62 protein-coding genes, 2 pseudogenes and 1 riboswitch (2 of these 65 cut by a window edge) are annotated in these 56,480 nt (G+C 40.5%); of the genes and pseudogenes, 14 read left to right on the top strand and 50 right to left on the bottom strand.

Annotated features, from left to right (window positions below; translation table 11 throughout):
* From yugI to ACXAEO_RS21830, 3 genes are all read right to left on the bottom strand, one after another.
* Positions 1-378, bottom strand: the 5' portion of a protein-coding gene (gene yugI / locus ACXAEO_RS21840) for a S1 domain-containing post-transcriptional regulator GSP13 (RefSeq protein WP_474885040.1). It extends 30 nt beyond the left edge of the window; the window shows 378 of its 408 coding nt (coding positions 1-378); its start codon is at positions 376-378; the stop codon falls past the left edge of the window.
* Positions 379-579: 201 nt separating this feature from the next.
* On the bottom strand, positions 580-1,920 hold the full coding sequence (locus ACXAEO_RS21835) for a hypothetical protein (RefSeq protein WP_474885038.1): 1,341 nt from the start codon (positions 1,918-1,920) through the stop codon (positions 580-582).
* Positions 1,913-2,470 carry an RNA polymerase sigma factor gene (locus tag ACXAEO_RS21830; protein WP_474885036.1) on the bottom strand — a complete coding sequence of 186 codons (558 nt, stop codon included), beginning with the start codon at positions 2,468-2,470 and terminating at the stop codon, positions 1,913-1,915. The genes ACXAEO_RS21835 and ACXAEO_RS21830 overlap by 8 nt, the downstream gene beginning before the upstream one ends.
* Positions 2,471-2,705: 235 nt before the next feature.
* On the opposite strand from ACXAEO_RS21830, the gene ACXAEO_RS21825 reads away from it, so the two are divergent.
* Complete coding sequence (locus ACXAEO_RS21825; RefSeq protein WP_474885035.1) at positions 2,706-3,077, top strand: helix-turn-helix domain-containing protein; 372 nt, start codon at positions 2,706-2,708, stop codon at positions 3,075-3,077.
* Positions 3,078-3,213: 136 nt separating this feature from the next.
* On the opposite strand, the gene ACXAEO_RS21820 is transcribed toward ACXAEO_RS21825, so the two are convergent.
* Together ACXAEO_RS21820 and ACXAEO_RS21815 are read right to left on the bottom strand one after the other, a co-directional pair.
* On the bottom strand, positions 3,214-4,380 hold the full coding sequence (locus ACXAEO_RS21820) for an aminotransferase (protein ID WP_474885033.1): 1,167 nt from the start codon (positions 4,378-4,380) through the stop codon (positions 3,214-3,216).
* Entirely contained in the window at positions 4,380-4,880 is a 501-nt protein-coding gene (locus ACXAEO_RS21815) for an Lrp/AsnC family transcriptional regulator (protein WP_474885031.1), read from the bottom strand. The genes ACXAEO_RS21820 and ACXAEO_RS21815 overlap by 1 nt, the downstream gene beginning before the upstream one ends.
* Before the next feature lie 175 nt (positions 4,881-5,055).
* On the opposite strand from ACXAEO_RS21815, the gene ACXAEO_RS21810 reads away from it, so the two are divergent.
* Entirely contained in the window at positions 5,056-5,883 is an 828-nt protein-coding gene (locus ACXAEO_RS21810) for an alpha/beta fold hydrolase (protein WP_474885137.1), read from the top strand.
* Positions 5,884-5,977: 94 nt separating this feature from the next.
* On the opposite strand, the gene ACXAEO_RS21805 is transcribed toward ACXAEO_RS21810, so the two are convergent.
* A complete protein-coding gene (locus ACXAEO_RS21805; protein WP_474885028.1) occupies positions 5,978-6,247 on the bottom strand; it encodes a DUF1871 family protein in 270 nt (89 codons plus the stop codon).
* A 102-nt stretch (positions 6,248-6,349) separates the two neighbouring features.
* On the opposite strand from ACXAEO_RS21805, the gene ACXAEO_RS21800 reads away from it, so the two are divergent.
* The gene (locus ACXAEO_RS21800; protein WP_474885026.1) at positions 6,350-7,522 is read left to right on the top strand and encodes a MalY/PatB family protein; all 1,173 of its coding nucleotides are present in this window, start codon (positions 6,350-6,352) and stop codon (positions 7,520-7,522) included.
* 56 nt (positions 7,523-7,578) lie between these two features.
* On the opposite strand, the gene ACXAEO_RS21795 is transcribed toward ACXAEO_RS21800, so the two are convergent.
* Positions 7,579-8,169, bottom strand: a complete 591-nt coding sequence (locus ACXAEO_RS21795; protein WP_474885025.1) for a superoxide dismutase family protein — start codon at positions 8,167-8,169, stop codon at positions 7,579-7,581.
* 214 nt (positions 8,170-8,383) lie between these two features.
* A complete protein-coding gene (locus ACXAEO_RS21790) occupies positions 8,384-8,581 on the bottom strand; it encodes a hypothetical protein (RefSeq protein WP_474885023.1) in 198 nt (65 codons plus the stop codon).
* An 82-nt stretch (positions 8,582-8,663) separates the two neighbouring features.
* On the opposite strand from ACXAEO_RS21790, the gene kapB reads away from it, so the two are divergent.
* Entirely contained in the window at positions 8,664-9,059 is a 396-nt protein-coding gene (gene kapB / locus ACXAEO_RS21785; RefSeq protein ID WP_474885021.1) for a kinase-associated lipoprotein KapB, read from the top strand.
* A 47-nt stretch (positions 9,060-9,106) separates the two neighbouring features.
* Here the strand turns inward: kapB and kapD are convergent, their stop codons facing one another.
* Positions 9,107-9,730: a 3'-5' exonuclease KapD gene (gene kapD, locus ACXAEO_RS21780; protein WP_474885018.1), complete on the bottom strand. Its 624-nt coding sequence runs from the start codon at positions 9,728-9,730 to the stop codon at positions 9,107-9,109.
* Between the two features lie 423 nt (positions 9,731-10,153).
* Here kapD and ACXAEO_RS21775 point away from each other — a divergent pair, with 423 nt between their 5' ends.
* Positions 10,154-11,998, top strand: a complete 1,845-nt coding sequence (locus ACXAEO_RS21775; protein WP_474885016.1) for a transglycosylase domain-containing protein — start codon at positions 10,154-10,156, stop codon at positions 11,996-11,998.
* Positions 11,999-12,237: 239 nt separating this feature from the next.
* On the opposite strand, the gene ACXAEO_RS21770 is transcribed toward ACXAEO_RS21775, so the two are convergent.
* The 7 genes from ACXAEO_RS21770 to ACXAEO_RS21740 form a co-directional block, all read right to left on the bottom strand.
* Positions 12,238-12,795: a DUF5366 family protein gene (locus ACXAEO_RS21770; RefSeq protein ID WP_474885014.1), complete on the bottom strand. Its 558-nt coding sequence runs from the start codon at positions 12,793-12,795 to the stop codon at positions 12,238-12,240.
* A gap of 2 nt (positions 12,796-12,797) precedes the next feature.
* Entirely contained in the window at positions 12,798-13,181 is a 384-nt protein-coding gene (locus ACXAEO_RS21765; RefSeq protein ID WP_474885135.1) for a hotdog fold thioesterase, read from the bottom strand.
* Between the two features lie 177 nt (positions 13,182-13,358).
* On the bottom strand, positions 13,359-13,898 hold the full coding sequence (locus ACXAEO_RS21760; RefSeq protein WP_474885013.1) for an HD domain-containing protein: 540 nt from the start codon (positions 13,896-13,898) through the stop codon (positions 13,359-13,361).
* A gap of 192 nt (positions 13,899-14,090) precedes the next feature.
* Positions 14,091-14,690, bottom strand: coding sequence for a sulfite oxidase-like oxidoreductase (locus tag ACXAEO_RS21755; RefSeq protein WP_474885011.1), 600 nt, complete (start codon positions 14,688-14,690; stop codon positions 14,091-14,093).
* A 99-nt stretch (positions 14,691-14,789) separates the two neighbouring features.
* Positions 14,790-16,106, bottom strand: coding sequence for a Na+/H+ antiporter family protein (locus ACXAEO_RS21750; protein ID WP_474885009.1), 1,317 nt, complete (start codon positions 16,104-16,106; stop codon positions 14,790-14,792).
* Positions 16,107-16,273: 167 nt separating this feature from the next.
* The gene (locus ACXAEO_RS21745; protein ID WP_474885006.1) at positions 16,274-17,773 is read right to left on the bottom strand and encodes a leucyl aminopeptidase; all 1,500 of its coding nucleotides are present in this window, start codon (positions 17,771-17,773) and stop codon (positions 16,274-16,276) included.
* 17 nt (positions 17,774-17,790) lie between these two features.
* A complete protein-coding gene (locus ACXAEO_RS21740) occupies positions 17,791-18,168 on the bottom strand; it encodes a DUF309 domain-containing protein (RefSeq protein WP_474885005.1) in 378 nt (125 codons plus the stop codon).
* Positions 18,169-18,281: 113 nt separating this feature from the next.
* Here ACXAEO_RS21740 and ACXAEO_RS21735 point away from each other — a divergent pair, with 113 nt between their 5' ends.
* Positions 18,282-18,758, top strand: coding sequence for a divergent PAP2 family protein (locus ACXAEO_RS21735; protein ID WP_474885003.1), 477 nt, complete (start codon positions 18,282-18,284; stop codon positions 18,756-18,758).
* 151 nt (positions 18,759-18,909) lie between these two features.
* Here ACXAEO_RS21735 and ACXAEO_RS21730 read toward each other — a convergent pair whose 3' ends face one another.
* From ACXAEO_RS21730 to ACXAEO_RS21720, 3 genes are all read right to left on the bottom strand, one after another.
* Positions 18,910-19,632 carry a 3D domain-containing protein gene (locus ACXAEO_RS21730; RefSeq protein ID WP_474885001.1) on the bottom strand — a complete coding sequence of 241 codons (723 nt, stop codon included), beginning with the start codon at positions 19,630-19,632 and terminating at the stop codon, positions 18,910-18,912.
* Between the two features lie 295 nt (positions 19,633-19,927).
* Entirely contained in the window at positions 19,928-20,251 is a 324-nt protein-coding gene (locus tag ACXAEO_RS21725; RefSeq protein WP_474884999.1) for a YuiB family protein, read from the bottom strand.
* A gap of 211 nt (positions 20,252-20,462) precedes the next feature.
* Entirely contained in the window at positions 20,463-21,677 is a 1,215-nt protein-coding gene (locus ACXAEO_RS21720) for an NAD(P)/FAD-dependent oxidoreductase (protein WP_474884997.1), read from the bottom strand.
* A 568-nt stretch (positions 21,678-22,245) separates the two neighbouring features.
* Here ACXAEO_RS21720 and ACXAEO_RS21715 point away from each other — a divergent pair.
* Positions 22,246-23,235 carry an NAD(P)/FAD-dependent oxidoreductase gene (locus ACXAEO_RS21715; RefSeq protein WP_474884995.1) on the top strand — a complete coding sequence of 330 codons (990 nt, stop codon included), beginning with the start codon at positions 22,246-22,248 and terminating at the stop codon, positions 23,233-23,235.
* Between the two features lie 42 nt (positions 23,236-23,277).
* Here ACXAEO_RS21715 and ACXAEO_RS21710 read toward each other — a convergent pair whose 3' ends face one another.
* Together ACXAEO_RS21710 and dapF are read right to left on the bottom strand one after the other, a co-directional pair.
* Positions 23,278-23,643: a HesB/IscA family protein gene (locus ACXAEO_RS21710; RefSeq protein ID WP_474884994.1), complete on the bottom strand. Its 366-nt coding sequence runs from the start codon at positions 23,641-23,643 to the stop codon at positions 23,278-23,280.
* 267 nt (positions 23,644-23,910) lie between these two features.
* Positions 23,911-24,765, bottom strand: coding sequence for a diaminopimelate epimerase (dapF, locus tag ACXAEO_RS21705; protein WP_474884992.1), 855 nt, complete (start codon positions 24,763-24,765; stop codon positions 23,911-23,913).
* A gap of 321 nt (positions 24,766-25,086) precedes the next feature.
* Between dapF and ACXAEO_RS21700 the strand changes: the two genes are divergently transcribed.
* On the top strand, positions 25,087-25,779 hold the full coding sequence (locus tag ACXAEO_RS21700; protein WP_474884990.1) for a DUF2225 domain-containing protein: 693 nt from the start codon (positions 25,087-25,089) through the stop codon (positions 25,777-25,779).
* A gap of 127 nt (positions 25,780-25,906) precedes the next feature.
* Here ACXAEO_RS21700 and ACXAEO_RS21695 read toward each other — a convergent pair whose 3' ends face one another.
* Entirely contained in the window at positions 25,907-26,146 is a 240-nt protein-coding gene (locus tag ACXAEO_RS21695) for a YuzB family protein (RefSeq protein WP_474884989.1), read from the bottom strand.
* Between the two features lie 236 nt (positions 26,147-26,382).
* Here ACXAEO_RS21695 and ACXAEO_RS21690 point away from each other — a divergent pair, with 236 nt between their 5' ends.
* Complete coding sequence (locus ACXAEO_RS21690; protein WP_474884987.1) at positions 26,383-27,450, top strand: NAD(P)/FAD-dependent oxidoreductase; 1,068 nt, start codon at positions 26,383-26,385, stop codon at positions 27,448-27,450.
* A 42-nt stretch (positions 27,451-27,492) separates the two neighbouring features.
* Here the strand turns inward: ACXAEO_RS21690 and ACXAEO_RS21685 are convergent, their stop codons facing one another.
* Complete coding sequence (locus ACXAEO_RS21685) at positions 27,493-27,828, bottom strand: YuzD family protein (protein ID WP_474884984.1); 336 nt, start codon at positions 27,826-27,828, stop codon at positions 27,493-27,495.
* A gap of 143 nt (positions 27,829-27,971) precedes the next feature.
* Here ACXAEO_RS21685 and ACXAEO_RS21680 point away from each other — a divergent pair.
* Positions 27,972-28,263: pseudogene (locus tag ACXAEO_RS21680) on the top strand (NifU family protein).
* A gap of 61 nt (positions 28,264-28,324) precedes the next feature.
* On the opposite strand, the gene thrB reads toward ACXAEO_RS21680, so the two are convergent.
* The 5 genes and pseudogenes from thrB to yutH form a co-directional block, all read right to left on the bottom strand.
* Positions 28,325-29,245 (bottom strand): homoserine kinase, encoded by a 921-nt coding sequence (gene thrB / locus ACXAEO_RS21675; protein ID WP_474884982.1) that lies wholly within the window; start codon positions 29,243-29,245, stop codon positions 28,325-28,327.
* Positions 29,239-30,299 (bottom strand): annotated as a pseudogene (thrC, locus tag ACXAEO_RS21670) (threonine synthase). The gene thrB and the pseudogene thrC overlap by 7 nt, the downstream one beginning before the upstream one ends.
* Positions 30,299-31,600: a homoserine dehydrogenase gene (locus tag ACXAEO_RS21665; RefSeq protein WP_474885132.1), complete on the bottom strand. Its 1,302-nt coding sequence runs from the start codon at positions 31,598-31,600 to the stop codon at positions 30,299-30,301. The pseudogene thrC and the gene ACXAEO_RS21665 overlap by 1 nt, the downstream one beginning before the upstream one ends.
* Positions 31,601-31,850: 250 nt before the next feature.
* Positions 31,851-32,840 carry a 2-hydroxyacid dehydrogenase gene (locus tag ACXAEO_RS21660; RefSeq protein ID WP_474884980.1) on the bottom strand — a complete coding sequence of 330 codons (990 nt, stop codon included), beginning with the start codon at positions 32,838-32,840 and terminating at the stop codon, positions 31,851-31,853.
* A gap of 78 nt (positions 32,841-32,918) precedes the next feature.
* On the bottom strand, positions 32,919-33,923 hold the full coding sequence (yutH, locus tag ACXAEO_RS21655) for a spore coat putative kinase YutH (protein WP_474884977.1): 1,005 nt from the start codon (positions 33,921-33,923) through the stop codon (positions 32,919-32,921).
* A 215-nt stretch (positions 33,924-34,138) separates the two neighbouring features.
* Between yutH and ACXAEO_RS21650 the strand changes: the two genes are divergently transcribed.
* The gene (locus tag ACXAEO_RS21650; protein ID WP_474884975.1) at positions 34,139-34,642 is read left to right on the top strand and encodes a phosphatidylglycerophosphatase A family protein; all 504 of its coding nucleotides are present in this window, start codon (positions 34,139-34,141) and stop codon (positions 34,640-34,642) included.
* 120 nt (positions 34,643-34,762) lie between these two features.
* Here ACXAEO_RS21650 and ACXAEO_RS21645 read toward each other — a convergent pair whose 3' ends face one another.
* The gene (locus ACXAEO_RS21645) at positions 34,763-35,533 is read right to left on the bottom strand and encodes a TIGR01457 family HAD-type hydrolase (RefSeq protein WP_474884973.1); all 771 of its coding nucleotides are present in this window, start codon (positions 35,531-35,533) and stop codon (positions 34,763-34,765) included.
* A 91-nt stretch (positions 35,534-35,624) separates the two neighbouring features.
* Positions 35,625-36,062 carry a DUF86 domain-containing protein gene (locus ACXAEO_RS21640; RefSeq protein ID WP_474884971.1) on the bottom strand — a complete coding sequence of 146 codons (438 nt, stop codon included), beginning with the start codon at positions 36,060-36,062 and terminating at the stop codon, positions 35,625-35,627.
* Positions 36,063-36,269: 207 nt separating this feature from the next.
* On the opposite strand from ACXAEO_RS21640, the gene ACXAEO_RS21635 reads away from it, so the two are divergent.
* A complete protein-coding gene (locus tag ACXAEO_RS21635) occupies positions 36,270-36,536 on the top strand; it encodes a DUF3055 domain-containing protein (protein ID WP_474884970.1) in 267 nt (88 codons plus the stop codon).
* A gap of 52 nt (positions 36,537-36,588) precedes the next feature.
* Here the strand turns inward: ACXAEO_RS21635 and ACXAEO_RS21630 are convergent, their stop codons facing one another.
* The gene (locus ACXAEO_RS21630) at positions 36,589-36,864 is read right to left on the bottom strand and encodes a YutD family protein (RefSeq protein ID WP_474884968.1); all 276 of its coding nucleotides are present in this window, start codon (positions 36,862-36,864) and stop codon (positions 36,589-36,591) included.
* Positions 36,865-36,980: 116 nt separating this feature from the next.
* Between ACXAEO_RS21630 and ACXAEO_RS21625 the strand changes: the two genes are divergently transcribed.
* Complete coding sequence (locus ACXAEO_RS21625) at positions 36,981-37,643, top strand: YhcN/YlaJ family sporulation lipoprotein (protein WP_474884966.1); 663 nt, start codon at positions 36,981-36,983, stop codon at positions 37,641-37,643.
* Positions 37,644-37,711: 68 nt separating this feature from the next.
* Here the strand turns inward: ACXAEO_RS21625 and lipA are convergent, their stop codons facing one another.
* Positions 37,712-38,614, bottom strand: coding sequence for a lipoyl synthase (gene lipA, locus ACXAEO_RS21620; RefSeq protein WP_474884964.1), 903 nt, complete (start codon positions 38,612-38,614; stop codon positions 37,712-37,714).
* A 306-nt stretch (positions 38,615-38,920) separates the two neighbouring features.
* Here lipA and ACXAEO_RS21615 point away from each other — a divergent pair, with 306 nt between their 5' ends.
* The gene (locus ACXAEO_RS21615; protein ID WP_474884963.1) at positions 38,921-39,925 is read left to right on the top strand and encodes a M23 family metallopeptidase; all 1,005 of its coding nucleotides are present in this window, start codon (positions 38,921-38,923) and stop codon (positions 39,923-39,925) included.
* 38 nt (positions 39,926-39,963) lie between these two features.
* Here the strand turns inward: ACXAEO_RS21615 and ACXAEO_RS21610 are convergent, their stop codons facing one another.
* The 18 genes from ACXAEO_RS21610 to ACXAEO_RS21525 all read right to left on the bottom strand — a co-directional run.
* Positions 39,964-40,071 (bottom strand): methionine/alanine import family NSS transporter small subunit, encoded by a 108-nt coding sequence (locus tag ACXAEO_RS21610; RefSeq protein WP_474884961.1) that lies wholly within the window; start codon positions 40,069-40,071, stop codon positions 39,964-39,966.
* Positions 40,071-41,582 (bottom strand): sodium-dependent transporter, encoded by a 1,512-nt coding sequence (locus ACXAEO_RS21605; RefSeq protein WP_474884959.1) that lies wholly within the window; start codon positions 41,580-41,582, stop codon positions 40,071-40,073. Before ACXAEO_RS21605 ends, ACXAEO_RS21610 begins: the two co-directional genes overlap by 1 nt.
* Positions 41,583-41,782: 200 nt before the next feature.
* Positions 41,783-43,354 carry a Na+/H+ antiporter NhaC family protein gene (locus ACXAEO_RS21600; RefSeq protein ID WP_474884957.1) on the bottom strand — a complete coding sequence of 524 codons (1,572 nt, stop codon included), beginning with the start codon at positions 43,352-43,354 and terminating at the stop codon, positions 41,783-41,785.
* Positions 43,355-43,490: 136 nt separating this feature from the next.
* A riboswitch (Lysine riboswitch) is annotated at positions 43,491-43,680 on the bottom strand.
* 85 nt (positions 43,681-43,765) lie between these two features.
* Positions 43,766-44,524, bottom strand: coding sequence for a sporulation protein YunB (yunB, locus tag ACXAEO_RS21595; protein WP_474884955.1), 759 nt, complete (start codon positions 44,522-44,524; stop codon positions 43,766-43,768).
* A gap of 94 nt (positions 44,525-44,618) precedes the next feature.
* The gene (locus ACXAEO_RS21590) at positions 44,619-45,722 is read right to left on the bottom strand and encodes an HD-GYP domain-containing protein (protein WP_474884953.1); all 1,104 of its coding nucleotides are present in this window, start codon (positions 45,720-45,722) and stop codon (positions 44,619-44,621) included.
* Between the two features lie 150 nt (positions 45,723-45,872).
* Positions 45,873-46,175, bottom strand: a complete 303-nt coding sequence (locus tag ACXAEO_RS21585; RefSeq protein WP_474885131.1) for a YunC family protein — start codon at positions 46,173-46,175, stop codon at positions 45,873-45,875.
* A gap of 63 nt (positions 46,176-46,238) precedes the next feature.
* A complete protein-coding gene (locus ACXAEO_RS21580; protein ID WP_474885129.1) occupies positions 46,239-47,060 on the bottom strand; it encodes a sulfite exporter TauE/SafE family protein in 822 nt (273 codons plus the stop codon).
* Between the two features lie 7 nt (positions 47,061-47,067).
* Positions 47,068-47,238, bottom strand: coding sequence for a hypothetical protein (locus ACXAEO_RS21575; RefSeq protein ID WP_474884949.1), 171 nt, complete (start codon positions 47,236-47,238; stop codon positions 47,068-47,070).
* Between the two features lie 16 nt (positions 47,239-47,254).
* Positions 47,255-48,109 (bottom strand): DUF72 domain-containing protein, encoded by an 855-nt coding sequence (locus ACXAEO_RS21570; RefSeq protein WP_474884947.1) that lies wholly within the window; start codon positions 48,107-48,109, stop codon positions 47,255-47,257.
* A gap of 111 nt (positions 48,110-48,220) precedes the next feature.
* Entirely contained in the window at positions 48,221-49,618 is a 1,398-nt protein-coding gene (sufB, locus tag ACXAEO_RS21565; protein ID WP_474884945.1) for a Fe-S cluster assembly protein SufB, read from the bottom strand.
* A gap of 34 nt (positions 49,619-49,652) precedes the next feature.
* Positions 49,653-50,099: a Fe-S cluster assembly sulfur transfer protein SufU gene (gene sufU / locus ACXAEO_RS21560; RefSeq protein ID WP_474884942.1), complete on the bottom strand. Its 447-nt coding sequence runs from the start codon at positions 50,097-50,099 to the stop codon at positions 49,653-49,655.
* Positions 50,089-51,309 (bottom strand): cysteine desulfurase, encoded by a 1,221-nt coding sequence (locus ACXAEO_RS21555; RefSeq protein WP_474884940.1) that lies wholly within the window; start codon positions 51,307-51,309, stop codon positions 50,089-50,091. The genes sufU and ACXAEO_RS21555 overlap by 11 nt, the downstream gene beginning before the upstream one ends.
* Positions 51,309-52,610, bottom strand: a complete 1,302-nt coding sequence (gene sufD, locus ACXAEO_RS21550; protein WP_474884938.1) for a Fe-S cluster assembly protein SufD — start codon at positions 52,608-52,610, stop codon at positions 51,309-51,311. Before sufD ends, ACXAEO_RS21555 begins: the two co-directional genes overlap by 1 nt.
* Positions 52,611-52,627: 17 nt before the next feature.
* Entirely contained in the window at positions 52,628-53,413 is a 786-nt protein-coding gene (sufC, locus tag ACXAEO_RS21545) for a Fe-S cluster assembly ATPase SufC (RefSeq protein WP_474884936.1), read from the bottom strand.
* 258 nt (positions 53,414-53,671) lie between these two features.
* Positions 53,672-54,037: a carboxymuconolactone decarboxylase family protein gene (locus ACXAEO_RS21540; protein WP_474884934.1), complete on the bottom strand. Its 366-nt coding sequence runs from the start codon at positions 54,035-54,037 to the stop codon at positions 53,672-53,674.
* A gap of 132 nt (positions 54,038-54,169) precedes the next feature.
* Positions 54,170-55,003: a MetQ/NlpA family ABC transporter substrate-binding protein gene (locus ACXAEO_RS21535; RefSeq protein ID WP_474884932.1), complete on the bottom strand. Its 834-nt coding sequence runs from the start codon at positions 55,001-55,003 to the stop codon at positions 54,170-54,172.
* A gap of 17 nt (positions 55,004-55,020) precedes the next feature.
* Positions 55,021-55,689: a methionine ABC transporter permease gene (locus ACXAEO_RS21530; protein WP_474884931.1), complete on the bottom strand. Its 669-nt coding sequence runs from the start codon at positions 55,687-55,689 to the stop codon at positions 55,021-55,023.
* A protein-coding gene (locus tag ACXAEO_RS21525; protein ID WP_474884929.1) for a methionine ABC transporter ATP-binding protein crosses the window boundary here: on the bottom strand, positions 55,682-56,480 show its 3' portion. It continues 227 nt past the right edge of the window; the window shows 799 of its 1,026 coding nt (coding positions 228-1,026); the start codon falls outside the window, past its right edge; it ends in the stop codon at positions 55,682-55,684. The genes ACXAEO_RS21530 and ACXAEO_RS21525 overlap by 8 nt, the downstream gene beginning before the upstream one ends.

The raw sequence follows: 56,480 nt of genomic DNA, 5'->3' as shown, positions 1-56,480 counted from the left end.
TTGATCAATCCACTCTTGAAGCTTATCTTTCAATGTGTTGAAACCTTGTGGAGCTTCAGTTGGTTGTGTTTGTACCGTTGCTTGACGTTTTTTTGGAGCTTTTGGTTTTGCTACTGCTTCTTCTTTTGCAGGCGCTTCTTCAGTTGCACGAATTGATAATCCAATTTTACCAGATGCATCATCAACAGAAAGAACTTTTACGTTCACTTCGTCGCCTACTTTTAAATGCTCGTTAATATCTTTAACAAATCCGTGTTGGATTTCAGAGATGTGAACAAGTCCTTGTGTATTTTCAGCGATTTCTACAAATGCGCCATATGGCTGGATTCCTGTTACTTTACCTTTTAAAACTGTTCCTACTTCGATTTTTTCACTCATGAGAACACTCCTATATTATGTTTAAATTTCGCCCAAGTATATGCAAGTAAAAAGTATACCACAAAATGCAACTTTAATCAAAAATGTATTATTCTTTATTTATCATGTACAAAATTGGACGTAAATATGAAGGAGGATCTATTTTCCATCTACCTGTTTACCACAACGCTTCTCTTACAGATGCCCCTTCTTTCTCGCTCCTTATGGACCTGCCGTTTGTTCTTCAAGCAGTTTAGGAAAGAGTAGCGATGCCTCGCTATTATTTTGGAACTTCGCACTTTGTAACTGTTCATAGCGCTCCTTGACCGCCATTGATGCTTTCGTATCTCCATGTTTTTGCAAAAACTGCTCGTAATCTTCTTTTACCTGCTCTTTTAATAGTCCATCAGAATGGAATAACGACGTATTGTCCGTACCGACAAGGTAATAGCGAAGAGCTTGCTTGTATTGCTCATATAGCAAGGTGGCTCCAAACGATGAAGGATCTTCTAAAATAACCTTCTCAAGTTCGACAATGTACGTCCCTAACTGCTCAAAGGGAATACTTAATGCTCCATCGACAGCTACTTGCTTTTGAGCAAGCATTTCTAATCGCTGAACGAAAGCTGGACTGAGGTAAGATTCAAATGTTTTCTTCATTTTTAAAAAGTCAATGTGAAGCCCAATCATCCCTTCACCTTCATCATAAAATTCATAACCACTCGCCATAACCATTGTTTTAAATTCTTGTACGTTATCAGAAGCTGGCGCTTTCTGATCATTTAACTGCTCAATTAATGTTTCAAGATTGCCGTTAAAAGAAACTTCTTCTTGAACCTTCCACCATCTTTCCTGATAAGCAGGCAGTAGTTCATTTTGTTTTTGAATAAACGCTTCAAGACGAGCTTCCAAGCTTCGCTCCCCTCGGGTATTCAAGAAATGGGCTTCTCGTTCTAATTCTGTATACTCAAGCTCAAGTGTCATCATCTTTTCAATAATAAACTGCCGATGTTCATCCCAAATCCTTAAAAAATCTTGCTCATTGTTCGCTTCTGTCTTTACGGTTGTTTCAAAGTGGTCTAGCTTCTGTTTGGCTTCTTGTACGAAAGAGTACGATTCGACCTCTTGCAAAAAAAGCTTGTTTTCTAAATCGTTGGCTAATCGATCGTAAACTAACGATAAATCACGGACCGCTTCACTATATTTTTCTTCCGCTACCTCGTATGCAGCTTCCTTTTTCATGCTCGGTTCACTAAACGGCAACGCAGCTTCCTCCATGTCCGCCAATGATGCTTCCTCCTCATTGCGTTCGGAAGGCGCTGACAAACTTGACGGCTCTTCCGAACGAAGGTCTTGGAAAAACTGCATGCCCAAAATAGAGCCAAGAATGAAGACACCGATAAAACTGGCTACGTATGGAAAATGAAACCATGTTTTTGGAGTTTTCTTTTTCTCATGCATTTGAATATGTTCCATAATGGTTTCAGGAGAACTGACGGAAGGAACTCGTTCATAGGAGTCTTTTAACTGTTTTAAGCGTTGCTCCAACATTTTATCATCCATATTTGCCACCTTCTTTCGTTTCAAATTCTTCAATGGCTTTTCTTAGCATCGCTTTTCCACGAAGAATGCGTGTTTTCACGGTCGATAAGCCAATAGACATGATTTCTGCAATCTCTTCATACTTTTTATCATGAAAATAGAAAAGAATAATCGGTGTTCGATATTTTTCATCCAACGTCTGAAGGCAAATATGAAGCATTCGATCTTCTTCACTTTGAAGAAGATGTGTTTCCACTCGCGGATGTTCCTCTTGAGGCTGTTGCTGAAATTTAAACACCTTTTTTAAGTTTTGATTTCGCTTTCTTGCCATATCCCGGGTCACGTTTAAAGTAATCTTGTAAAGCCAAGTCGTAAACTTCGCTTGTGTAAACTGATCCAAAAAACGGTACACCCGAATAAACACTTCTTGCGTAATATCTTCTATTTCATCCCGTCTATTACCGAGCTGATAAGCAAATTTTTCAACAGTTGTATAATGCAATTGAATGAGCTGCTGAAAAGCATGATGATTTCCATCCTTCGCTTTTGCGATTAACTCTTCTTCATTCATTCTTTTCCCCTCCCTGCTCCAACGATTAAACGTGTCTTCCTTCTATTTTGTTGCACGAAAGTTAAATAAGCAGAAAAGCGATGTCTCCCCATTATACAGATACATAATACCCATAGCGCTATAATGATTCAAGATTGCCTCTTGAAAGTGTCATCTTTTGTTCAGAAAATTCCAATACCTCTCTATTTAATCATGGTAAAATATACATATAATGATCCTTAAGGAGGCAGCCGCCATGGACAGAACCGGCCGAAATATTAAAATGTATCGTGAACTTAAAAAAATGACCCAAACCGAGCTTGCATTAAAAGCACGATTAGGTATCTCCACTATTGTGAAATTTGAAGAAGGAGAAAAAACACCGGATCGCCAAACGTTACTGAAAATCTCCACTGTATTGGATGTTCCTATTACAGAATTAACTGGAGTTCAAGAAGAGGCAATTCCTCATGATAAAGAAATTGATGGAGAATTGATGGATTTAATTGAAGAGATGGGAGTAGAAAAAACAAAATTTATTTTAAAGAAAATTAAAGAATTAAACGAACCTCAATATTTACACCTCGTCAAAACAGTGTTTGAACAAAAATATGACTCGGCCCAGTAAAAACATTGCTACGCTTGTTTAAAAAGCATACAGAATGGCTATAATACAAACATAAGGCTTTCTATAGTATTCCCCCCCTTTTTTGAATACTGGCAAAACCGCTTCGCAGGTTTTGCCAGTTTTTTTATGATTATAATTAGACATTTCGATGACGCTCTAAAAATCGTTGCATTCTCGCTATCGCTTCTTGAAGCACTTCCATTGAAGATGCATAGGAACAGCGAATATGTCCTTCGCCACCCTTGCCGAATACATTTCCAGGGACAACTGCTACTCGCTCTTCTAACAATAGCTTTTCAGCAAATTCTTCTGACGTCATACCCGTTCCTGCCACAGATGGGAAGACATAAAAAGCTCCTCCTGGCATATGACAATCTAAACCAATTTCATTTAACGACTTCACCATATAATTGCGTCGTCGACGATAACTTCTCTTCATATGCTCGACATCTTCACGGCCGTTTTGTAATGCTTCAATCGCTCCGTACTGTGCCATTGTTGGGGCACACATCATTGCATATTGATGAATTTTCAACATCGCTTGCGAAAGGGTTTGAGGCGCACAAATATAGCCTAAGCGCCAACCTGTCATCGCAAAACCTTTTGAAAACCCAGACACTAAAATAGTCCGTTCTCTCATGTCTTCTAAAGAAGCAATGGAGCAATGAACCCCATCGTATGTGAGCTCTGCATAAATTTCATCTGAAATAACGAGCAAATCATGCTTCTTGACAATCGCAGCGATTTTTTCTAACTCTTCTTTCGATAGTAAGCTTCCCGTTGGGTTATTTGGCGAACAAAGAAGAAGTGCCTTCGTGTTCGGAGTAATAGCTTTCTCCAATTCCTCTGCCTCTAGCTTGAACTCGGTTTTAATGGTCGTTTCAAGCGGCACAGGCTGACCGCCTGTTAACGAAACAAGAGGAGCATATGACACGAAAGTAGGCTCTGGAATAATGACTTCATCACCTGGATCTAAAATGGCACGCATCGCAACATCCAGTGCTTGACTGCCCCCTACGGTCACGATAACTTCTGATGAAGCATCATATGTAAGCTGAAATTGTTCATACAAATAAGAGGCAATTTCTTGCCTAAGCTCCATCAATCCCGCATTAGCCGTATAAGCCGTGTATCCGCGCTCTAATGATGAAATGGATGCTTCACAAATGGACCATGGCGTCACAAAATCCGGTTCTCCAACTCCAAGGGAAATAACCCCTTCCATCCCCGCCGCCAAGTCAAAAAAACGGCGGATTCCTGAAGGCTTTAGTTGTTCCACTTGCTTTGATAAATATGATTTCATTACGGAGACACCACAATTCTTCGATCATCTTCGCCTTGCTCATAAATCGTCCCGTCATGCTTGTATTTCTTTAAAATAAAATGAGTGGTAGTCGACAAGACAGAATCAAGCGTTGATAACTTTTGGGATACGAAGTAAGCAATTTCCGACATAGATCGTCCCTCTACAATGACAGACAAATCATACGCTCCCGACATTAAATAAACAGATCTTACTTCAGTAAAACGGTAAATACGTTCAGCAATTTCATCAAAACCAACGCCGCGTTTTGGCGTTACTTTTACATCAATCATCGCTGTTATATTTTCGTGACCCTCTACTTTTTTCCAGTTTATAGCCGTGCCATATTGAACAATAATTTTTTCTTGCTCTAGTTTAGCAATGATTTCTTCTGTTTCTTCAAGCGTCAAATCGACCATTTTAGCAATCGTATCAACTGTAATACGGCTGTTTTTTTCCAGTATCTCAAGGATTTCTAATTCTTTCTCCTGTAAAAACATGCTAGGGCCTCCTATTTCAAGTCATTTCATTCCTCATTATATCAAATAAAAGCAGGCAATACGGAATTTTCCATCCATGAAAAGCACAATAAAAATTGGCAGCGACGATGATGCTTAATTCCGAATACATCGGGGAAACTATTAAAAATTAACGTAGTTGGAGTGAAGATACATGATGAATTCCCCGTCCTTTTCATCTCATTTTGAACGCATCAACGGCATAACCGTCTATTACGAACTGCATGGATATACATCGAGCAAACCGACGCTTGTGCTTGTACACGGGTTTCTTTCCTCTAGCTTCAGTTTTCGTCGCCTTATTCCGCTGTTAGCCAAGGATTTCTCTATCGTCGTACTTGATTTGCCTCCTTTTGGGCAAAGTGAAAAGTCGCTAACATTTGTATATTCTTATAAAAATTTAGCTCAACTCGTCATCGGGCTCATTCAAAAGCTTGGATTAGCTCACACCACTCTTGTCGGTCATTCCATGGGTGGTCAAATCTCCTTGAATGCAGCGAAACTTCAGCCGGACCTTGTCGATAAAGTCATCTTGCTCTGTAGTTCCGGCTATTTAAGCCGCGCCCATTACAGCTTAATTTTTTCTTCATATCTTCCTTATTTTTATCTTTGGGTCAAAACATGGATTGGCCGCAAAGGGGTAAAAGGAAATTTACAAAACGTCGTCTATGATTTAGAGATGATTGATGATGAAATGATTGAAGGATACACGAAGCCTTTTACCGATGATGGTATTTTCATGGCTTTAACGCGAATGATTCGGGACCGAGAAGGTGATTTATCGTCAAATGAACTGCAGACCATTGAAACACCTAGTTTGTTAATTTGGGGAGAGAACGATCGGGTTGTTCCTTTAAAAATTGGAAAAAGGCTTCAAGCTGACCTTCGGCATTCGACCTTCATCTCATTCGCCCAAACAGGTCATCTCGTTCCTGAGGAGAAGCCAGAATCCATTCAACAGCATATATTGCAATTTTTATGGTAAAAAGGATGCTATGCACTCGATTTGAATGCTTTTTTAAACAGAAAGGACCTGTCACTGAATGTTGATTTCCGTGATAGGCCCTTTTATCATCTGTCTACATTATAGAATCGCACGTGCCGCTGTTTTTAATAAGGAGCAACTCGCTTGCTTTCTTTTCACAAACTGACATTGGAATGATTTCTTCAAAAGAAAATTCATAAATGCTTTGAATACGGCGCGCCAGCTTCTGTTTATCTTCATAGCGATGGACAGCTTCCAGCACATCGACGACTTCGGTCTCATAAGCATCTATTCCATAACCAAGCGGATCCCATGTTAATAAATTCTCCATCAGCTGAATGTTAGTGCTTTGCATGCTATTCATAAAATCCACCTCACATTTTTTTAAAAAAGGATTCATCGTACTCCAATCGAATAATACGTTATATCCATTTTTTCACCTTATAACATAGGAGGATACAGTATCATGCGACAGTCTTTTGATTATATCACGAATCGAAAACAGACTCATTCTGTAAAATGGGATGGTATTCAAACATTTTTTGGCTCTGATGACCTACTACCCATGTGGGTAGCCGATATGGATTTTCAAGCTCCAACTTCAGTCCAGCAAGCATTGCATGAGGCAGTAGAACATGGTGTATTCGGCTACTCCCTCCCATCAGCGGAAACAAACAAGGCCATTGTGAATTGGCTCCAAACACGCTACCATTGGACCATTGATGAAAAATCGATTGTTTACAGCCCCGGGGTTGTGTCTTCAATTAGTATGGCCATTCAAGCTTTTACAGCACCGAAAGACCCTATTTTAATTCAAACGCCCGTTTATACACCGTTCTTTAACATGATTACCGAAAATGAACGAACTCTTATTGAAAACCCGTTAGTTTTAAAAGGTGGGCATTATACCATTGATTTTCAAGATTTAGAAGAAAAATTGAAACAAAACGTCAAAATGATGATTTTATGCAGTCCTCACAATCCTGGAGGACGAGTATGGACACAGGACGAACTAGAAAAAGTATATGACCTTTGCGAAACATACGATGTTTTTTTAGTGTCTGATGAAATTCATGGCGATCTCGTTTATCCGCCGCATCAGCATATTCCAGCTGCCACCGTTAAACAAACGGATTACCAAAAAGTGATGACGTTCATTTCTCCAAGTAAAACATTCAACTTAGCTGGGCTACAAGCATCAGCTGTTATCATTGAAAACAAAGAGCTGCGCAAAACCTTTGTGAAGATGCAGCATAAACAAGGATTTTTTACCTTGAATGCATTTGGAATTAAAGCAATGGAAGCCGCTTACCGTCACGGCGGAGAGTGGTTAGACGAGTTACTCTTGTATCTCCAAGAGAACGTCCAATGTACGTTACAATTCATGGATGAACGACTTCCAAAATTGAAGCCGATGAAGCCAGAAGGAACGTATTTAATTTGGATTGATTGCCGAGAGCTTGGATTATCCGACGAGGAGATTCGCCATTTGCTTCTTGAGCGAGGAAAAATTGCCTTGGAACAAGGGACAAAATATGGGACATACGGGAGCGGCTTTATTCGTATGAACATTGGTTGTCCAAAAGAGCTCCTTCAAGAAGGATTAGAACGTCTTTACCAATCTTTTAGCCATCTTTAAGACGAAACCCCCATCTTCATCCACGTTTTGTGCGATAAAGATGGGGGTTTCGATATTCATTCTTCTTTTTTGCCAGGGTCATTTTGTCCCTCTTCGCCACTTGTTTCTTCCTCTTCTTTTTGCTTGTCCTTATTCTCTGAGATGACTCCACACGCCATGCGCTCACCTGAGTTTCCGGCAGGCTGTGTCATCCCGTCATCTTTTCCTTTATGAATGACAAGAGAAGTACCTTCACTCTGAAGCAACGAATTTTTTCCTTCTTTCATCGTCACCGCCGGTGCTATTAGCGTTCCATCGAACTTGCCATCCTCTTTCACGATTAAGTTGGGCAAGTCTCCTGCATGAGCTCCTTCTGGATGGAGAAGGCCATGCTCCTTTTCATCCGGATTGAAATGATTACCGGCGGATTTAAACTCTGGTGCAGTACAAATTCCTACTTCATGGATGTGAATGGCATGCTCACCAGGCGGGAGACCTTCTAAAGCAAATTCAAGTTGAACACCATCAGTTTTTTCACTCACCGTTACCTGCCCAAGTGAGTCCCCGACGGAATTGAACAACTCTACATCTTTTTTCGTCACTTGCTGCTCCATACAACCAGTTAGAAAGAAAAGAGCTAAAAAGAAAGGGCCAGCTGCTTTATTCATATGTCCCTCCAATAAAAATGTCTTTGTGTCTTCAACATTTTCTCCACCGTCAACCAAATTTAAACCCTTTTCTATTAATGAACAGACTGTAAATGTTGGGTGGAATATGAAGGAATGCTCATGCTTTTGCAACAGATGAGGTCTGAAAAACATTCTGCGCTTTCGAAACTTGCGAATTTGTTTATGATAGTAAGACTCCTGATAAAAATTCCCTTTATTCTCGATTGGATTCTTTCAGCTTTTCCTCCAGCTGTTTAGCAGCCTGAGCCTCTTTTTTGGATATTTTGATGATGAATCTCATTGTAATGACAGCTGCTATTCCGAACAAAAGCATCGTAAAAGCGGCAGGAATGTATTCTGATTTATCTTCCGGAAAGTACAAAAATAACTGCAATGTGAAAAATAGAAACAAATTGAACACCTCACCTGTAATCTTCTTATCCTATATCCTTTATAATATGTTTATACTCATCTATCAAGGAGGACCATTAACAATGAACGAAAAGGAACTGAAAATTGGCGATATTGTGACCGGCATTTACAAAACAGGAAAGTACATTGGTGAAATTACAGAAGACCGCGCTTCCCACTTTCTCGTAAGAGTGAAAGCGGTCCTAAAACATCCACAGCAAGGTGACTTGCATCATCCAAAGGACGCACAAGTGCCTTTTTTTCATGAGCGACGTGCGCTTGCTTTTCGTGAACAAACGAATATTCCAAAAGCAATGGTCAAGCCATATGTAGGAGAGATTCCCGACTACTCTTCTTCTTTAAATCAAGCTATCGACGAATTGCTGGACCAGTTAGAAACAGAAACATCCCCTTATGCTTCTATGAGTCGAGAAAGGTTATTATCTTTAAAACAAGACTATTTTCAAGGTCGTTCGTAAAAAAGACAAATAAAAAAGCCAAATCACTCTTGTTGTTGATTTGGCTTTTACAAAGCAAATTTATTAAGCAGTTTGGAAAAATCAACCCGTTCACCAATGGTCGTCGGTTCCGGCTGTGCTAAATAGCGCTTGTCGTTTTCTACTAGTTTGAAAATATTGTACGTCGTCATTGCATCATCCAGGGCGCAATGGTGCTTTCCTGTCCCTTCTTTTCCATACTCCTGTACCGCCTTCCATAATCCTGTTTGATTTTGGTCTCCAAAGAAACGCTTATATTCCATCGATAAATCGATTTGCTTCCCTTTAAAAGGGAATGTCAGTCCGTTTTTCTGACAATTATGCCTTAATACCTTCATATCCATGTTGCCCCACGTAATAATAGTGCTCGTACCAAGCCGTTCATAGCTTTGAAGCTGATGAATCAGCTGTTCGACATTCATTCCGTTATCGACTTGATCTTGTTGAATATTAAGGAAAGATTTGCAGCGTTCTGTCAAAATCGGAAAAGCAGCGGGTTTTACATAGGAAGAAAAGGTGTCACGAACCTCTTGATTGACAACGGAGACAATGCCTACTTCAATGATTTCAGGGAAAAAACCTTTCGGATTCCCTTTGCCCTCAGGCATAGTAAATTCAAAATCGATAAACAAATATTGATGGTCATAACTCATTTATTCTTCACCCCTAGCAATATCCGTACATGATTATTACTTCATTATATCATGTAACGGTTGATTATACGCCTATTTTTTACATTTCTCCATAAAGATTCTGAATTTTCAAGGCGCCTCATTCTACTTTATTCATCAGCCTGTCTAATTGATTCAGGCAATTACCCTAAATTTTGATTTTTTACGATAAAAGAAACTTCCATGAGGAGGTGTGCTCCCTTCTCTCCAACCATTGGCGTCACCGATGGCTCTGCCACTGCTAAAAGTGTGATTTCGGTCATTAAGCACGTTAATTGCGTCCCTTGTTATGAAAGAGCAGATTTTCCTGTAGCACTTCACCCTTTCATTTGCTACAATGACAAGCATGATAGACGAACTAGAGAAAGAGTGAAGGATTTGAGGACGTTTGCAGGGTTTCTCCTATTGGGTATTCAACTGCCCTTGTTTGCCATCGTTCTTTTTTTGGCAGCAACCGAATGGAATGGCATTCAATCTGTTCATACAGCCATCCAGCAAAAAATGCAGATTCAACAAATCTCCCTTCCCCAAAACAGTTATTTGTATGACAAAAATGGTCGTGTCTTTTCTGAAATTCATTATGGGGAAAGGAGAAAGTATATATCAATTGAGCACATACCCCAAACGGTCATCGATGTTTTTTTGACAACAGAAGATCAACATTTTTACGAGCATCAAGGTTTTGATATAAGCGGCATCATTCGCGCCTTTGCCGTGAATATAAAAAGCCAGTCCATTGAACAAGGAGGCAGTACCATTACTCAGCAGCTGGCGCGAAATTTGTTTTTAACTCATGAACGGTCTTACAAGCGCAAGCTGAATGAATTGTATTATGCCTACCAGCTTGAGCAGCAATTAACCAAAGCGGAAATTTTGGAGCTATATTTAAATAGCATTTATTTCGGTCATGGAATTTACGGCATTGAAACAGCTAGCTCGTATTACTTCAGTAAGAAAGCCACGGACTTAACATTGGCGGAAACGGCTTTCTTAGCCTCTATTCCCAATAATCCGAGCTTGTACGACCCTTTGGCTCCAGCACCGAAAACGGCGTTGCGCCAGCAGTTTATTCTTGAAAAAATGCTGAAAGAACAAAAAATTGATGAACAACATTATGAACAAGCGCAGCAACAACCGATTTCCTTAAACCTTTCAAAAGGCAAAGACGCTTATCCTGATTATACGACGTACGTTCAAGAAGAGTTTACAGAACTCATTTCATCAAGTGAGGGATTCACCAAACGCCTGCAATCAGCAACAGAACAAGAAAAAGGAGTCATTCAACAAGAACTAACAAAGCGAGTAAGAGACGTACTCCAGTCCGGTGTTCACATTCATACCGGTCTTTCTACCACTCTTCAGGAAAAAGGAAGTTCTACTTTAAAAAATGCGCTTCCTCAAACCGATGTGAACGGTGCAGCCGTCATCATTGATCATCAAACGAACCAAATCAGCGCCATTCTGGGCGGCAAAGACTATCAAAAAGCAGATTTTCACCGCGCTTACCAAGCAGTGCGCCAGCCTGGCTCCGCCATTAAACCGCTGCTTGTCTATGCCCCTTACATTAATGAACGACAAGTAGGGACCAACCATCTCGTGAGCGGTGAAGCCTTTTGCCTCAATGGGTATTGCCCCCAAAATGCGAGCGGACGCTATTACGGAATGGTCCCTATTGAAACGGCCTTTAAACATTCGTATAATACGCCTGCTGTTCGCCTGTTCCATCAACTGGGCATCGAAACAGCCTTTCAATACCTTGAAGCTTTTCAATTTGGACACATCCATCCTTTAGATTATCATGCAGCAGCGGCTGTCGGAGGCTGGACATACGGCGTAACACCACTTGAACTGACAAGTGCGTATACCGTCTTTTCTCATGACGGAACCTACAGCCCGTCTCACGCAATTGTCAAAGTAACAGATCCCAATGGAAAAGTATTGTACCAGTGGAAAGACACTCCTATACGTGTCTGGTCAAAAGAGACAAATAGCATTATGAGAGGATTGTTGCAAGAGGTCATTAACAGTGGCACCGCTCAAAAAGCGAAAATGGCTGAAGGTTATAATGGAGGAAAAACCGGTACGACAAATGCGTATAAAGATTTCTGGTTTATCGGTCTGAACGACCATTATACGATTGGTGTCTGGGTTGGAAGCGATCAACCAAAAAACAACCAAGCACTCTCTAAACAAAGTCCGCATTTGCTTATTTGGAAACAACTTATGGAAACGACCCAGTCTGTTCCGTAGCATCATGACTCTTTAAACAAAAAAGGGGTGTCTGAAAAGAGAAACACCACCTCTTTTCAGACACCCCCTGCAAAATAGACCATTACCAAAACCGAGGAGTATTACGGGTTTTGATAAACGGTCTATTTTGCATAAAGAGAAGAACGATCATTTCGTCGAAAATTTTGATACTTATTAGACAGCCTCTTTTCACTTTACATGAAATAATCTCACTATGTAGTTTGCACAAAAACTTCCCCTCAAATAGGGAGACTTTTCAACATACTGTGATAAAACGTAAGAGCGAGGTATAGGAGGCCTGTAAAAAAAACTGCCCATGCCAAGATGTGAAAGAAGATAAAACCGACAAACGATAACGGTTTGAATAAGCCATTTAATGCATATACGACATAGATAAAATAGCTACAAGCCGTCACCGCAACGATGATTACAATCCATAGCAATGAATGGGAAACAAAAATGGACAGAACGGAGCCAATCAAAAAAAGAAGTGTCCCTTTATTTGTTTGGAAGTGTTCCCCTTCCTGATTTTTAGAAAATAAAAAAAAGGAAACATCCATTAATGTATCTCCTATCAACTTTAGCGCAGCAAACAGCATAAAAAAGAAAAAACTTAACAGCAAAAATAAGGTCAGCGCTAATTGTGTTTCAGAGAAAAAGATCCTTAGCCCTTCGTAAATTCCTAAAGATCGAAAAAGGTCTAATAAAAAAAAGCTTACGTAAATGCCTAACGACATACTAAATAAAACAATGGATAATAAAGGGGCATAGCTCGTGATGTATTTACTTTTCATCATTCTTATTTTTTCTTTAAGACGGCCATGGTACAACGGGAAATGCAGATTAGTTTTCCATCTTCATCGTTAATGTTAATTTCCCAAATCATCGTCGTTTTTCCTTTATGAAGCGGAATAGCAGTCGCCGTCACAATCCCTTCACGCTTAGCGCGAATATGATTCGCATTAATTTCCAACCCCACACAAGCTTCCGTTTCTTTGTCTACACATGCATAGGCGCCAATACTCGCCACAGTCTCTGCAAGGGCAACAGAAGCCCCTCCATGCAGTAAACCGAAAGGCTGCCTTGTACGTTCATCAACAGGCATGGTGGCGACAACCTTTTCTTGACTTAAATGAGTAATTTCAATCCCCAACGTTTCGATTAGTGTATTTTTCACATCCATCATAAATCCTCTCCTTCTCTATCGCTTTCATCGTATCTTTCATCTTCTGTATGTTCTACGCTTTTTTCTTATCTCCTGCCATTAGTCAGCATATGATGGCATTTCCGGCACACCAACCCACATATTAAGCGTTTTTGTCCAATATAAAACAGCAATGATTATTATATCATTGCTGTTTTAAGAGCCAAACTGTTCCATTGGTTTATATTGAAGCCATTGATCAATTTTCCCATCAAGTTCTTTTATTTTTTTGAGTGCTTGAGAATCGCTCATTTGGCGATAGTGATGTTTTCCACCAGGTTCTTCGTCGGCTTCATCAGCAAGACGAACAACCTTTTGCAAAGGACGCTGCTTTAACGTTCCTTCTGGCAAGTACGAGTCCGTATGCAATAAAATAGCTAGGGCAATCTCTTTCGCGTTTTGAGGCTCTTCTCCAAGGCGGATGAGTAACTTATGGGCTCTTTCCGCACCTTTAATGGCATGGATATCATTTTCTTTATATTTTTGATAATCCCACTGTCCGTCTGTATACCATTCATAATGTCCAACATCATGCAGCAAAGCAGCCTTTGTCGCTAAATCAGGATTAACATTAAACTGCATGGAAAGACGATAGGCATGATAAGCGACAGAAACAGCATGGGCAACACCTGATCGTTTCAAATATTTTTGAGCAATCGGATGGGTAAAAATATCCGTTAACGTTACGCTTCTCATTTCCAATCACCTCATTTTAGGTATTTCCGTAAACAATATCATACTTGCCAAAAAAGAGCAATGGAATTGTGAGGAACGTTCACATTGCCCTTTTTGTCTATTATATGTCCCCGTCAAATGATGCGTGCGGACAAACATCGCATATTAGGCAGCTTGCTATAGAAAAACATTGTAGTAAAAAGCAATCGTTGTTTAATCCCAAGAAAAACGTTGCTCTTTCCACGGGTTTCCGTAATTGTGATAACCATTTCTTTCCCAAAAACCTGGTTGATCTACTTCCGTAAACTCGATTTTCCGCAGCCATTTGGCACTTTTCCAAAAGTATAAATGAGGAACAACGGCGCGAAGTGGAAAGCCATGTTTAGGAGTAAGTGGCTCCCCGTTGTGGGAATGAGCTAACAGCGTCGTGGCTTCCAAAAAATCAGAAAGCGGAAGATTCGATGTCCAACCCTCTTCTGCATGGAAGATTACATAACGTGCTGTTGGTTGGACCTTTATATGCTTGACGAGCTCTGATGACGAGATTCCCGTCCAACAATTATCAAGCCTTGACCAGCCTGTTACACAATGAATGTCACTAAAAATTTCCGTCTGAGGCCAATTCATTAACTGCTCATATGTAAAGATTTGAGGCTGTTCGACAAGACCAAAAACCGTTAAACTCCATTCACTTAAATCCGAGTAGGTCGGAACATTACCATGATGCAAAACCGGAAACTTAGTCGTAACATGCTGATTAGGGGGGACCCGACAATCGGTTGAGGAAGTCGACTTCACGTTACCAAAAAACATTTTTCCACGCTCCTTTCCCTTATTGTACCCGCAATTCAGTACGCTTTTCCAAAATAAACATCCCTGCACAGACTGTTCCATGCAGGGATGTCATCGAACTTATAAAACTAATGCAGCAATCCACCCAAACACAATTAATGGAATATTGTAGTGAATAAATGTTGGGACACATGTTTCCCAAATGTGATTATGCTGTCCGTCAATGTTTAAACCAGATGTCGGTCCTAACGTACTATCAGACGCTGGTGAACCTGCATCGCCTAACGCACCGGCTGTTCCAATAATTGCAATGGTTGCCAATGGACTAAAGCCAAGCTCCATACATAATGGAACAAAGATTGCCGCAATAATTGGAATTGTTGAAAACGAAGAACCAATCCCCATTGTGACCAATAATCCAATAATCAGCATAGCCAATGCGCCGACTGCTTTACTGTTGCCGATTAAATTAGCTGAGTTTTGCACAAGTGTGTCAATGTGACCCGTCTCTTGAAGTACCGCAGCAAACCCAGATGCCGATAACATGACAAATCCGATAAAAGCCATCATTCTCATACCGTCTGTAAGCATGCTGTCCGCTTCATTCCATTTGATGCTTCCGCTGAAATATACAACGATAATCCCAGCTAATGCGCCAAAAATCATCGAATCAAGCTGAAGTTGAATGACTAAAGAGGCAACAATCGCTACTAAAGCAGCTGTAATTCCTCTGCTCGTATAACCTGTTTTGGAATCATTTTCAACAATGTCAACCTCTTCATACACACGCGGCTTACGGTAAGAGAAGAACACGGCAACTAACAAACCAACTAACATTCCTAATGCTGGAATGGCCATCGCTGCTGGAATATCTGTCTTATTAATAGTCATTCCCGCTTCTTGCATATTTCCGAAGACAATATCGTGATAAATCGCCCCAAATCCTGTTGGCAAGAAAATGTATGGTGTAATAAGACCGAACGTGATTACTGTTGCGATCAAGCGACGGTCTAACTGTAATTCGTTAAATACACGCAGTAAAGAAGGAATTAAAATAGGAATAAATGCAATGTGAATTGGGATTAAGTTTTGTGAAAAACACGCCATTGCCAAAATAATTAAGACGATTAAAACTTTTGATAAAGCTTTTCCTTTAGAATCGCCCTTTCGCCCTACTACTTTTAACGCGAATTGTACAATTGCTTCAGGTAATCCCGTTTTGGAAATCGCGACAGCGAAGCCTCCAAGCAATGCATAGCTTAGCGCAACGGATGCGCTGTTTCCTAATCCGCCTGTAAACACTTCGACGGTTGTATTTAAACCAAGGCCACCGGCAAGACCTCCAACCATGGAACCAATAATTAAAGAGAAAACGACGTTCACACGAAGCAAACTTAAAACAAGCATCGCGAGAACGGCAAGAATAACTGCATTCATTGATGAAACCCCCGAACCTTTTTCTTTAATGTGGTAAATCATTAGAGAATTAAAATATAAATTTATTATAGTATGTATAAAAAATTTGTCAATGGAAATTTTTAAATCACTACAGAAGACCACATCAAAAAAACTGGTCATGCTTCTAACACATGACCAGCTTTCTATTACTTCCTTTCAAATCGTTGCACAAGTGTCGCGAGCGTACGAACCATTACTCCCGTCGCTCCTTCAGGTCCTAAAGCATGGGCAGCTTTCGTTTCCGATGTTCCAGCAATATCTAAATGAACCCACGGCGTTCCTTCCGCAAACTCTCCAATAAACGCGCCACCCATAATCGCATGGCCTTCACGTCCCGGAGAGTTGTTTAAATCCGCAACCTTACTGCCGCGCACACGTTCTTTATCTTTTTCAAAAATCGGAAGTTGCCAAATCGGCTCTCCGGCCTCACTACTCGCTTCCGTCACTTGTTTGAGCCATTCCTCATTGTTGGTCATCGCTCCTGTCGTATGCATGCCTAATGCAATAATAACGCCCCCCGTGAGCGTCGCCACATCCACTAAATAATCCGCACCATGATGTTTCGCATATGTGACAGCATCTGCTAAAGCAAGTCGTCCTTCTGCATCGGTATTTAGTACTTCAATGGTTTTCCCGCTCATCGATGTAATCACATCATCCGGCTTTAATGCTTCTCCGCTAATCATATTATCAGTAGAAGGAATCACCGCGACGACATTTTGTTCCGGTTTTAATTCACCGATAATTTCCATAGCACCTAATACAGAGGCAGCACCGGCCATATCGGTTTTCATTCCAACAATTCCATCCTTCGGCTTGAGCGAGTAACCACCTGTATCAAACGTAATACCTTTCCCTACAAGACCGATGACATCTTCCCATTGTTCTTTTCCTTGATATTTCAACACAATCATTTTAGGAGGCTCAACTGATCCTTTATTAACAGCGAGCAATGCCCCCATCCCGAGCCTTTCCATTTCGTCTTTTTCTAGTATTTCTAGCTCAAAATCATATATGCGAGCTAGTTCTCGGGCATACTCAGCCAAATCAGACGCCGTCAACATATTGCCGGGCAAATTGACAAGCGTACGAGCAGAATTCGTGGCTTTTCCATATGTATAACCGACCGTTAAAGCAGCGTGAAGCTCTTTTTCATCTCCGTTTGTATAGATAGTAGCATGCCTTAAGCTTTTATCCGGCTCGTTTGACTTCCGCTTATAATTTTCAAATCTATAGGTAGAAAGTGGCCACGCTTCGCTTAACGCATGAGCTGCATCATATGTGTCGAGTTCATCTGTCACAAACGTATCTAACGCGACGGAAACCTCTTGAATCTTCGCTTTTTGCAGTGTTTGGAACAATGAACCAAATGCTTCCTTCAAGACCTGTTCCGTCAATTTGTCCTTTTTGCCAAGTCCCACAAAAAACAATCGTTTAGCGCCAAGCTTTCCAAGCGTATGTATTTTGGACACTTGTTTGGCTTTAACATCGATATCCCCTTCTTTAATAAACGTTACTAATTGGTGGTCAAGCGCCTCATCAAGGTCCGCTATCAGTCCTTGCGGCTGTTGGTTTTGATGAAAAAGACCAATCACCAACGCTTCCGTTTCTTGTTGTAACTCAAACTGGTTTTTTACTGTAAACATGGTTGCGCTCCTCTCCATTACTCTTCTAAATATAAAATTAAATGTGGAAGTACAGGCAGACGATGAATGTGTGCAAATGGAACAACCTCTACGTCAGAAGGAATGAGTTGTCGGCATTGCTGAATAAATTCCATAACCTGTTCTACATTCAATCCCCAGTAGACTGGACGATATGGCTGTAAATAGTGATATGCCGCCGTCATCATTGCTCTTGCCCCCTTTACATTCCCGTATCCGTAATGATACAGGGCCACCGTCATTTGAAGTAAACCTTTTAAAAATAAATTGTTTTTTTCCAACATCCACAGCTCTTCCAATAAATCATGACAGGTATAATAATCTCCTTCATTGAATTTAATAAAAAATTCATAGTATTCTAGAGGATAGAAATACATTCTCTCTCCTCCCTTATAGATTCAACCACTTTTCTTCAGGGAAAGATTATATAGTATATGATATCAAAAGCCGAAATAATCTGTTAATCATTTCATGTAAAGGAGCGAAATTTATGGAGATATTCACAAACTTCCCACTTTTAAGCGCATTTGTTGCGATCATATTTGCTCAAGTCGTAAAAGTGCCGATTGAATTTATCGCGACAAGAAAATTCCATTGGGGGCTTGCATTTAGCACTGGAGGAATGCCAAGCTCGCATTCCGCTGCGGTCACGGCCTTAACAACGGCCATCGGATTATCTGAAGGAACGGGTTCTCCCTATTTTGCCATTTCAACAATCTTTGCTGTCATTGTCATGTTTGATGCAACAGGCGTACGCCGACATGCCGGTGAACAAGCAATCGTGTTGAATAGGCTCGTAGAAGATTTCCACCTTTTTATTACAGAAGCGAAAATGTGGCCAGAGCAAGCAGAGAAGCAAAAACAAGAAAAGCTAAAAGAATTGCTTGGCCACCAACCAATTGAAGTATTCTTTGGGGCCATCACAGGTATTATCATTGCTTATGTTATGTATTTTCTCCTTCCGTAACGATCTTTGTTCTACCATTAATAAAAAAATGCGATTTGAAAATGACTCACGTTATCTCAAACCGAAAAGCAAAACTCCCTCTTTTCTAAGAAAAGAGCATAGAAAAAGATGCCATCACCGCTTGCGTTTCCGCTGATGGCATCTTCACGTTTTAGGAAGACTTTGTTTTAATGTATTGCTGGCGAAATACTTGCATTGATTCATTTTCATTTAACATCGTTAGTTCTTCTTCAGTCAATGTCCCGGTTCCTCGCTTCACAACATACACCTCTAAAGTTCGCTTCCCCCAAGAATTATATACGTCATGTACTGTTTCATAATACAAATCTAACCGGTTCCCTTTAATAGCACCGCCTTTGTCCGCGACTACCCCATAACCATACTCGGGGATAAACAAAATTGTTCCAATCGGAAACACTGTTAAATCTGCTGCGATGGTTGAATATAAATCACGCTTCACCTTTACTCCAGAGTATGTAATACCATAAGAGGCATCTCCTGGATTTTTCCCTGTTGATTCATATCCAGCCGTATAACCAGTCGCTATGACACTTGCAGTTGGATATTTCGACCAATCAATCTCGGTTTCCAACGTTCCGGTTTGCGTTTTAGAAACGATCTGTTCACTTGAAATTTGCATCGCGTCCTGACTTTGACGAAATACGGCTTTATACGATAATGAATGAGCTTTGTAATTATTGTCTTGATAAGAGTACGTGGAAAAAGACGAATTAGAGCTTTGCCATGGTGTACGTTCATGTACCCAATTTACAATGGTTTTTGCTTCTACACCGGATATCGACTCCCCTGTTGTAATGAAGGCACCGATAAACAATAACGTCATACTAAATCGTTTCATTATTTTTTTAATCATTACGAATATGACAACTCCTCTCACGATTCTATTCCTTTCCAAATCGAAAAGAAATTATGCGCGAAGGAATTTATTCCATATTTTTACAAACCTATTTTCACAAGGATGTGGCATAACATGATGGGTGATAAAAACTAAGAACCAAAGCGTTTCAAAAAGTGAGACCTGACGGGTAGAACTGGTGTTTTAATAAAAAATCCGTTATAAAAATTCCTTTGTTTTACGGAATTTTTATAACGGATTTTTCAGCAGACTGGAGGAAGTGAACCGATTCCTCTCTTCTTGCCATTCTGCTTTAAAACATTCGATATCCTTTTGCACGAAGCCAACGAATGACAAGGCCAGAGACAATCGCTCCTATCAAACCAGATGTTAAAATAGCGATATCAGCAACGGCCAAAGACGTAATTTTCTCTCCTAAATGAGCGAAAGAGTCGCCTGGCTGCTGGATGTATTCAATAAATCTTATATCATCAACAATTAAAACGAAAATGATAGGATATAATACGGCCATGATCCATGACATTCTCAGTAACATATTCAGTAAGAAACCGATTCCAAAGAATAAGACAAAAAATAGCAGAATAGATATTAGTAAAACGGGAATACTCATTTCCATGGTGCTCTCACCTCCTGTACACATCCTATTTTAGTGTACTAAAAAGGTGTATATGAATCCACATAAATAACAAAATGAGGGAAAAAAGCAATCCCCTCTCAAAGAAGCCATGAGCTTCCATGTCTAGTTAGTTACAGAAAAGACGTCTTGTTCCTCCTAGTATAGAAAAAGAGGACATGCGCAACACGTCATGCCCTCTTACTTTTTATTTTTAGAAAAAGTTGAATTTACCTTTTTTCATTACAAGACCCGCTCCGCCTTGTAAGAATAATGCACGGTTATCAACTACTTTTTTCATGAACGAAGCACTTGAACCGAATAGTTTTCGGTCAAACACGATACCAATTGCATCGTCATGTCCAAGTGAACATACTGTTCCTTTCAAGTCAGGCTTGAATGCTTCCATCTCACCTTGACCACGTACTAATACAGCTAAGTTTTTCGCACATGTCACACCTTCTTGCATAGCAACTTGCGCTGTTGGTGGATATGGACGGTTAATTTCTTCATTGATAATCAATGAACAGTCACCAACGATAAAGATGTTTTCATGTCCAGGTGCACGTAAATCCGGCTCTACTTTAACACGGCCACGCATGTTTTCAAAGCCAGCTTTTTCAATCAGATGACTTCCACGTACACCAGCAGCCCAAATTACTGTGCCAGCTTTAATTTCTTCTACTTGATCGTCTTTCGCAACGATAATACCATCTTCCGTACATTCTTTAATGGCTGTACCGATTTTGAATTCAACGCCTTTGCGCTCTAATTGCGTTACTGCATACTCAACTAGCTCCGGATCGAATCCAGGTAAAGCCGTTGGTGCTGCTTCTACACAGACGATGCGTACTTTTTCACGTGGAATATCAAATTCTTTACATAATTGAGGGACACGGTTTGCTAGTTCGCCTACTAATTCAATACCAGTAAAGCCGGCACCCCCTACAACGATTGTTAATAACTCATCGCGTCTAACCGGTTCGTTGTTGTACGTAGCGAAAATATAGTCAATATGCTCACGAATTTGACGAGCAGCGTTAATGTTTGCAAGTGAGAAGGCATGTTCTTTTAATCCTTTAATGCCAAATGTTTCAGACTCGTATCCAAGCGCAACTACTAAATAGTCGAATTCAATTTCTCCGCCTTCTAAAATGACACGCTTTTCTTCTGTTTTAATATCAACGACTGTATCTTGAACAAATTGCACTTTGCTTTTGTCAATTACGTCAGCAATTTTAAAGCGAGAACGATCGTGGTGCAATGTACCAGCAGATACTTCATGCAACCAAGTTGTTTCATAATGGTAGTCGTTTTTGTTGACAAGTACGATTTCGGCTTCGCTAACTCCTAACTTCTTTTGAAGATTAACAGTCGTCATTAGACCGCCGTAACCAGCACCAAGAATTACAATTTTAGGCTTTCTCATTGCAATGTCATCCACCTTTTCTATAAAATGTTTTATTATTATCTTTAGTTTGACGATGGAACCGGTGTTTTTTCATTATTGTAAACATCTCATTTCGTTCCTATCCGTCGCCTTGCCTCAAAGTGTTGCACAATGTTTGTGAATTACTTCACGTACTCAACCGAAAATGTACGAAAGTTGTGATAAAATTGTCATAAAATCTTAACAATATGCCTACCAAACATCATATGTCTTTTCGCAAACTTTTTCAAGACAAAATTCACTTCTTTCTACCGCCACTAGCCTTCACGCACATTTTTGACTACGTTTTAGATGGAAGAGCGAATATTCTTGCTTTATATACCAATAAGCTTTCGGAATTTCTTACCATGTTCACCAATTCAACAGCGGCTTTTATTTACTCATTCTCTGTTTTGGAAGTTCATGACTAACGTATTCTGCCTCTACCGTTGTGCTAATAACAACGCTATATTTTCATGAAAAACCAATACGTTCATCAATATTTTTCCTATAAGTTGTGCTATCATAAAACATGGTGACATATTTACATATTCAAGGGGTGACGAGAATGAAGGAAGATCAAAAAGTATACGATATTACCATTATCGGCGGAGGACCTGTAGGTTTATTTACTGCTTTTTACGGTGGAATGCGACAAGCAAGCGTCAAAATTATTGAAAGCTTGCCTCAATTAGGTGGTCAGCTTTCTGCGCTTTACCCGGAAAAATACATTTATGATGTAGCTGGATTTCCAAAAGTCCGTGCACAAGAATTAATTAATAATTTAAAAGAACAAATGGCGAAATTCGATCCAACCATTTGCTTAGAGCAAGCTGTCGAAAAGCTCGAAAAGCAAGCAGACGGCATCTTTAAACTCGTTACAAATAATGAAATCCACTACTCCAAAACCGTTATTATCACAGCTGGAAACGGTGCGTTCCAACCTCGAAAAATTGAATTGGACGGAGTAGAAAAATTCGAGAAAACAAATCTTCATTATTTTGTTGATGATATGAATAAATTCAAAGGGAAAAAGGTTGTTGTGTGCGGGGGCGGAGATTCCGCTGTAGACTGGGCTCTGATGCTTGAGCCGATTGCTGAGAAAGTAACAATTGTTCATCGACGCGACAAATTCCGTGCCCATGAGCACAGTGTAGAATTATTGACGAATTCAAAAGTAGATGTTAAAACACCTTACGTTCCTGTTGAATTTGTTGGGGAAGATCGCATTTCCCAAGTCGTGTTAGAAGGTGCCAAAGGTGAAGAGAAAGAAGTGCTTGATGTCGATGATGTCATTGTAAATTTCGGCTTCATTTCTTCTTTAGGTCCTATTAAAGAATGGGGACTAGAAATTGAAAAAAATTCTATCCTTGTGAATACAAAACAAGAAACAAATGTCCCTGGGATTTACGCGGCTGGAGACATTTGCACATATGAAGGAAAAGTAAAGCTCATTGTTGCCGGATTTGGCGAAGGTCCGACAGCCGTCAATAATGCGAAAGCCTTCATTGATCCAAAAGCAAGAGTACAACCTTTACACAGTACTTCCATGTTTTAACCGAAAAATGACGAGCGCCCACGGCACTCGTCATTTTTAGATTTAGCATTCTTCCGGTGTACCAGCGTTTGTCTCTGTTCGGAAAGAAGACCCGCAACCACAGGAAGCAATGGCATTCGGATTATCAATCGTAAAGCCTCCACCAAGCATGGATTCTTTGAAATCGATTTTTGTTCCTTTTAGAGCCGGCGCACTGTCTTTATCGACAAGCACTTTAATTCCGTGCTGCTCTAACTGCACATCGCCTTCTTTAATTTCATGATCAAACCCCATACCATAAGAAAGACCGCTGCAACCGCCACCTTGAATCGCAACGCGTAAGTAAGCATCCAACTCGCCATGTTCTTTCATCATATCTTTTATTTGAAAGCTTGCTGCTTCAGTAATTGTTAAAATATCTGCACTCATGTTCTTTAGCCTCCCTTTTTTCATTATATACATTTAACTGTTTCTTTTAATGACCCGCTTCCATCCTTCCAATTGACTCCTTCTCGGTTTCAACTTTCCTCAAATGGGTTCCAAAAGGGTCCTAATAAGTACCGAAAAAATCTGAGAAGGGAGCTCTCCCAGCTGCCGGTCATGTTGGACATAGATAACAGTTAGCCAATCAGGCGGATTCTTTTATTAGTATACTCTGATTAGCATCTATCAACAAATAATCTGCCGCAGAAAGTGTTAATAATAGTACGTTCCAGTACAAATCGTCTCAGCTGGTCCTGTCATAAGCACAGTGCCATCTTCTTTCCACGTAATAACTAAATCACCACCTGCTAGGTGAACAGTTGTCGGTACTCCTTTGGCTGTGTGGCCGTTTAAGACAGAGGCAACAACTGCTGCACAAGCTCCTGTTCCACACGCTTGTGTCACACCTGACCCTCGCTCCCACACTCGAAAGTGCAATTCGTCCTCCTTTACGACTTCCACAAACTCCACATTAACCCCTTCTGGAAACATCGAGTGTTTCTCGACAATTGGACCTAATGTTGTTACAGGCGCATGTTCAATGTCTTCCACATAAAAGATAACGTGAGGATTTCCCATTGAAACAGCAGTCATTTCATACTGTTCTTCATTAAAGGTCACCGCTTCTCCAACCACAAGGTCTTGTAATGGGCCGGTCATCGGAATCTCACGGCTCGCTAAACGCGGCTCGCCCATATCAACTGTCACGCTTTGAACAATGCCTTCTTCTGCTTGTACGTGCGCTTCCACTAATCCCGATAATGTTTCAATATGGAACGTTTCCGTTTGTACTAGATTATGCTCGTATGCATATTTAGCGACACAACGCAGACCATTTCCACAATTTTTCCCTTCTGATCCATCATTATTAAAAATCCGCATTTTAACGGGAGCTACATCAGACGGGCAAATTAAAATCATCCCGTCAGACCCAATCCCTGTATATACATTAGACACTTTGACAGCCAACTCTGATAGTTCATGCTCCTGCAATTGTTCTTCAAACATATTCACATAAATATAATTATTTCCAAGTCCGTGCATTTTGGTAAATTGAAAGCTTTTCACATCAATTCCTCCGCTCCAGAAATTTTTTTATTGTTTAATAGTATAAAGATATCTGCAAAAGAGCACAATATAAACATCCCCCGTTTTAAACTCCTTGATTGCTTTAATCGAGGGGTTTTTATTATGCTTCTTTCCTTCTATGCTCTCCTCCCCCTTTTTACCTTTCTTCCCACCACTATAACTATTATCCTACTCGTTTACACCTCACATTTTTTCAGTAGTTTTTTTAGTGTATTTCTCCCTAAAAGTAGTTATAAAGGTTTATAATATATTTATAAAAGCGAGCATTTTCTTAAATACTAAGGAAAGGAGATAGGATAAATGAATCAGTTGCTTCCACTTTACGACCGCACTATCACCTGTATGGTTTGTCATCAGAAGTACACAACTAAAAAAATTCGTTTACGATTTATTAAAGCCGTTAAATACGACACTGACTTTTATACGCACTATCAAAACGACGAACTAAATCCTATTTTATACCATGTTAATGTGTGTCCACATTGCGGTTTTTCAGCAACAGATGACTTTGTTCCCTACTTTCCTCCAAATTCACTCGATTCTATTAAAGAAAAAATATGCAGTCAATGGAATAAGCAAAACTACGGGAAAGAAAGAACAGTTGACCAAGCAATTAATACTTATAAATTATCCATCTACTGTGCTTCATTGAAAAAAGAAAAGCATATTGTAATGGCTGGCTTACTGCTTCGCCTTGCTTGGCTTTACCGAATGACAGGGCAATCCGACCAAGAACTCCATTTCATGTCATATGCCAGACAGCACTATATTGAGTCATACAGCAAAGATGATTTCCGCGGCACACGAATGGGAGTTGTCAGGATTTTATACATGATTGGAGAATTAAGCAGGAGGACAGAATGTGACAAACAGGCTGCCCTTTACTTTTCAAAAATTATTCAACACCATTCAAAGGATAGCGATCAAAAGATGGTCGAAATGGCTCGAGAACGTTGGTACGAAATTCGCGAACAGCAAAAAACAGCGATGTAGGGACTTAGCAACCTTTCCAACACAGCCAGTGTCCGAGATGCACGACAAATAGACCGAAAGCAAATTCTCCATTCATAAAGGAAATTGCTTTCGGTCTATTTAGTATTTATGGGTCTGCCTACTTTATTCAAAACATTGGATTTTCTTCTAAATATTGATAAACATTCTCCACTAATTGGTCAGGTGTTTCAGCTGTAACAATTTCTCCATTCACAAGAGCAAACATCGTATGCGCACATTTTCCGCAATACCCTAAACAGCCATACTCAATAATGTCTAAATTAGAGTCTTTTTCCAGTTGCTCGAGTGCCTTTTGAGAACCGCTTGCTAAATTGCTAATACAAAATTCTACAATGGGTTTGATCATCTTTTTCACCTCTCTACTAACTTTTTAATCGTACCTTGTTTGACAGAAAACGTCAATTTAACAGCACAAGCAAATTGTGTTGGAAATTACCTAAAACATGTTGTTATTTTCCTTTAATTTCGTTATACTTTTAGGTGCAATAGCATTAAACGTGCTATCATAAAATGTTATTTTCATAAAATATGTTATCAAATATACAGATAGATAAATGCATAGAAGGCAAAGGAGAAATTTCCATGAAGAACCTTGTTATTCTTGGTGGCGGTTATGGCGGCATGCGTATACTACAAAGACTTCTCCCCAATCAACTACCAGAAGATGTCCAAATTACACTCATTGATAAAGCCCCTTATCACAGCTTAAAGACGGAATTTTATGCATTAGCGGCAGGAACCATTGCTGATCAACATGTTCGTGTAACATTCCCAGAACACCCACGCTTACAAATCAAATATGGACTTGTAACACAAATTGATTTAGATAACAAAGTCATTCATCTACAAGATGATGACCATGTAACCTATGATGATTTAGTTATTGGTCTTGGTTGCGAGGATAAATACCATAATGTTCCTGGTGCGGAAGAGCACACATACAGCATTCAATCCATTGATGCATCAAGAAAAACGTACCAAATGCTGAACAATCTTCCTGCCCACTCCGTTGTATCTATTGTCGGAGCCGGATTAAGTGGTGTGGAACTTGCAAGTGAATTAAGAGAAAGCCGTCCCGATCTTACTATTAAACTGTTTGATCGCGGCAGACATATTTTATCTGCTTTCCCGGAAAGATTGAGCAATTATGTACAGGAATGGTTTACATCCCACGGGGTAGAAATTGTTAATAATGCGAATATTACAAAAGTAGAAGAACATGCTGTCTACAATCATGATCAATGCATTCCAAGTGACGTTATTGTTTGGACAGCCGGTATCCAACCTATTAAAGTCGTCCGTGACTTAAATGTTGAGAAAGACCCTCAAGGAAGAGTCGTATTAACTCTTCATCATAATTTACCTTCTGATGAGCATGTGTACGTAGTCGGAGATTGTGCAAGCCTTCCTCATGCACCGAGTGCTCAATTAGCTGAAGGTCAGGCAGAGCAAATTGTACAAATTCTTTTAAAACGATGGAACGGGGAAGAGCTACCAACTGAGCTTCCAGCGATTAAATTAAAAGGTGTACTCGGCTCTCTCGGGAAAAAACATGGATTTGGTTTACTTGCTGAGCGTCCTATTACAGGCCGTGTTGCCCGCTTGTTAAAATCAGGTATTCTTTGGATGTACAAAAATCATAGCGGATAATCCATTACCTTCACACGTCAACAAGCCCTTTAGAGTCCTGCTCTAAAGGGCTTGTTTTGGCATATATCCGTATTTTTGAAGTTCTTCATAAATGCGTTTTAGCTTTGGGTTTCCCTCTCCTACTATTTCCCCCTTAATGACGACAACGGGATAGAATAGGTCTTCCTCAACCACTCTTTGGGCAAATGCTCTTTTCTCTTCACTTTCAGGTGGGCTGTGAATGTCCACATACGTTAAATCAAACGGCTGATCAGGAAATTTTCTCGAAATCGCTGCCTCCAGCCAGTCATAGGTTTCTTTCGATGACGGCAAGTTTACACAGCTAGCACAAATAATTTCCGCTCCATATACACAAATTTCTATTTTTTCCATCCCCATGCTATTTCCCCCTCTTCATTGTCTTCCCTTCAAGCTTTTTGCTACAAAACACTATTGTTTCCCCGTCACCTTACACTCATTTTACAAAATGAATGAACCTATTCACCCTTTACATATAGGTTATCATTACCGACTGCAGTTGAATAGATTTTTTCAGTAAGACCGTTTATAATGATAATAAGGAAGGAGTCGATTAATATGTCAGAAATGGATATCAAAGAACAAGTTCAAGAAGTATTAGATAAACTGCGTCCGTTTTTACTACGTGACGGTGGAGACTGTGAACTAGTCGATGTAGAAGAAGGCATCGTAAAATTACGTTTACTTGGCGCTTGCGGAAGCTGCCCAAGTTCAACGATTACATTAAAAGCAGGTATTGAGCGCGCTCTTTTAGAGGAAGTACCTGGAATTATTGAAGTAGAACAAGTATTTTAATCTAACAGAAAAAACGGGGCCCCTGTAGGAGTCCCGTTTTTTTGTCCAAAAAGACGACTCATCAGTAGGAGTTAGCTTTAACTTCCTTCACTGTTTGAACACCTTTTGAATCAATGTTTAACACACTAATATCACAATCAGGCAAAATAGTTTGCAAATAGGCTCCGATTTCTTGCCCGCTTCCTTTTTCCGCTAAACAAAGAACAGTTGGACCTGCTCCGCTTAACGCCACTCCAATGGCACCTTTCTTTTTCGCTTCACGGCGTACAATGTTAAGTTCTGGAACAAGCGCTGAACGATACGGCTCATGAAACAAGTCTTTTTCCATCATTTCTCCAACAAGTCGCCAATTTTGACTCGCTAATGCAGCAGACAATACATTTCCGATTGCAGCTGCCGCAACGGCTTCTTTATAAGAAAGTTGAGTAGGAAGAACGCTTCTAGCCTCGACTGTTTTTAATTCATATTGCGGAATAACGGCCACAATATCCAAATCAAGATTCGAAAGATGAACGAGATGTGTTACTTCGTCATGATGACTGCCAATAACAATCCCTCCGTATAAAGAAGGACCCACATTGTCCGGGTGTCCTTCTAGTAAGCTGGCAATGTCCATCTTCTCCTCAATTGTAAGCTGTAAATCTCCTAACACATTCGCCAGTTCAATTCCGGCTACAATCGCCGAAGCACTACTTCCGAGTCCACGTGCCAAAGGGATATCACTTTCTACTTCCACCTTTACAGGCGGGAGAGACACATTGTACTTATCAGCGACTTGTACCGCCACTTCGTACATAAGATTGTCTTTCCCTGTAGGGATCCCCTCAACATCCTTCGTTTTTGGAATAAACTCCCATTCCGTCGAATGTTCTACTTTTAAAGACAAATACTTAGATAGCGCTATACCAATAGAATCAAAGCCAGGTCCTAAATTAGCAGAGCTAGCAGGAACAGTAATGAACAATCGCTCGTAATTTAGCATACGGCCACCACACCTTGAATATGAGCAAACACTTCTTCCTCATCATTTGGCAGTACAATCGGTTTGACATCATTCACATCAATAGCTGTGCTCGGATCTTTTAGTCCATTTCCTGTCAATACAGCTACAACCGTTGCTCCTTTTGGAATGATCCCTTGCTTCACATGTTTCATAACACCCGCAATCGATGCGGCTGAACCAGGTTCTGCAAACACGCCCTCATGCTTAGCAATTAAGCGGTACGCAGCCACTATTTCTTCATCGGTTACTTCATCAATCTGGCCCTTCGATTCTGCTGCCGCATTCACGGCATATTGCCAACTAGCCGGGTTGCCAATTCGAATGGCTGTCGCAATCGTTTCTGGATTTTCAATGACCTCATTACGCACAATTGCCGCGGCGCCTTCAGCTTCGAATCCATGCATATGCGGCAATCCTGTTTGATGATGTTCGTTGTATTCCTTAAAACCTTTCCAGTAAGCAGTAATATTTCCTGCATTTCCAACTGGAATGGCCAATACATCCGGTGCCTTGCCCAGCTGGTCGCAAATTTCAAACGCAGCTGTTTTCTGTCCTTCGATACGATATGGATTGACTGAATTCACAAGTGCAATAGGCGCTGTTTCACTTAATTTACGAACCATTGATAAAGCATGATCAAAATTTCCTTCAATCGCCACGATTTCAGCTCCATACATCACAGCTTGCGCTAATTTTCCCATCGCAATCTTCCCGTTTGGAATGACAACGATACAACGCATGCCTGCTCGAGCCGCATATGCCGCGCGGCTGCCGAAGTATTGCCAGTCGACGCACAAATAATCGTTTGGCTTCCTTCTTCTTTTGCCTTCGCAACCGCCATGACCATTCCTCGGTCTTTAAAAGAGCCCGTTGGATTAACACCATCAATTTTCACGTGCAAATCAATGCCAAGTTCTTCAGAAAGGTGAGGAAGGTGAAGCAATGGGGTATTGCCTTCATTTAATGTCAGCATTGGTGTGTTTTCTGTAATCGGTAAATACTCTCTATACTGATGCAATAACCCCCGCCACATCATAATGTTCCATCTCCTTCAACCCGATAGCTGCTTTTTACACTTTCCACGATAGCTGAATCGTTTAATTGTTGCAGAACTTCTTCATAGTCTTTTAACGACGCTTGATGTGTCACGATTACAATTTCAGCCAATTCACTATCTTTTACCGGCAATTGAATGATTTTTTCAAAACTTACGCCTCTTTCTGAGAACAAAGTTGTCAGCGCAGCAAACGCACCAACTTGGTCTTTCACATGGATGCGCAAGAAATATTTAGAAAACATTTGATCCGATTCTTTCAATTGTTTTGCGTGCTGCGGAGCCACTGCACTTCGTCCATTTACACCGAGACGCATATTTTTCATCACACCGACAAGATCGGATACAATCGCTGTTGCTGTTGGTAAACTTCCTGCCCCTGGACCGTAAAACATCGTTTCTCCAACTGCTTCTCCATATACATAAACAGCATTATACTCATCATTTACAGACGCAAGTGGATGGGAATCAACTAGCAACGTCGGCTGAACACTCACTTCCACATGCTCCCCCGTACGATGCGCATAACCGATTAGCTTCATCGTATATCCTAGCTGCTTGCTGTACTGTAAGTCTTCTTCCGTGATTTGTGTAATGCCTTTAACCCGTACATCATCAAGGTCGATTTTCATAGAAAAACCAAGCGTAGCCAAAATTGTCATTTTACGTGCCGCGTCTAGTCCTTCTACATCCGACGTCGGATCAGATTCCGCATACCCAAGCGCTTGAGCTTCTGCCAACACATCTTCATACGCACGCCCATCTTTGCTCATTTTTGTTAAGATGAAGTTGGTTGTCCCATTAACAATCCCCATCATTTTCGTTACACGGTCTGATGCCAACCCTTCTACTAAGCTGCGAAGAATCGGAATGCCACCTGCAACACTTGCCTCATAGAATAAATCACATTCATTATCTGCTGCGACCGTTAACAATTCTGAGCCATAGAGGGCCATTAAATCTTTATTAGCCGTTACAACATGTTTTTTATTTCGCAATGCCGTTAAAATGTAATCGCGTGTTTTCTCAACGCCGCCCATTACTTCAATAATGACATCAATCTCTGGATCGTGAAGTACATCTTCAACGTTTGTCGTTAATTTATAGGAATCAATATCTACATCCCGTTTTTTATCAATGCTTTTAACTAGCACTTTTTTGACTTCCACTGGACAGCCAATTTGATGCATCAGTTTATCTTGATGATTTTCAATGATTTTTACTACTCCGCTACCGACTGTTCCAAGTCCTAATAAACCAACTGAAATACTTTTGACCATCATTTCCACCCCGTTTGTTTTCTCTTAAAGTACATTTGTGTTTGTATAAAAGACATTATAGAGACAAAATATGAATTTTACAATCCCAACTTTGCCTATTTTTTTAATGTAATCGCTTCACATGTACTATTTATAACAATTTAAATATTTTAAAAATTTTTATTTTAATAATGATAACATGTTTTAACACTCATTCGCATCGAATTTTGTAAAAAAAACGATGAACCCATTCGTTCATCGTTTTGTTGGTTTAGTTCAAACGAGATAACATTTCCCCGTTAACGATTGTTTTTGGCTTCTGGTTCTTAAGTACCCGCAATATGTTCCCAACACATAAGTCAATCATAGCTGTTCTAGTTTCGACACTCGCACTTCCAATATGGGGTAGTGCCGTTACATTGTTGAGTGATAAAAGCGGATGGTCTCGATCAATGGGTTCTTTCTCAAACACATCTAGTCCAGCTCCAGCAATTTCTCCATCTTTTAGCGCGTGAAACAAAGCCTCTTCATCGACGACTGCTCCACGTGAAGCATTGATAAAAATGGCGGATGACTTCATTTTTTTGAACGCCGCTTCATTAAATAAATACTGGGTTTCATCAGTTAAAGGCGTAAGACATACAATGAAATCTGAACTCGTAATGACCTCATCAAATGTGCCATATACTGCACCTAATTCTCGCTCTGCTTCCATATGACGGCTACGATTGTGGTACAAAATGTTCATCTCAAACCCTGAGGCTCGTTTGGCGACTGCACGTCCAATGTTGCCCATTCCGATAATTCCAATCGTTTTATGATGAATGTCCCGCCCCGCCAATAAATACGGATTCCAGCCTCTCCATTGTCCATTTTTTACATATTCAGCTGCTTCTGATATACGCCGAGCCGCCGCCATCAGCAAACCAAACGTTAAATCCGCTGTTGTATCGGATAAAACATCCGGTGTGTTACAGACGATAATTCCCCTTTTTGTCGCTTCTTCCACCTTTATATTGTCATACCCTACCGCCAAATTCGCAATAAGTTTCAACTGTTTGGCCTCTTGCATGACACTTGTATCAATTTGATCCGATAACATCGTCAATAGTGCCGTTGCTTCTTTCGCCTTTTCAACAAGCAATTCATGGGGCACAGGCTGTTCTTCATGCTCCCACATTTCAACACGAGCTATTTGAGCGAGCGGCTCTATTAGTTGATTTGGTAATTTTCGTGTAATAAATACATAAGGTTTATCCATTCCCTGTCACCTCGTTATCAAAAAATATTGCATCATCTTCCTTATCTTACCACATTTACTTTCAACTATAATGCTGTTTCAACTGTGAAGCCATTCAATCTCTGGAATGTGATACCGTTTCGGGGTAATGCCCACTACCTGATAGAAATCCCTTAAAAACTGTTCATATTTTTCACTTTCATCAAGGAGCGTCTCAATATTTCGCTCATACGTTTGCTTCTCTTCTCCGCTTCCTGCACTATAATACCCTTCAATCGACTCAAAATAATGAACAGGAAACAGCAGCCGAGCATATAATAATCTCCAAGCAAACGATGATAGCGGCGTAACCTTTTCATACTCTCCTAAAAAATTGGTGATGTCTCTTTCCAGCAGGGAATTTGTGTTAAAATATAAGTAACGGATATACTCCGCCAAATCACGGCTTGGATGGTCAAGCACCCAATCGGAAGGCAGCTTAAAATAGGATTGGCGCTCCCACACAGAAGGAGTAAACCGATGATGACAAATGGCCGCCACATCGAAAGTACGGGGAAGATCGTCAATTTCTGTATCTATCAAATATTGAATCGCGTTCTCTGTCAAACCTAGATAATACGGGAATGACTCAATAAAACGTTTATCTGTTTCGTTATTCGGATGTTCATGTACTTTCATGCCCCAAAATTTCTCCAACTGATCAAGCCGTTTTTCCCAAAAGCTTTTCCATTGCCCAATTCGATTATGCTTTTCAATAGAATACGGCAATAATTTTCCCTTTTGGTGAAACGAAGCAAGTTCTTTTCCGTATATAAAAGATGAAGGACGATCGAAGTAAGCAACGCGGCAAACCCCGAACTTCTGTCCGTTGTCTTCGGTCACGATGGCACCACTTTTGTTCAGCATAAATGATGCAACCTGCCTTTCTCCTTGAGAAAGTAAAAATTGACTCATTTGGTAAAGCTCTTGCACTTCTTCTTCATCTAAATGGCCGAGAGCCATTACAATATATAAAATATTGCGATGTTGAAAGCTTTTACAGTCGTTTAAGTCTGTTAACTGCACCGGCTTGATTCCATATTGTTCATGAATGGTTTGTATCATTATTTCATCCCCTTCTGTGCAATACTGCATTGACCAAAGATGGTCTTTTTGCAGCCTTAAATTTCTAAATTATTAAAATTATATGAAGAGGCTGTACAATACTTGTCATAATGTTACATCATGTTTGAATAGAGTAACATTACAAACTCCAAACATGGTTTCAACACAAAATGCCATACTAACAACATAAACTACGAAGAAATTAGGTGACTGGATTGAAAGAAAAACATGTGATTACGGAGCTTGAAGCAAAAGCAAGGCAATGGTTAACTGATCGAGGTGTGACAGTGAACGACATTGCGGAATTAGTCTATTACTTGCAATCAAAATATCATGAAAATTTAGCCATGGAAGAGTGTATTTCCAATGTGGAAAGAGTGTTGGCTAAGCGTGAAGTACAAAATGCCATTTTAACGGGCATTCAATTAGATTTATTAGCTGAACAGGGGAAGTTGGAAGAACCACTCCAAACCATTTTATCAACTGATGAAGGTTTATATGGGATTGATGAAATTTTAGCCTTGTCGATTGTCAATGTGTATGGATCCATTGGCTTCACGAACTATGGATACATCGATAAACAAAAACCAGGTATTTTAGGTCTGTTAAATGATAAAGAAGCATCCGGAAAATGCCACACTTTTTTAGATGATATCGTAGGCGCGATTGCGGCAGCGGCTTCAAGTCGGCTCGCTCACCGAGCAGCCCATACGGAATAATTGTCATTCCTTGAGGCAGCGAAGCAATACCTCTCAAGCTCTCCATGAACATTCTATTTTATGAAAAGAATCCGTCACCGTATCGTTTATATTAACGATTCAGTGACGGATTCTTCTCCACTAAATTCGCTCCATCCATTCCGAAAGCGAGTCTACTGTGTAAGTCGGCTTTGTTTCATAACTATTTAACAATTCTTTCGTTGTCACACCTGTATGGACGAGCAATGTATCTAATCCAGCGTTCATGCCCGCTTTAATATCGGTATCATAGTTATCTCCTACCATTAATGTTTCTTCCTTCGGCACCCCTAATACCCGTAGCGCTTGCTCCATAATAATTCGTTCAGGTTTGCCAATGAAGGTCGGCTGTGTGCGAGTAGATACTGCAATCACAGAAGTAAGAGAGCCATTCCCAGGAAGAAGTCCTTGTTCGGTCGGAATAGCAATGTCTCCATTTGTTGAAACAAAAACAGCTCCATTGCGAACAGCCAAACAGGCTGTCGCCAATTTGTCATAACTGATGTTTCGGTCCAGACCGATTACAACAAAATCAGGTTGCTCTTCCTTGAAAGTAAATCCTTTCTCCTGCATCGCAGATTGGATGCCTTCTTCGCCAATGACGTAAGCTGAGCCATTCGGTTTTTGCTCATATAAATAATTGGCTGTAGCTAAACTCGTTGTAAATACTTGTTTTTCTTCCGTATGAATGCCAAACTTTTTCAATTTCTCTGCGACTTGGCAAGGTGTACGCGTCGAATTATTCGTCACAAACAAGTAAGGAATCTGCCTCTCTTTTAATGCTGCAACAAAATCGCGCGCTTCTTCAATGAGCTCTTTTCCCCGATACATCGTTCCATCTAAATCAATTAAATATCCTTTGTATGTTTTCATCCTTATCCACCTACCATTAATTAACTATGTATAACTAATAAGCCAAAAACATGGGAGGCGTTCCGGCACCTCCTTATTCGCTAAATGGTTATTAGTTTTTAAACGCAGAAACTGGACCAAGTTCATTTTCTAAATAACGGCGGACACAATGCGGAAAATTTTCCACGGTTTGAAGGTGTTGCTGCATGGTAGCGGCAAGATCAGCATGTTCCACATTTATATAATCTTGAACAAGCGGCTTTCGAAGCCGGATAACTTGCTTTAAACTTTCTCCTTCTTCTACGGACACGACACGCTCATCCATTAAAATGTCAATAATATCATCATAACTGCCAGGATCACGCATAATAAACCCATCAATCATCGCATTCCCAACATCTAGTATGCATTCAATGACGAGATGGCCAATGCGTTCTAATACTTTTTGTTCAAACATTGTCTCCCATGTTTCTTGTTGCTTAAATAATGTACATTGCTGCTCCAAAAATTGTAATGTCTGTTCAATTTTATTTCGGTCGACAAAATACATAGTGATTCCCCTTTCTCTGACATATCCTTATTTTAACACAACTGAATAAGGGGTTACTAAAATACATGGTGTATAGGCGGCGGTTTCTTGTTATGATGGTCATATATCCATTTAAGAAACTGGGTTGTAAATATGAGGCTCGTTCCAGTCATGGTACATAAATGTAAGAAAAAGAACCGGGAAAACAACGATGGGAGGAATCAGTAGATGAGTGAACGATTTTTTTTATATGACGATGTAGTCCAAACAAAAACACGATTTGTAAGTTTTATGGGAGAAAAGCAACGGTTTGATTTAGCGATTGTCCAATCTGACCGCTATTACGGGAAACAGCTCGTTCTTGATATTCAAGGCGGGCGGTTTGCCATCATCGGACAAGATGATTTAGAGGAACCTGGCTATTTGGAGCATGTGTACCGATTAGATGAAGAGGATGCACAAGAACTGCGTGAATTCTTGTATGAAATTATGTAAACTATAATAAAAAGGTCAAGCGAAGGACCAAATGTCTTTCTTCTTGACCTTTTTATTTATGTACTTTTTTGACTACAAAATAGGCACATCCGAAATTACAATATTCTTGTATATAATCGTTCAAGGTGCTGATTTTCGTGTCATAAGTCGATTTCTGATTTTGATCATCAAAAAAACCGCGTAGTCGAAGCTGATTATATCCCCAGTCACCAACAATATAATCATACCTTGTTAAAATTTCACTATATCTTGCTCGAAAGCCTTCTTCATCGAAGCCGTTTCGGACATCTTTTACCACTTCATAGCAAATATTATTGATGCAAATCATTCCTATTCCCACCCTCCTCTTTTTTAACAATACCATAATTATAGATACGAAACCATCAATTGACACGAAAAAATACCGCTCAATGCAGCACCCTAACAACTAAGGGGGTGTTATAATTGAACAAGACATTGGGCTCTTTGCTTGCGGCCTCTTTCTTAACAATTACAGGGTGCCAAGCAAGCATAAATGAAAATGACGAAGCGCTATATGAAGAAAGCGGCAATGCCATTTATGTATCAGACCGCAATGAAATTTATAACGAAGAAGACATGACCAATAACCGAGGAATGTCGCGTTATGGTTTTGTACGACACCAAAAAAATCCAGCCGGCAATGATACGAATATGTACAGAAAAATTGCGACATTGGACCGCGAAAAAGCAGCCGATACCATCAGTCGTTTAGCAGTCGCCATTCCGAATATTAATGACGTAGCGACATTGGTTACAGATGAAGAAGTATTAATTGGCTATCAAACAACCGCTGAAAACCGTATGGAAGCAGCTGACCAGGTGAAACGAACGGCAATGTCTGTCGTTCCAAGATACTATCACGTATATGTCACAGACAATGTCCGCATTATGCAGGATATAGAAAACTTCAGTATGGTCGGGTCGACAACCCCCAACATTGAACAATCCATTGAAAATACCATTCGTGACATGCTAAAATCCCCTCAAGGATATAAAATGAGTGACGGCGAGGACGCGAACGGCGAAATGAAAAACGAATTAAACGATGCCATGAATGATGATATAAAAGAACGCAGAATGGATTAACCGTGCTGTTGACTAAGTGAGCACCTTGCATAAAAAAAACATCTCGGCTTACCGCCGAGACGTTTTTTTTATGCGTTCTCTTTATCACGCATTTGTTTCGTTGCTGCATTCACTTGCTCATCAGCATGATAAGATGAGCGAACAAGTGGACCTGCTTCCACATGGCTGAAGCCTTTACTCAAGCCAATTTCTTTCAACTCTTCAAATTCTTGCGGTGTATAATATTTTACCACTTTTAAATGCTTTTTCGTTGGCTGCAAATATTGGCCAATGGTCATGATATCGACGTTATTCGCACGCAAATCATCCATCGTTTCCAAAATTTCTTCTTTCGTTTCCCCTAAACCAACCATAAGACTGGATTTAGTGGGAATATCCGGTTGCATTTCTTTTGCACGGCGAAGAAACTCCAATGAACGCTCGTATTTAGCACGGGCGCGAACTCTAGGAGTTAAACGGCGAACCGTTTCAATGTTATGGTTTAAAATATCAGGACGAGCATCCATTAACATTTTTAAATTTTCTTCGATTCCACCCATATCAGATGGAAGAACTTCGATAGACGTGAATGGATTTTTACGGCGAACAGCACGGACTGTTTCAGCAAACACTTCCGCTCCGCCATCACGTAAATCATCACGGGCAACAGCTGTAATAACTGCATGCTTTAAGTTCATCAGCTGAACAGAATCTGCTACTCGTTCCGGCTCTTTCCAGTCTAGCTCTGAAGGTAATCCGGTTTTAACCGCGCAGAAACGACAGGCACGTGTACAAACATCCCCTAAAATCATAAATGTAGCTGTACGACGAACCGCCCAGCATTCATGGATGTTCGGGCATCTCGCTTCTTCACAAACTGTGTGAAGATTGTTTTCCCGCATCATTTTCTTTAAGCCTGTATAGTTTTCGTTGGTATTTAACTTAATTTTCAACCATTCCGGTTTGCGAACATGTTCTTCTTTTGTTGCCATTTACATTCACTCCATCCATGATTGTTACAGTTTGCCATGTATATGTAAGCGTGTACGAATTTTTAAATAAAACGTAACTATATGTCACTTTAACATTAAAAAGACTATTCGACAAGTTCTCTGCCCACCATTTACCTGTTCGCTTTCCATTAAAATATTGGAAATACTACCACTGTCACCGTCTCTTTCTCAATTAGACAAGCCCTTTGTACTAAAATTCTTCTCTCATTGGTAATAATTGATATTTATGAATTAGCCTTTATCTCGCACACTACTGTTATGGAGCAGTTGGAAGGAGGATTAGACTTGAAAGTTGTATTATATCTTCTACTTTTCATCTTCACTTTTTCTAACTGTGAGGTAGGTTATGCTGCCACAAACGTGCAAGATGAAGAAGCTTTGAACACTCGTCGGATTGAGTTATATAAGAAAGCGGAAGCCTTTACTCAAATCCCCTGGTTTTATTTTGCTGGAATAGATCAATATGAGCGTAGTGCTCGCCGAGGAAGAAGAGACATCCCAAGGGAACAGGGAGCCCTATCTATTTATTTTGAACAAGGAAAGTGGGGCGGACCTTTAAATCCAGATCCGGAAGACACAAATCCGACGACGATTCGATTGTTCGGAGGATACGGGAAAGATGGCGATGGCGATGGGAAAGCTTCTATTCACAATGATGAAGACATCATCATGTCCGTTGCCTCCTACCTTCAGTCATTTGGAACAAGTCATGATCATGTTAAAATGGCTCTATGGAACTTTTATCGACGCGCCAAAGCGGTTGATATCATCGTCGGCAATGCGAAGCTATTTGAAAAATACAATCGTTTAAATCTTCATGATAAAGTATTTCCGGTCCCTCTTCGTTCCAATTACAGCTATAAAAACACATGGGGGGACGCTCGCGGCTGGGGAGGACGACGCATTCATGAAGGAACCGATATATTCGCTAGCTACGGAGTGCCTGTTCGCTCTACTTGTTATGGCATTATCGAGTTAAAAGGTTGGAACCGTTATGGAGGTTGGAGAATTGGGATTCGTGATTTAAATAATGTGTATCATTATTTCGCTCATTTAAGCGGTTTTGCTAAAGATTTGAAAGTGGGGCAAATTGTAGAGCCTGGAATGCTCATCGGTGGTGTTGGCAGTTCCGGTTACGGTCCTCCAGGTACGTCGGGGAAATTCCCACCGCATTTGCATTATGGGATGTATAAGGATAACGGCGTAACAGAATGGTCCTTTGATCCATATCCACAGTTGAAAATGTGGGAGCGAGCAGAACGTGTACAGCTAAAAAAGAAAAAACCCTAACAATAAAGCGGCAGGGAATCCCTGCCGCTTTATGTATCTTATTTACTTGTTTTCGCTTTTTTCACTGCGTGGGCAATACTCGCTCCAAGTCCGCCCCAAATAATAACCATCCCAACAACCATCATTAATAAGGAACTTGCTTCCATTAGTTTGAGACCTCCTTATCATAAGATGAAACAGCCTTTTCATCTTTCCATTTCAAAGTAGAGAATCCAAAACCTAGAACGATGACGGCTATAGCTACGAGCCATCCGAACGGAATAACGAAAGATGTGGCATATCCTTCATAATTTTCCGCTAAGTTTGTTTTAATGTTGTCAAACATCATATAGCCTAATACGATTGGTGTAATAACCGATAAACAAATTTTCCACCAGCCGCCTAACATAATGTCTGAAACAGAGTTAGCATGTGTTTGTAAATTCTTTAGTTCTTTTAGTACCCAGGCTACGACAATAACTTCCACTAATCCTGCTAGAGCCACTCCAAAGTTATTGATGAAATAATCCACTACGTCAAGGAAGAACAATCCGCCTTGTGTGGCAAACAGCAAGGATAAAACAGCTGCAGCGCCGCCCCCTACCGCAACGGATTTTTTACGCGATACGCCAAATTTGTCTTGCACCCCTGCGACAAACGTTTCCACAATGGAAATTAAGGAACTTAATCCTGCTAATACGAGAGAAGCAAAGAATAAAAACCCGAAAAGTTGGTTGAATGCCGGAAATTCATTGATAATTTGCGGGAATACGACAAAGGCCAATCCTACTCCGCCTGATACCACTTCATCGACTCCTACACCTTGCTGCTGCGCCATGAATCCTAAAATACTGAATACCCCGATCCCTGCTAACAGCTCAAATGCCGAGTTCCCGAATCCTGTAATGAAAGCGTTGTTCGTAATATCTGATTTTTTCGGAAGGTAACTAGAGTACGTAACCATGATGGCAAATGCGATTGATAAACTAAAGAAAATTTGCCCGTACGCTGCCACCCAAACCTTTCCGTTCATAATAACATCCCAATTTGGTTTAAAGAAGGCATTCAATCCTTCAACTGCTCCATCTAACGTAACAGCTCTTAAAACAATCATTAAAAATAATACGCATAATGTCGGTAAGAAAATTTTATTTGCAACTTCAATTCCTTTTTTAATTCCTTTTAATAGAACACCTAATGCAACAATCCAGACAATAACTAATGGAATCAAAATATGTGGAACAAGACTGCCCGTTTGCCCCGGTGCTTCAGCCAATTTTAAGTAATCTCCAAACAAAAATCCTTCTGTATCTTCTCCCCAACTTAAATTGAAAGAAAAAACCGTGTACGACATTGCCCAAGCGATGATAACAGAGTAATAAACCGAAATAACAAAGGAAATGCCTACTTGCCACCAGCCAAGCCATTCTGTTTTGCGATTGAGTCTTGCATACGTCAACGGAGCGGACCCCCGATATTTATGGCCGAGCGTAAACTCCATAATGAGCAAAGGAATACCTGCTGTTAAAAGAGCAAATAAATATGGTAAAAAGAAAGCCCCTCCTCCATTTTCATATGCTGTTGCTGGAAAGCGCCAAATATTTCCTAAACCGATAGCAGAACCGGCAGCAGCTAAAATGAAGCCAGCACGTGTTCCCCATTGCGGACGATTTTCCATATTATGTCCCCCTTACAAATGTTGTAATTTTTATATTTTTCTGATTTTTTAATATTCTATAGACAGTATAGCTAGTCTTATGTCTTCTGTCAAAACAATATTTCAAAAAAGTTAATTTTTTTGAAATATTTCGACCTTTATTGGCAAGAAAAGGCACAAGACCTTGTATTTCCCTACAAGGTCTTGTGCCTTTTCACACATTATTGAGCTGTCGCTGAAACGCGATTGCGCATAAAGATAATAAACAATACTAGTAAAACAACCACGACAACAAGTCCAATGGTTGCACTTCCTGTAAAACCAAGAACGACATACCCAATCGCAGCTACAGCAGCAGATAATAAAGCATATGGTAACTGAGTCATCACATGATCAATATGATGGCAACCTGCTCCAGTTGAAGATAAGATAGTTGTATCCGAAATTGGTGAACAATGGTCTCCAAATACAGAACCAGCTAATACAGCCGCAAGGGACGGCAAAAGCATCGCCACATCGATAGAAGCGGCAATATCACCAGCAATTGGCAACATAATGCCAAATGTACCCCATGACGTTCCTGTAGAGAAGGCCATTAATCCAGCAATAATAAATAAGATAAGTGGCAAGAACGACACACTCAAGTTGGCACTTTCTACGATACCAGCTAAATATTCACCCGTTTTAAGCTGGCTAATTAAATCAACAATCATCCACGCTAAAAGCAAAATATAAATGGCCGGAAGCATCGATTTCGTTCCTTCAGCAATTCCTTTTGGAAATACGTTCATCGATACTTTGGCTGATTTAGACACTTGAACAAAGAATAAAAGGAAGGTCACAATCAGTCCTAACGTTCCTCCATATACGAGAGATGTCGGGACATCTGTATTTTCAAATAGCTTGAAAATCGTCACAGCTTCCCCCTCAATTGCACGGTAGCCTGTCCACATCATCGATGCAATCGTCCCAATAATAAGAGATAAAATTGGAAGAACTAAATCAATCACGCGACCTTTTTCGCTTTCAGGAAGGTCTTGAGACAACTCTCCCGCTACATCGCCTTTCGACGTATCTACAACCTCACCTGTTGCCATAGCACGGTCTTCGTGCACTTTCATATTCCCAAGATTAATATTGTACATCCCGACAGCAAACACGGTAATCAATGAAGCAAATACATAAAAGTTCATCGGAATCATTTGAACGAATGCAGAAAGAGCTGACATATTGCTAATTTCATGCGCAGCCAAAATGGAACCAATGACGGTAATAATGTATGCTCCCCAGCTTGAAAATGGCGCAACCACACAAACAGGTGCAGATGTAGAGTCAATGATGTAAGCAAGCTTTGCACGTGAAATACGCTGGCGGTCTGTCAACGGACGGCTGACTTGTCCAACTGCCAATGCATTGAAATAATCATCAATGAAAATAATAACCCCTAAAAGAGCCGTCACGAGATGAGCGCCTCTTCGTGTTTTAACACGTTGCAATGCCCATTCTCCAAACGCACGGCTTCCGCCGGAAATTGAAATGAATGCTGTAATAACACCTAAAATGATTAAAAAGAGCAAAATATATAGATTGTACTTGTTTACTTCTCCATCGGCATAAAAAATAGCCGAGAAACTGCCCCATACTTTTTGTAAAGCCTCAGTAATTGAGAATTTCGTTAATACCAGTGCCGATGTTAAAATCCCCACTCCAAGAGAAAGTAACACTTTTCGCGTTAACACAACCATTAAAATGGCCAGCAACGGCGGCAATAAAGAATAAATTGTTCCTTCCATGTCAAACGTGCCCCCCAAAAGAAGTTAATATCCTTGTATTCATAAAAGAGGGACGTGACGCTGGAGACAAATAAAAAAGAGTAATGATAGAAAATAACCTATTCATTACTCTTTGTAATGTATGTTATCCTCCATCACGATCAGTAGCCCTCCATTATGAAATACAAACGGTGTATTCATAATGACAGTGTTGCCCTTGTTCAAGGCAACCCCAGTACAAGAAGCTTGACTTCTCCTTATACTTCGGCGAAAAAACCTTTTCGTTATGGTCTTCGTTGTCATCCTCACATAACGTACTAATCTTTTTCGCATCCTCTACCTCATCGATCTGATAAGGTGATGTATTCTATTTTCCCTTAATAATTATAAGCATTACTTTATACCCTTGCAAGCATTTTTTATACAATGGCATTAATTGGCCGGGACCTCTATCGACGGGGACGCATCTCCGCCGTTATTATAGAAATTCGGCACTTGCCCTTGAATGACACGCATTGCTACCGGAATGTTTGTCTTGACAGTCGCTACACGAGTCGCAAAAGGAATGATAACTTGTACATTTACCTCTACTTCAATAAACACTTTAATTAGGGCATTATTAATACCAAATGGTTCAATGACTTCTTTCGCATCTGATCGAACATCCCCAATAGCATTGAATTTAACCGGAATAAGCGGACCTAAGTTCCCTAGCAAAGCATTATTTGTGGCTTGCCCTAATGGAATTTGATAGACAATTCCTTGCTGACGCAATTTCTCATCTGTCTCAATTTCAATATCAGTAGGAATTTCAAGCATTGCCAAATTTCCTTTCTCTGCTTCCTTCAAGTTCGCTTGAACAAGATGAGTCGTTTGAGCCAGCACACGATTCACAATAGCCGTATTAATATCAATGGTTGCAATCTGTCCTTTATCATCGGTTTCAATTCTAATCAATTCATTGGCATCTAATTCTTCCGCTACCTTTTTATTAATCGCTTTACTAATTACTAAGCTCGCAATTCGTTTTGTTTGCGTTTCCGCATAGCTCATTAAGGTTGGCTCAATCCCCTTGTTAATCATAAAAATGCCAGCAGCAGTGGATAACATGAAAAACACAAAGGTCAGTAAAAAGACGTACCGGAAAGGCAACGGGCCTTTTCGGGGCCTTTTTATTCGAATCCGGCGCAAAAAAATCCCTCCTTACAAGCTATATGTATGCTTGAACAAGGAGGGGTACGCATTTTTCTATGTAATTTTCTCTCAATCCTTCATCCCGGAGCCGTTACACGAAATCTTGAATCATGGTATCACATGCTACAATGACAACATCCAGTTCCTTCATCAAATCAATTTCATATGCTTGTTCGAGAACTTCATTGTCAGAATGCTCCAAAATCATGATGTAAGGACGGTCACTCATCTTTTGATTTTGCCTGCTCACGACACCTTTTCGTCCATCGTTTAATACGACACCTAGCCCTACTGGATAAACAGCCACCGCTTTCCGAAAGCTCTCTACCATACTTTTATCAAACAACGTTCCGGCGCCTCCGTAAAGAATCTCCAATCCTTCATGAGGGAGCATCGCTTTTCGGTACACTCGATGTGATGTTACCGCATCATACACATCAGCAATGGCCAATATTTTTCCGAACAAGTGAATATCGTCGCCCTTCAATTTTCGCGGATAGCCAGAACCATCTAGCCGTTCATGATGCTGATAAGCACAGTGGGCAGCAAGTAGCGATAACGAGGATACTTTACGCAGTAGTTCAAATCCATATTCTGAATGCTTCTTCACTTCTTCAAATTCTTCATTGGTCAACTTGCCATCTTTATTCAAAATATCCGTTGGGACAAGCACCTTCCCGATATCATGAAGCAAGGCTCCCACACCTAATGTTTGAAGATTTTGTTCCGAAAGCTTTAATTCCATCCCTAACGCTAAAGCATATAAAGTTACATTAACAGAGTGAGAATATAAATAATCATCGTATATATAAATATCCGTCAGCAAGTTGAGCACGTCGTCACTTTCTTTTAATTCATAAATGAACTTGCCAACTAAACCGACAACATTCTTCATGGTCTTTTCTAAAAGAAGAGGACGTGTCTTTTCACTTTCGTTCACAATCCCCTTGAAAGAAGATTCGACAAAGGAACGAGCTTCTTTTCGTAACTTTTCTGAAATGGAATGAGTAACTTGAATATCACCAAGACGTCCGTCTTCTATGTAAACATATGAAATGCCTAGAGATTGTAACTTTTCAATCATTCGCTCCGTTAACGGAATTCCTTTATTAATTAAAACAAATCCTCGTTCATTGTAAACAGGTTTGGTTAAACAAACACCTGCATGCAACGAATTTACTGAAACAAGTCTCATAAGCGCTCCCTACTACTCTTTTTTCAATTATTGCTCTTATTGTAACATAAATCCATCACTTCATCATGATGGATTTTTGACACCGATTTGGAATCTAAAAAAGAAAATACATTAAAAAATGAATGGGAACGTATTGCTCCCATTCATTTTTTAACACATTTTCAACAACGCTTCTTTTCCTTTCATGCCAGCAAAAATACCAAGCTCCTCCGCTTGCACAGTTACAGATTCGAGCGGGGCTTCTAATAATTGCTCAATGGTTCGGACTCCAACTGCCCGCCCTGCTACAATGCCACGGTCTTGAAGTTTAGTGTTTAACAGACCAACATCAAGAGCTCCACACATAATATAGCCTTTCTCGTTTGAAATTGTTAAAAGCGTCGTTTTCGGCAGTAAGACTGTTACCGCTGTAAACGTATGCTGATCAATTACAATCGGTTCCAACGTAACCATCATCTTCAACTCCTTTCCTTTAATCAACTTATGAAGTTTCAGGAAAAAAAGTGAAGAAGCCTGTTAAAATATCCCTTGATAAATAAGCCTAAAACCAATGACAACAAGAATGACGCGCAGTACATTCACAACAGTTTTACTTTGCAGCTTTGTATTAATCACTGCCCCCATTCTTCCTCCAACCCAAGCTCCTGGAACTAACAACAGGGCCAACTCCCAATCAACATTTCCCATGCTAATATGAGTGATGGAACTTAAGATAGAAGAAAGAAAAATCATGAACATGGAGGTGGCGACCGCCACATGTGGAGGAAAGGCAAATAACAGCATCATCGCGGGAACCATAAGTGATCCTCCACCTATTCCAAACAAGCCCGAAAACAATCCCACTATAAAAGCAATTCCCCATGCTGTTACTGGATGAAATCCATATGTATGGACATGTCCGTCACGATCATGATACGTGCGAGTAATGGAAAAACCACCTTGATGTTTCCGAGGAGGAATTTTGTCTTTAATCATTAAAACAAACGACGTCAAAATGATGAACAATCCGAAATAAATTGAGAAGGAGTCCATGTTTAACGACTTATTGGCAATGGCGCCTACAATCCCGCCTGGTCCACTTCCAAGGAAAAACAGCCATGCACTTTTATAGTCGACTGTTTTATGCTTCATATAGGTTAGCGTGGAAGCTAAACCGGTAAAAATAATGACAAGTAGTGACGTTCCGACGGCTGTTTGCGGTGTAATCCCTTGCAACCAAACGGTGTATGTACTAAAGAACAACAAGGCTGGTACGACAATAATTCCGCCTCCAAGCCCTACTAAACTCCCAAGTGTTCCTCCCGCCAAACCAATGAGTAATAAAATAAATGCCTGTATCATCGGCTTACCTGTATGACATGGAGCTGAAAATGATGTACGTCAAAAAGACGCCAAGCAAAAACACCACTAGGGAGCCGCCTAATAAAATCTTACTTTTTCGCTTAAATCCTGCAAGCAATAACAATAATCCAACGAAGAAACAACTTAAAATTAAAAAAGAAAATCCAACTTCCATCTCTCTCACCCTGCCTTTACATATCTTCAAACAACCCCAATTGTTTCGGAGCCAACCCTTCATATTGAATATCTAGCAAATCCAGCAGCTGCCTCGCATTATCGGCAGCGTCGCCTCCAGAATTGTTATTGAACAAAATGTACACATCTTTCGTTTGTTCTTTTAAGGTCTCAATCCGTTCTTTCCATTCTTGCAGCTCTTGTTCGTTATAACGATATAAAAAACGAACAGCTCGCCAATTTCCAGCAGGAGGTTTGTTCCAACCGTGTACATTCCGTCCATGAAATCGAATTAAGGTTTTTTCCTGATTGGTTGCTTGCAACACAATTGGCACAGAACCCTCCCCCGCTTGAGGTTCGTCACAAATTCCGTGAATCCAGTTTTCTTTCTCCATGAAAGACAATGTTTTATCGTAAAAAGCAGGTTCAAACCACGTTCGATTGCGGAATTCAAGCGCCACTGGAAAATCTCTGAGCTGTTCACGGCTGTATCGCAAATACTCGACATGTTCACGACGACAGTCAAACCATGGTGGCGTCTGAAACAGTACCATCCCTAGTTTTCCTGCTTTTATATATGGAATGAGCGACTGGCGGAACGCTTCAAACATCTCTTCTTTCGTTGAAAAAGGAATGTCATCCCGTTTATGTCCCGTCATTCCTTGATAGGCTTTCACAACGAACTGAAATGAATCCGGTGTCTCATTCACCCATTTTTGTGCATTGGATTGAGGCTGAATAGCATAAAAAGATGAATCCAATTCTACGATGGGAAAATGACCAGCGTAGACGGACAGTTTGTCCCGCCCGGAAACACCTGCGCTATATAAAGAATCATGATCGCCCCATCCCGTTAAGCCGACATAAATCATAGCTACCTCCCTAGTCATCATACCATATCGATTTCTTTCTCTCATATACAAACTTACCTCAAACTATAGCCAAAAAAAATATCCCTCTCCTAAAAAGGAGGGGGATATTTTTTAGCCGATGGAACCTTCCATTTCGAACTTGATTAGACGGTTCATTTCAACAGCATACTCCATTGGGAGTTCTTTCGTGAATGGCTCGATGAAGCCCATAACAATCATTTCTGTCGCTTCTTGTTCAGAAATTCCGCGGCTCATTAAATAGAAAAGCTGCTCTTCTGAAACCTTCGAAACTTTCGCCTCATGCTCAAGGGAAATGTTGTCATTTAAGATTTCATTGTACGGAATTGTATCCGAAGTGGATTGGTTATCCATGATTAACGTATCACACTCAATGTTTGCACGAGCGCCATCTGCTTTGCGTCCAAAGTGAACAATTCCGCGATACGTTACTTTTCCGCCTTGTTTCGAAATTGATTTCGATACAATTGTGGAAGATGTATTTGGAGCTAAATGAATCATTTTCGCTCCCGCATCTTGGTGTTGCCCTTTTCCAGCTAAAGCGATAGATAAAGTCATACCACGTGCGCCTTCACCTTTTAAGATAACGGCAGGGTATTTCATCGTCAATTTAGAACCGATGTTGCCATCAATCCATTCCATTGTTGCATTTTGCTCACAAACTGCACGCTTGGTTACAAGGTTATACACGTTGTTCGCCCAGTTTTGAATCGTTGTGTAACGGCAGTATGCATCTTTTTTAATGATGATTTCTACAACCGCACTATGAAGAGAGTTCGTTGTATAAACAGGCGCTGTACAGCCTTCTACATAGTGAACATGTGCCCCTTCGTCTACGATAATTAATGTACGCTCAAATTGTCCCATGTTCTCGGAGTTGATGCGGAAGTACGCTTGTAAAGGCGTTTCCACTTTTATTCCTTTTGGAACGTAAATGAACGATCCTCCAGACCAAACAGCTGAGTTTAACGCAGCAAACTTGTTATCTGTCGGTGGAATTACTTTCGCCCAGTGCTCACGGAAAATGTCTTCATTTTCCTTTAAAGCAGAATCTGTATCTTTAAACACAATACCTTGTGCTTCTAAGTCTTCCTGCATGTTGTGATATACAACCTCGGACTCATATTGAGCGGAAACACCCGCTAAATATTTTTGTTCCGCTTCAGGAATTCCTAATTTATCAAACGTTGCTTTAATTTCATCTGGAACTTCATCCCATGAACGCTCTGATTTTTCCGATGGTTTTACATAATACGTAATTTCATCGAAATTTAAGCTGTTTAAGTCTCCACCCCATTGTGGCATCGGCATGCTGTAGAATAAATCTAATGATTTCAAACGGAAATCCAGCATCCATTGGGGCTCTTCTTTCATTTTTGAAATTTCTTCTACGATTTCTCTTGTTAATCCGCGCTTTGAGCGGAAAATGGACACATCTTTGTCCGCGAAGCCGTATTTATAATCACCGATTTCCGGCATTTTTTTTGCCATATTATATTACCCCCTATTTGATAGGTTTGGGATTTTACTCCGTCTCAGATTGATTTCTCAAACCTTTTTCCATCGCTTTCCATGCTAAGGTTGCACATTTGATGCGGGCAGGAAATTTAGAAACACCTTGTAGAGCTTCCATGTCGCCTAAATCAAGGCTATCATCATAATCCTTTCCTTGCATCATATCAGAAAAGATAGTCGAAAGCGCCATTGCATGTTCAATGGACTGACCTTTAATAGACTGTGTCATCATGGACGCTGAAGACATGGAAATCGAACAGCCTTCACCTTCAAACTTCGCGTCCACAACCTTGCCTTCTTCAACCTTTAAAGAAAGCTGGATGCGGTCACCGCAAGTTGGATTATTCATATTAATCGTCACCGTGTCTTCAGAAAGGACACCACGGTTGCGCGGATTTTTATAGTGGTCCATGATAACCTGACGATACAGCTGATCAAGGTTGTTATTAAAAGACATTGGTAAAATACTCCTTTGTTTTAATTAATGCCGAAACAAGCTTATCAACCTCTTCTTCTGTATTATACAGATAGAAGCTCGCGCGGGCTGTCGCACTTACTTCTAAATACCTCATAAGCGGTTGAGCGCAATGATGCCCCGCTCGTACTGCAATACCTTCCATATCCAATACCGTCGCGACATCGTGAGGGTGAACATCTTCAATGTTGAACGTTACCACTCCAGCACGCTCTTTCGGACCATAAATTGTAATGCCCTCTATTTCCGACATACGTTCCATTGCATATTGAGCGAGCTTATGCTCGTGAGCTTCTACATGTTCCATGCCGACCTCTTCTAAGAAATCAATCGCCGCTCCAAGCCCAATCGCTCCTGCAATAATCGGAGTACCTGCTTCAAACTTCCATGGAAGCTCTTTCCACGTAGAATCTTGCAAGTTCACAAAGTCAATCATTTCGCCCCCGAACTCGAAAGGCTCCATGTTTTCAAGCAATGCTTTCTTGCCATATAATACTCCAATACCTGTCGGTGCACACATTTTGTGACCAGAAAACGCAAAGAAATCACAATCAAGATCTTGTACATCAATCTTCATATGCGGTGTACTCTGCGCTCCGTCCACAACCATGATTGCCCCGTGTTCGTGAGCAATTTTCGCAATTTCTTTAATCGGGTTAATCGTCCCCAGAACATTGGAAACGTGCATAACAGATACGATTTTGGTATTGGAGGTAATCGTCTTTTTAACGTCCTCTAAATCGAGGCGTCCATCTTCGGTCAACGGAATATACTTCAACACAGCACCTGTCGCTTTGGCTGCTTGCTGCCATGGAATAATGTTTGCATGATGTTCCATGTAAGTGATGACAATCTCATCGCCAGCCTTCAAGTTTTGGCGTGCATAGCTTGAAGCCACTCCGTTTAAAGCAGTGGTTGCACCACGAGTGAAAATAATTTCTTCCGTCGATTTAGCATTGATAAACTTACGGACCTTTTCACGGGCACCTTCGTAACCGTCTGTTGCTTTTGTACCAAGGGTGTGAACTCCTCGGTGTACGTTCGAGTTATACCCGCGATAATATTGATTCAACGCTTCAATAACCGAAATCGGTTTTTGTGAAGTTGCCGCGCTGTCCAAATAGACAAGCGGATGTCCGTTGACATCTTGGTGAAGAATCGGGAAAAGTTCGCGAATATCTCGAGCATTCATTAGCGTACTTTCCTTTCGATAACTTCCACTAATTGCTTTTGGACCGCTTCAATTGGCAATTCGTTTACAACTGGTGCCAAGAATCCGTGAATAACAAGTCTTTCCGCCTCTTTTTGCGGAACTCCGCGGCTCATTAAGTAATAAAGCTGAATAGGATCTACACGTCCGACAGAAGCTGCATGACCCGCTGTTACATCATCTTCATCAATTAATAAGATTGGGTTCGCATCTCCACGTGCTTTTTCACTTAACATCAACACGCGGGATTCTTGCTCTGCGTTCGATTTTGAAGCGCCGTGCTCAATTTTGCCGATTCCATTAAAGATGGAGCTCGCATTATCTTTCACAACACCATGTTTTAAAATGTAGCCTTCTGAGTTTTTCCCATAGTGGACAACACTTGTTGTAAAGTTTTGAGATTGTTCGCCACGACCCACTGTTACTGTTTTGGTGTCGCCGTAAGAGCCATCTCCCATTAAATAAGTGATGTTTTCAGAAACCGTGTTTCCTTCGTTCATCAAACCAAGCGCCCACTCGATACGTGCATCGCGACCTGCTACTCCGCGGCGGTTCACATATGTCGTTGTTTCTTTCCCTAAATAATCTACTGCTCCGAATGTCACTTTCGCATTTGCATTGGCAAACACTTCTGTCACGATGTTGATGATTCCTTGCTCCGTTGTCGATACATAGTTTTCTACGTATGTGACTGAGCTGTTGTCATCTGCTACGACAATGACATGATTAAATAACGCTGCTTCATTGTTTTCATGGGCAAAAATAGCTTGTAGCGGTTCTTTTACTTCTACATTTTTTGGTACGTATACAAATACGCCTCCATTCATGTAGGCAGCATGAAGCGCGCTTAAACGGTGCTCATCTACTTTTACGCCATCTTTCATGAAATATTTTTGCAATAAGTCACCGTGCTCTTTAGCAGCTGTACGGATGTCTGTAAAAATAACACCTTGTTCTTTTAATTCGTCAGCAAGAACAATGTATGCTGCTGTTTGGTCACGCTGTACATATAAATTTTTCACATCATCTTGATTAATCAGTTCTTTTACTTCATTTGGCAGTTCATCAATTGATGAAACAACCGCTGTATTCGCCATATGGCTGTTAAATGATGTAAAGTTCCACTTTGTAATGTTCGTCTTATCCGGTTTCGGGAGCGGAAGTTGTTCCGCTTTTGCCAGAGCATGCAAGCGAAGGTCGAGAAGCCAGCTCGGTTCCCCAGCTTCTTTCGAATAGCTGCTGACATACTCTTGATCGAATGGTAATTTCGTCTCGATAGTCATGTTAATCCTCCTAACGCTTACGCTTCTTGCCCAACAGTTTCGTCTTCAATCCCTAGCTCTTCTTTAACCCAGTCATACCCTTCTGCTTCTAAGCGTTGCGCTAATTCAGGGCCGCCTGATTTTACAATACGTCCTTGCATCATAATATGAACACGATCAGGTGTAATGTAGTTTAATAGACGTTGATAGTGAGTGATGATAAGACAGCCGAAGTCTTCTCCGCGCATTTCGTTAACACCTTTTGATACAACTTTTAATGCATCGATATCTAATCCTGAATCAATCTCATCCAAGATTGCAATCTTCGGTTGAAGCATCATTAATTGAAGAATTTCATTACGCTTCTTTTCTCCACCTGAGAACCCTTCGTTTAAATAGCGTTGTGCCATATCCGGGTCCATTTCTAAAAAGTCCATGCTTTTATCTAATTGGCGGATAAATTTCATTAACGAAATTTCATCGCCTTCTTCACGACGTGCATTTACTGCAGAGCGCAAGAAGTCCGCATTCGTTACACCGCTGATTTCACTTGGATATTGCATCGCAAGAAATAGACCTGCACGTGCGCGCTCGTCTACTTCCATTTCAAGCACATCTTCTCCGTCCAGTAATACGCTTCCTTGTGTTACTTCATATTTAGGGTGACCCATAATTGCCGAAGATAACGTAGATTTACCTGTACCGTTCGGTCCCATAATTGCATGGATTTCTCCACCTTTAATTTCTAAATTAACACCTTTTAAAATCTCTTTTCCATCAATTGAAGCATGAAGATCTTTAATTGTTAAAGTTGAACCAGCCATGATAAAACCTCCAATAATATGACGTATATCTAGGATTGTACCTCTTACATCATTATTTTAATCCATTCTCATTTTATTCTCATTACAATCTTATAACAAGTGAAAAGTTATCGCAACCTTTTAACCCTATCTAGATAGTGAAAATCATCTTATTTTTACTCGTGATGGGTCTATGGCCACTATGTATGAAGGGTGATTGAAAACGGGCTGAAATCTTTGTCCGTTCCCAATCACCCTTCCCAACTGCACAAGCGGTTATTAATGAGTTTGCTGATTTAGTTCTTGAATACATTCCTGTACGAGCGTGACTGCTTGACTCATAGCAGCACCACCGCCAAAAGCAGCGGCAACGCCACACGCTTCTAAAATTTGCTGTTCAGAAGCACCTTGATCTAAACATCCTTTTGTATGATAAATCATACAATACTCATCTTGAGCGACTAGGCTAATGCCGAGAGCGATGAGCTGCTTGTCTTGTTTAGATAAGGCACCTTCTTCAAAGCACGCCTCTGTAAACGTGTTGAAAGCATGCGCTACTTTCGGAAGCTTTTCGGTAAACTGGCCAATCCCCGTTTTATAATTCAACAAAGCATTTTCAGTCGAAGTACGTCCTTCATGCATCATTAACGTCAACTCCCATCTCATGATTTCATCAACGTTAGTAGTATGCTTAAAGTTAAAGAATGTATGCTCTGAAAAGACAAGCGGGGACTAAAAAGACGGACAGGCCGTTCCCTTTAGTCCCCTTGTATTTCATTATTGTGCAGCTGGGATCACTGCGCCTTGATACTTCTCGTTAATGAAATCTTGAATTTCTTTTGATTGAAGAACTTCCACTAACGCTTGAATCTCCTCGCGGTTTTCATCACCATTACGAACAACAACTAAGTTAGATGGAACAACGTCGCTTCCCTCAAACGCGATGCCATCTTCTTTAATGTTTACTTTCCCTTCGATAGCATAGTTTGTATTGATTGCCACCGCATCACCTTCACCATTTTCGAAAGACGTCGCTAAAAGCTTTGCTTCAATTAAAGTAGAGAAATCAAGGTTTTTCGGGTTTTCAACAATGTCTTCGATGCGTGCGTTTTGACCCACACCTTCTTTAAGTTTAATGACACCCGCTTTTTCAAAGATTGGCAAAATACGGCCATGGTCGCTGAACGAGTTACTCATAATAATTTTTGCACCTTCAGGAAGGTCGTTTAAATCTTTATATTCTTTAGAATAAATGCCGATTGGTTCTTTATGAACTTCCCCTACACTTACAAAATCATAACCTTTTTGTTCCATTTCAAGTTCTAAATAACCTGGTGTTTGGAAGTAGTTTGCATCAAGTTCTTTTTCTTTTAACGTCACGTTTGGTAATACATAGTCTTGGAACACTTGAACTTTAAGGTCAATTCCTTTTTCAGCAAGCAATGGCTTTGCTTCTTCTAATACTTCAGCATGTGGAATTGCAGAAGCTCCTACTACTAATTTTTTGTTGCCACCTTCTGTTGCTGTGCTTTCTTCTTTTTCTGCTCCGCCACAAGCGGCTAAAACGACAAGCAATACAGCAGCCATCATGAAACCAAGTAATTTTTTCATGTTTAGTTCCTCCTAAGTTATCTTTTATCAAGCTTTTTAGTGAAATAATCTCCAATAAATTGGATGATAAATACAATGATTAAAATAGCGACAGTTGCCACAAATGTTAAGAATGGACTGCCTCCTTGGAACCCTTCTAAATAAGCAAAGTTGCCTAAGCCGCCCGCTCCGATGACACCAGCCATTGCTGTATAGCTGACCAAGGCAATCGCCGTCACGGTAATACCTGAAATTAACGCCGGCAGAGATTCCGGAATGAGTACTTTAAAGATGATTTGTCCATTGGACGCTCCCATCGAATGAGATGCTTCAATAACACCTTTATCTATTTCTCTTAAAGCAATCTCAACCATTCGAGCATAAAATGGGGCAGCTCCAATAATTAGCGCAGGCAATGCAGCGTTGGCCCCTAGAATGGTTCCAACCAACAGCTTCGTCACTGGAATTAACAGGACAATTAAAATGATAAAGGGAATGGAGCGGAACACGTTCACAAATGTTCCAATGACTGTATTAACTGCACGGTTCTCCCACATGTTCCCTTTTGCTGTTAAAAATAATAACAACCCAAGTAATAACCCTAACACGAAAGTAGCGGCAACTGAAAGAAAAGTCATATAGATGGTTTCCTGAGTGGCATCCATTAGTTTATCCCATTTCAGTAGCTCAAACCATTGACTATTCATTTTCAATCACCTCGACTTCCACTCTGTTTTCTCTTACAAAGGCAATCGCATTTTCAATCACATTTGCCTCTCCAAGTAATTGCACAAACAAGGTTCCGTATGATCCTTTTTGCGTTTGTGAAATTTTCCCTTGCAAAATGTTTATATTCAAATCAAAATTGCGAATCAAGTTCGTAATAAGCGGCTGTTCCGCTGATTCACCCACAAATGTTAACTGAATAATCTTTCCGTCCGGATGTTGGCTGACAAGATGCTCAATGGTCTCTCTTGTTTGTTCCGGCTCTGTCACTTGTTTGACGAATCTTTTCGTAATTGGCTGTTTTGGATTTCGGAATACTTCCAATACTTCCCCTTGCTCTACGACTTGTCCGCTCTCCATGACCGCCACACGATGACAAATTTTACGGATGACATGCATCTCATGCGTAATTAAAACAATTGTTAGCCCAAGTTGTTCATTAATGTCCACAAGCAAGTCCAAAATGGCATCCGTCGTTTGCGGATCAAGGGCAGAAGTTGCCTCATCACAAAGTAATACCTTAGGATTATTAGCTAATGCGCGAGCGATGCCGACACGTTGCTTTTGTCCTCCGCTCAGCTGAGACGGATACGCATCCTCCCGGCCTTCTAATCCAACCAATTTGATGAGTTCATCTACTCGTCTCATCCGTTCGCTTTTCGGAACACCTGTAATCTCAAGAGGAAACGCGATGTTTTCCCTTACTGTACGCGACCATAGCAGATTGAAATGCTGGAAAATCATACTGATTTCCTGCCGAGCTTTACGGAGC

The sequence above is a fragment of the Bacillus sp. ABA4_010 genome (assembly GCF_056159105.1).
This window is presented reverse-complemented; position numbering and strand designations above follow the sequence as displayed.

Bases quoted from the DNA above. Each gene is read 5' to 3' on its own strand.
- ACXAEO_RS21835 (WP_474885038.1), bottom strand. From the start codon at position 1,920: ATGGATGATAAAATGTTGGAGCAACGCTTAAAACAGTTAAAAGACTCC.
- ACXAEO_RS21830 (WP_474885036.1), bottom strand. From the start codon at position 2,470: ATGAATGAAGAAGAGTTAATCGCAAAAGCGAAGGATGGAAATCATCAT.
- ACXAEO_RS21825 (WP_474885035.1), top strand. From the start codon at position 2,706: ATGGACAGAACCGGCCGAAATATTAAAATGTATCGTGAACTTAAAAAA.
- ACXAEO_RS21820 (WP_474885033.1), bottom strand. From the start codon at position 4,380: ATGAAATCATATTTATCAAAGCAAGTGGAACAACTAAAGCCTTCAGGA.
- ACXAEO_RS21815 (WP_474885031.1), bottom strand. From the start codon at position 4,880: ATGTTTTTACAGGAGAAAGAATTAGAAATCCTTGAGATACTGGAAAAA.
- ACXAEO_RS21810 (WP_474885137.1), top strand. From the start codon at position 5,056: ATGAATTCCCCGTCCTTTTCATCTCATTTTGAACGCATCAACGGCATA.
- ACXAEO_RS21805 (WP_474885028.1), bottom strand. From the start codon at position 6,247: ATGAATAGCATGCAAAGCACTAACATTCAGCTGATGGAGAATTTATTA.
- ACXAEO_RS21800 (WP_474885026.1), top strand. From the start codon at position 6,350: ATGCGACAGTCTTTTGATTATATCACGAATCGAAAACAGACTCATTCT.
- ACXAEO_RS21795 (WP_474885025.1), bottom strand. From the start codon at position 8,169: ATGAATAAAGCAGCTGGCCCTTTCTTTTTAGCTCTTTTCTTTCTAACT.
- kapB (WP_474885021.1), top strand. From the start codon at position 8,664: ATGAACGAAAAGGAACTGAAAATTGGCGATATTGTGACCGGCATTTAC.
- kapD (WP_474885018.1), bottom strand. From the start codon at position 9,730: ATGAGTTATGACCATCAATATTTGTTTATCGATTTTGAATTTACTATG.
- ACXAEO_RS21770 (WP_474885014.1), bottom strand. From the start codon at position 12,795: ATGATGAAAAGTAAATACATCACGAGCTATGCCCCTTTATTATCCATT.
- ACXAEO_RS21765 (WP_474885135.1), bottom strand. From the start codon at position 13,181: ATGGATGTGAAAAATACACTAATCGAAACGTTGGGGATTGAAATTACT.
- ACXAEO_RS21760 (WP_474885013.1), bottom strand. From the start codon at position 13,898: ATGAGAAGCGTAACGTTAACGGATATTTTTACCCATCCGATTGCTCAA.
- ACXAEO_RS21755 (WP_474885011.1), bottom strand. From the start codon at position 14,690: ATGTTTTTTGGTAACGTGAAGTCGACTTCCTCAACCGATTGTCGGGTC.
- ACXAEO_RS21750 (WP_474885009.1), bottom strand. From the start codon at position 16,106: ATGAATGCAGTTATTCTTGCCGTTCTCGCGATGCTTGTTTTAAGTTTG.
- ACXAEO_RS21745 (WP_474885006.1), bottom strand. From the start codon at position 17,773: ATGTTTACAGTAAAAAACCAGTTTGAGTTACAACAAGAAACGGAAGCG.
- ACXAEO_RS21740 (WP_474885005.1), bottom strand. From the start codon at position 18,168: ATGTATTTCTATCCTCTAGAATACTATGAATTTTTTATTAAATTCAAT.
- ACXAEO_RS21735 (WP_474885003.1), top strand. From the start codon at position 18,282: ATGGAGATATTCACAAACTTCCCACTTTTAAGCGCATTTGTTGCGATC.
- ACXAEO_RS21730 (WP_474885001.1), bottom strand. From the start codon at position 19,632: ATGATTAAAAAAATAATGAAACGATTTAGTATGACGTTATTGTTTATC.
- ACXAEO_RS21725 (WP_474884999.1), bottom strand. From the start codon at position 20,251: ATGGAAATGAGTATTCCCGTTTTACTAATATCTATTCTGCTATTTTTT.
- ACXAEO_RS21720 (WP_474884997.1), bottom strand. From the start codon at position 21,677: ATGAGAAAGCCTAAAATTGTAATTCTTGGTGCTGGTTACGGCGGTCTA.
- ACXAEO_RS21715 (WP_474884995.1), top strand. From the start codon at position 22,246: ATGAAGGAAGATCAAAAAGTATACGATATTACCATTATCGGCGGAGGA.
- ACXAEO_RS21710 (WP_474884994.1), bottom strand. From the start codon at position 23,643: ATGAGTGCAGATATTTTAACAATTACTGAAGCAGCAAGCTTTCAAATA.
- ACXAEO_RS21700 (WP_474884990.1), top strand. From the start codon at position 25,087: ATGAATCAGTTGCTTCCACTTTACGACCGCACTATCACCTGTATGGTT.
- ACXAEO_RS21695 (WP_474884989.1), bottom strand. From the start codon at position 26,146: ATGATCAAACCCATTGTAGAATTTTGTATTAGCAATTTAGCAAGCGGT.
- ACXAEO_RS21690 (WP_474884987.1), top strand. From the start codon at position 26,383: ATGAAGAACCTTGTTATTCTTGGTGGCGGTTATGGCGGCATGCGTATA.
- ACXAEO_RS21685 (WP_474884984.1), bottom strand. From the start codon at position 27,828: ATGGGGATGGAAAAAATAGAAATTTGTGTATATGGAGCGGAAATTATT.
- thrB (WP_474884982.1), bottom strand. From the start codon at position 29,245: ATGCTAAATTACGAGCGATTGTTCATTACTGTTCCTGCTAGCTCTGCT.
- ACXAEO_RS21665 (WP_474885132.1), bottom strand. From the start codon at position 31,600: ATGGTCAAAAGTATTTCAGTTGGTTTATTAGGACTTGGAACAGTCGGT.
- ACXAEO_RS21660 (WP_474884980.1), bottom strand. From the start codon at position 32,840: ATGGATAAACCTTATGTATTTATTACACGAAAATTACCAAATCAACTA.
- yutH (WP_474884977.1), bottom strand. From the start codon at position 33,923: ATGATACAAACCATTCATGAACAATATGGAATCAAGCCGGTGCAGTTA.
- ACXAEO_RS21645 (WP_474884973.1), bottom strand. From the start codon at position 35,533: ATGAAAACATACAAAGGATATTTAATTGATTTAGATGGAACGATGTAT.
- ACXAEO_RS21640 (WP_474884971.1), bottom strand. From the start codon at position 36,062: ATGTATTTTGTCGACCGAAATAAAATTGAACAGACATTACAATTTTTG.
- ACXAEO_RS21635 (WP_474884970.1), top strand. From the start codon at position 36,270: ATGAGTGAACGATTTTTTTTATATGACGATGTAGTCCAAACAAAAACA.
- ACXAEO_RS21630 (WP_474884968.1), bottom strand. From the start codon at position 36,864: ATGATTTGCATCAATAATATTTGCTATGAAGTGGTAAAAGATGTCCGA.
- lipA (WP_474884964.1), bottom strand. From the start codon at position 38,614: ATGGCAACAAAAGAAGAACATGTTCGCAAACCGGAATGGTTGAAAATT.
- ACXAEO_RS21610 (WP_474884961.1), bottom strand. From the start codon at position 40,071: ATGGAAGCAAGTTCCTTATTAATGATGGTTGTTGGGATGGTTATTATT.
- ACXAEO_RS21605 (WP_474884959.1), bottom strand. From the start codon at position 41,582: ATGGAAAATCGTCCGCAATGGGGAACACGTGCTGGCTTCATTTTAGCT.
- ACXAEO_RS21600 (WP_474884957.1), bottom strand. From the start codon at position 43,354: ATGGAAGGAACAATTTATTCTTTATTGCCGCCGTTGCTGGCCATTTTA.
- ACXAEO_RS21590 (WP_474884953.1), bottom strand. From the start codon at position 45,722: ATGAGACTTGTTTCAGTAAATTCGTTGCATGCAGGTGTTTGTTTAACC.
- ACXAEO_RS21585 (WP_474885131.1), bottom strand. From the start codon at position 46,175: ATGGTTACGTTGGAACCGATTGTAATTGATCAGCATACGTTTACAGCG.
- ACXAEO_RS21575 (WP_474884949.1), bottom strand. From the start codon at position 47,238: ATGGAAGTTGGATTTTCTTTTTTAATTTTAAGTTGTTTCTTCGTTGGA.
- ACXAEO_RS21570 (WP_474884947.1), bottom strand. From the start codon at position 48,109: ATGATTTATGTCGGCTTAACGGGATGGGGCGATCATGATTCTTTATAT.
- sufB (WP_474884945.1), bottom strand. From the start codon at position 49,618: ATGGCAAAAAAAATGCCGGAAATCGGTGATTATAAATACGGCTTCGCG.
- sufU (WP_474884942.1), bottom strand. From the start codon at position 50,099: ATGTCTTTTAATAACAACCTTGATCAGCTGTATCGTCAGGTTATCATG.
- ACXAEO_RS21555 (WP_474884940.1), bottom strand. From the start codon at position 51,309: ATGAATGCTCGAGATATTCGCGAACTTTTCCCGATTCTTCACCAAGAT.
- sufD (WP_474884938.1), bottom strand. From the start codon at position 52,610: ATGACTATCGAGACGAAATTACCATTCGATCAAGAGTATGTCAGCAGC.
- sufC (WP_474884936.1), bottom strand. From the start codon at position 53,413: ATGGCTGGTTCAACTTTAACAATTAAAGATCTTCATGCTTCAATTGAT.
- ACXAEO_RS21540 (WP_474884934.1), bottom strand. From the start codon at position 54,037: ATGATGCATGAAGGACGTACTTCGACTGAAAATGCTTTGTTGAATTAT.
- ACXAEO_RS21535 (WP_474884932.1), bottom strand. From the start codon at position 55,003: ATGAAAAAATTACTTGGTTTCATGATGGCTGCTGTATTGCTTGTCGTT.
- ACXAEO_RS21530 (WP_474884931.1), bottom strand. From the start codon at position 55,689: ATGAATAGTCAATGGTTTGAGCTACTGAAATGGGATAAACTAATGGAT.